The sequence below is a fragment of the Paenibacillus sp. FSL W8-0186 genome (assembly GCF_037969765.1).
Lineage (GTDB): Bacteria > Bacillota > Bacilli > Paenibacillales > Paenibacillaceae > Fontibacillus > Fontibacillus woosongensis.
The window spans coordinates 5,371,201-5,428,871 of record NZ_CP150207.1 but is presented as its reverse complement, the minus strand read 5'-3'; the positions used below and the strand labels follow the sequence as shown (position 1 = coordinate 5,428,871).

Annotated in this window: 43 protein-coding genes (2 of these 43 only partly in view); 25 read left to right on the top strand and 18 right to left on the bottom strand. The window is 49.8% G+C overall.

Translation table 11 applies throughout. From position 1 onward, the window contains the following. Window positions 1–760: the 3' end of a beta-N-acetylhexosaminidase gene (locus MKX50_RS24240; RefSeq protein WP_213591465.1), read on the top strand. The gene continues 1,151 nt to the left of window position 1, outside the view; 760 of the gene's 1,911 nt are visible here — the last part of the coding sequence; the start codon falls outside the window, past its left edge; its stop codon occupies window positions 758–760. A 112-nt stretch (window positions 761–872) separates the two neighbouring features. Here the strand turns inward: MKX50_RS24240 and MKX50_RS24235 are convergent, their stop codons facing one another. Continuing rightward, window positions 873–4,871 carry a glycosyl hydrolase family 18 protein gene (locus tag MKX50_RS24235; protein ID WP_339157987.1) on the bottom strand — a complete coding sequence of 1,333 codons (3,999 nt, stop codon included), beginning with the start codon at window positions 4,869–4,871 and terminating at the stop codon, window positions 873–875. Between the two features lie 345 nt (window positions 4,872–5,216). Between MKX50_RS24235 and MKX50_RS24230 the strand changes: the two genes are divergently transcribed. The 6 genes from MKX50_RS24230 (at window position 5,217) to csaA (ending at window position 11,797) form a co-directional block, all read left to right on the top strand. Further along, window positions 5,217–5,564 (top strand): zinc ribbon domain-containing protein YjdM, encoded by a 348-nt coding sequence (locus tag MKX50_RS24230; RefSeq protein WP_213591461.1) that lies wholly within the window; start codon window positions 5,217–5,219, stop codon window positions 5,562–5,564. 182 nt (window positions 5,565–5,746) lie between these two features. Then, window positions 5,747–7,858, top strand: a complete 2,112-nt coding sequence (locus MKX50_RS24225) for a methyl-accepting chemotaxis protein (protein ID WP_339157986.1) — start codon at window positions 5,747–5,749, stop codon at window positions 7,856–7,858. A 150-nt stretch (window positions 7,859–8,008) separates the two neighbouring features. Continuing rightward, a complete protein-coding gene (locus MKX50_RS24220) occupies window positions 8,009–8,929 on the top strand; it encodes a pentapeptide repeat-containing protein (RefSeq protein ID WP_339157985.1) in 921 nt (306 codons plus the stop codon). A gap of 180 nt (window positions 8,930–9,109) precedes the next feature. Beyond that, complete coding sequence (locus MKX50_RS24215) at window positions 9,110–10,171, top strand: LLM class flavin-dependent oxidoreductase (RefSeq protein ID WP_213591457.1); 1,062 nt, start codon at window positions 9,110–9,112, stop codon at window positions 10,169–10,171. A 348-nt stretch (window positions 10,172–10,519) separates the two neighbouring features. Then, complete coding sequence (locus MKX50_RS24210; RefSeq protein WP_213591455.1) at window positions 10,520–11,287, top strand: TerC family protein; 768 nt, start codon at window positions 10,520–10,522, stop codon at window positions 11,285–11,287. A gap of 180 nt (window positions 11,288–11,467) precedes the next feature. Further along, the gene (gene csaA, locus MKX50_RS24205; protein ID WP_339157984.1) at window positions 11,468–11,797 is read left to right on the top strand and encodes a chaperone CsaA; all 330 of its coding nucleotides are present in this window, start codon (window positions 11,468–11,470) and stop codon (window positions 11,795–11,797) included. A gap of 103 nt (window positions 11,798–11,900) precedes the next feature. Here csaA and MKX50_RS24200 read toward each other — a convergent pair whose 3' ends face one another. Further along, window positions 11,901–12,329 (bottom strand): MarR family transcriptional regulator, encoded by a 429-nt coding sequence (locus MKX50_RS24200; RefSeq protein WP_339157983.1) that lies wholly within the window; start codon window positions 12,327–12,329, stop codon window positions 11,901–11,903. A gap of 133 nt (window positions 12,330–12,462) precedes the next feature. Between MKX50_RS24200 and MKX50_RS24195 the strand changes: the two genes are divergently transcribed. Further along, complete coding sequence (locus tag MKX50_RS24195) at window positions 12,463–13,050, top strand: NAD(P)H-dependent oxidoreductase (protein WP_339157982.1); 588 nt, start codon at window positions 12,463–12,465, stop codon at window positions 13,048–13,050. Between the two features lie 18 nt (window positions 13,051–13,068). Next, window positions 13,069–13,266, top strand: coding sequence for a DUF2281 domain-containing protein (locus tag MKX50_RS24190; protein WP_339157981.1), 198 nt, complete (start codon window positions 13,069–13,071; stop codon window positions 13,264–13,266). An 88-nt stretch (window positions 13,267–13,354) separates the two neighbouring features. Here MKX50_RS24190 and MKX50_RS24185 read toward each other — a convergent pair whose 3' ends face one another. Together MKX50_RS24185 and MKX50_RS24180 are read right to left on the bottom strand one after the other, a co-directional pair. Continuing rightward, window positions 13,355–13,603 carry a hypothetical protein gene (locus tag MKX50_RS24185; RefSeq protein WP_339157980.1) on the bottom strand — a complete coding sequence of 83 codons (249 nt, stop codon included), beginning with the start codon at window positions 13,601–13,603 and terminating at the stop codon, window positions 13,355–13,357. An 8-nt stretch (window positions 13,604–13,611) separates the two neighbouring features. Then, window positions 13,612–13,956 carry a helix-turn-helix transcriptional regulator gene (locus MKX50_RS24180; protein WP_213591445.1) on the bottom strand — a complete coding sequence of 115 codons (345 nt, stop codon included), beginning with the start codon at window positions 13,954–13,956 and terminating at the stop codon, window positions 13,612–13,614. 224 nt (window positions 13,957–14,180) lie between these two features. Between MKX50_RS24180 and MKX50_RS24175 the strand changes: the two genes are divergently transcribed. From MKX50_RS24175 to MKX50_RS24160, 4 genes are all read left to right on the top strand, one after another. After that, entirely contained in the window at window positions 14,181–15,569 is a 1,389-nt protein-coding gene (locus MKX50_RS24175) for a transcriptional regulator (RefSeq protein ID WP_339157979.1), read from the top strand. Next, on the top strand, window positions 15,556–15,696 hold the full coding sequence (locus MKX50_RS24170; RefSeq protein WP_339157978.1) for a hypothetical protein: 141 nt from the start codon (window positions 15,556–15,558) through the stop codon (window positions 15,694–15,696). The genes MKX50_RS24175 and MKX50_RS24170 overlap by 14 nt, the downstream gene beginning before the upstream one ends. Before the next feature lie 243 nt (window positions 15,697–15,939). Beyond that, window positions 15,940–16,881, top strand: a complete 942-nt coding sequence (locus MKX50_RS24165) for a helix-hairpin-helix domain-containing protein (RefSeq protein WP_339157977.1) — start codon at window positions 15,940–15,942, stop codon at window positions 16,879–16,881. 24 nt (window positions 16,882–16,905) lie between these two features. Further along, a complete protein-coding gene (locus MKX50_RS24160) occupies window positions 16,906–18,600 on the top strand; it encodes an AAA family ATPase (protein ID WP_339157976.1) in 1,695 nt (564 codons plus the stop codon). A gap of 634 nt (window positions 18,601–19,234) precedes the next feature. On the opposite strand, the gene MKX50_RS24155 is transcribed toward MKX50_RS24160, so the two are convergent. The 4 genes from MKX50_RS24155 to MKX50_RS24140 all read right to left on the bottom strand — a co-directional run bounded on the left by MKX50_RS24155 (window position 19,235) and on the right by MKX50_RS24140 (window position 23,732). After that, window positions 19,235–21,175, bottom strand: coding sequence for an ABC transporter permease (locus MKX50_RS24155; protein WP_339157975.1), 1,941 nt, complete (start codon window positions 21,173–21,175; stop codon window positions 19,235–19,237). After that, entirely contained in the window at window positions 21,165–21,926 is a 762-nt protein-coding gene (locus MKX50_RS24150) for an ABC transporter ATP-binding protein (protein ID WP_213591433.1), read from the bottom strand. The genes MKX50_RS24155 and MKX50_RS24150 overlap by 11 nt, the downstream gene beginning before the upstream one ends. A 113-nt stretch (window positions 21,927–22,039) precedes the next feature. Next, the gene (locus MKX50_RS24145) at window positions 22,040–23,044 is read right to left on the bottom strand and encodes a sensor histidine kinase (protein WP_339157974.1); all 1,005 of its coding nucleotides are present in this window, start codon (window positions 23,042–23,044) and stop codon (window positions 22,040–22,042) included. Further along, the gene (locus MKX50_RS24140; protein ID WP_339157973.1) at window positions 23,037–23,732 is read right to left on the bottom strand and encodes a response regulator transcription factor; all 696 of its coding nucleotides are present in this window, start codon (window positions 23,730–23,732) and stop codon (window positions 23,037–23,039) included. Before MKX50_RS24140 ends, MKX50_RS24145 begins: the two co-directional genes overlap by 8 nt. Before the next feature lie 197 nt (window positions 23,733–23,929). Here MKX50_RS24140 and MKX50_RS24135 point away from each other — a divergent pair, with 197 nt between their 5' ends. After that, a complete protein-coding gene (locus MKX50_RS24135; protein WP_339157972.1) occupies window positions 23,930–24,076 on the top strand; it encodes a hypothetical protein in 147 nt (48 codons plus the stop codon). 476 nt (window positions 24,077–24,552) lie between these two features. Here MKX50_RS24135 and MKX50_RS24130 read toward each other — a convergent pair whose 3' ends face one another. The 9 genes from MKX50_RS24130 to MKX50_RS24090 all read right to left on the bottom strand — a co-directional run bounded on the left by MKX50_RS24130 (window position 24,553) and on the right by MKX50_RS24090 (window position 39,027). After that, window positions 24,553–25,515, bottom strand: a complete 963-nt coding sequence (locus MKX50_RS24130; protein ID WP_339157971.1) for a glycosyl hydrolase — start codon at window positions 25,513–25,515, stop codon at window positions 24,553–24,555. An 81-nt stretch (window positions 25,516–25,596) separates the two neighbouring features. Continuing rightward, window positions 25,597–27,294, bottom strand: coding sequence for an ABC transporter substrate-binding protein (locus tag MKX50_RS24125; protein WP_339157970.1), 1,698 nt, complete (start codon window positions 27,292–27,294; stop codon window positions 25,597–25,599). A 95-nt stretch (window positions 27,295–27,389) separates the two neighbouring features. Then, window positions 27,390–28,325, bottom strand: a complete 936-nt coding sequence (locus MKX50_RS24120; protein WP_213591427.1) for a carbohydrate ABC transporter permease — start codon at window positions 28,323–28,325, stop codon at window positions 27,390–27,392. Window positions 28,326–28,360: 35 nt separating this feature from the next. Then, window positions 28,361–29,320, bottom strand: a complete 960-nt coding sequence (locus MKX50_RS24115) for a sugar ABC transporter permease (RefSeq protein WP_339157969.1) — start codon at window positions 29,318–29,320, stop codon at window positions 28,361–28,363. 277 nt (window positions 29,321–29,597) lie between these two features. Next, window positions 29,598–31,760, bottom strand: a complete 2,163-nt coding sequence (locus MKX50_RS24110) for an alpha-galactosidase (RefSeq protein WP_339157968.1) — start codon at window positions 31,758–31,760, stop codon at window positions 29,598–29,600. 114 nt (window positions 31,761–31,874) lie between these two features. After that, a complete protein-coding gene (locus MKX50_RS24105) occupies window positions 31,875–34,007 on the bottom strand; it encodes a glycosyl hydrolase (protein WP_339157967.1) in 2,133 nt (710 codons plus the stop codon). A gap of 178 nt (window positions 34,008–34,185) precedes the next feature. Beyond that, window positions 34,186–35,757, bottom strand: a complete 1,572-nt coding sequence (locus MKX50_RS24100) for a response regulator transcription factor (protein ID WP_339157966.1) — start codon at window positions 35,755–35,757, stop codon at window positions 34,186–34,188. After that, window positions 35,745–37,550, bottom strand: a complete 1,806-nt coding sequence (locus tag MKX50_RS24095; RefSeq protein WP_339157965.1) for a sensor histidine kinase — start codon at window positions 37,548–37,550, stop codon at window positions 35,745–35,747. The genes MKX50_RS24100 and MKX50_RS24095 overlap by 13 nt, the downstream gene beginning before the upstream one ends. Window positions 37,551–37,938: 388 nt before the next feature. Beyond that, complete coding sequence (locus tag MKX50_RS24090) at window positions 37,939–39,027, bottom strand: NlpC/P60 family protein (protein WP_213591415.1); 1,089 nt, start codon at window positions 39,025–39,027, stop codon at window positions 37,939–37,941. Window positions 39,028–39,905: 878 nt separating this feature from the next. Here MKX50_RS24090 and MKX50_RS24085 point away from each other — a divergent pair. From MKX50_RS24085 to MKX50_RS24070, 4 genes are all read left to right on the top strand, one after another. Next, window positions 39,906–40,721 (top strand): GNAT family N-acetyltransferase, encoded by an 816-nt coding sequence (locus MKX50_RS24085; RefSeq protein ID WP_213591413.1) that lies wholly within the window; start codon window positions 39,906–39,908, stop codon window positions 40,719–40,721. 196 nt (window positions 40,722–40,917) lie between these two features. Continuing rightward, complete coding sequence (locus tag MKX50_RS24080; RefSeq protein ID WP_339157964.1) at window positions 40,918–46,119, top strand: bacterial Ig-like domain-containing protein; 5,202 nt, start codon at window positions 40,918–40,920, stop codon at window positions 46,117–46,119. A gap of 86 nt (window positions 46,120–46,205) precedes the next feature. Next, window positions 46,206–46,679: an SRPBCC family protein gene (locus tag MKX50_RS24075; protein ID WP_213591409.1), complete on the top strand. Its 474-nt coding sequence runs from the start codon at window positions 46,206–46,208 to the stop codon at window positions 46,677–46,679. Between the two features lie 347 nt (window positions 46,680–47,026). Continuing rightward, window positions 47,027–47,197, top strand: coding sequence for a hypothetical protein (locus MKX50_RS24070; protein WP_213591407.1), 171 nt, complete (start codon window positions 47,027–47,029; stop codon window positions 47,195–47,197). Window positions 47,198–47,251: 54 nt separating this feature from the next. Here the strand turns inward: MKX50_RS24070 and MKX50_RS24065 are convergent, their stop codons facing one another. After that, window positions 47,252–47,893, bottom strand: a complete 642-nt coding sequence (locus MKX50_RS24065; protein ID WP_339157963.1) for a polysaccharide deacetylase family protein — start codon at window positions 47,891–47,893, stop codon at window positions 47,252–47,254. A gap of 201 nt (window positions 47,894–48,094) precedes the next feature. On the opposite strand from MKX50_RS24065, the gene MKX50_RS24060 reads away from it, so the two are divergent. The 7 genes from MKX50_RS24060 to MKX50_RS24030 form a co-directional block, all read left to right on the top strand. Further along, a complete protein-coding gene (locus tag MKX50_RS24060; protein WP_339157962.1) occupies window positions 48,095–49,660 on the top strand; it encodes a helix-turn-helix domain-containing protein in 1,566 nt (521 codons plus the stop codon). Continuing rightward, entirely contained in the window at window positions 49,653–51,449 is a 1,797-nt protein-coding gene (locus tag MKX50_RS24055; RefSeq protein ID WP_213591401.1) for a sensor histidine kinase, read from the top strand. Before MKX50_RS24060 ends, MKX50_RS24055 begins: the two co-directional genes overlap by 8 nt. 20 nt (window positions 51,450–51,469) lie before the next feature. Continuing rightward, window positions 51,470–53,005 carry a response regulator gene (locus MKX50_RS24050; protein ID WP_339157961.1) on the top strand — a complete coding sequence of 512 codons (1,536 nt, stop codon included), beginning with the start codon at window positions 51,470–51,472 and terminating at the stop codon, window positions 53,003–53,005. Window positions 53,006–53,139: 134 nt separating this feature from the next. Then, window positions 53,140–54,828: an extracellular solute-binding protein gene (locus MKX50_RS24045; protein ID WP_213591397.1), complete on the top strand. Its 1,689-nt coding sequence runs from the start codon at window positions 53,140–53,142 to the stop codon at window positions 54,826–54,828. A gap of 86 nt (window positions 54,829–54,914) precedes the next feature. Further along, on the top strand, window positions 54,915–55,874 hold the full coding sequence (locus MKX50_RS24040) for an ABC transporter permease subunit (protein ID WP_213591395.1): 960 nt from the start codon (window positions 54,915–54,917) through the stop codon (window positions 55,872–55,874). Between the two features lie 2 nt (window positions 55,875–55,876). Beyond that, entirely contained in the window at window positions 55,877–56,836 is a 960-nt protein-coding gene (locus tag MKX50_RS24035) for a carbohydrate ABC transporter permease (RefSeq protein WP_213591393.1), read from the top strand. A gap of 53 nt (window positions 56,837–56,889) precedes the next feature. Then, a protein-coding gene (locus MKX50_RS24030; RefSeq protein WP_213591391.1) for an endo-1,4-beta-xylanase crosses the window boundary here: on the top strand, window positions 56,890–57,671 show its 5' portion. It continues 229 nt past the right edge of the window; the window shows 782 of its 1,011 coding nt (coding positions 1–782); it begins with the start codon at window positions 56,890–56,892; its stop codon lies off the right edge, out of view.

Below are 57,671 nucleotides of genomic sequence, written 5' to 3'. Positions count from 1 at the left end.
GTATGCGGCACTGCTCGGCTTGCAGTTTTACGCGGAGCATGCCTACACGGAAGGAGAATTGGCCTGGAGCCAGGTGGCGGAACGGGTGAAGTTCTGTACAGGCATCGAGGCTGAGGCATTCCTGAAATTCAAGGATCTGGATGAGACGCCCGGCTCGGAGCCCAATAACAGCAAGCAGAGCAACCCATCCAAATTTCTGCTGTATCAGGATGTGCTGCTGGGGCTGTTTGATAAGCAGATTGAGGGGCTGGCCATGGCGGATCATTATGCGCAGCTTGAGGAGGAAATTCGCCGGGTGCGCGTAAAGGATGCCGAACTGGATTATTTGTTCGACGTGCCGGAGAAGCTGTGCGCGGTGTTGAAGCAAAAAAGCGAAATTGGCCTTGAACTGAAGCGGGCCTATGACTCCGGCGATCAAGCCGAGCTGCGGCGTATTGCGGAGGCGGTGCTGCCGTCCATTGCGGCCGCGGTCAAGGAGCTGAGAGCCGCGCATCGCTCTCAATGGCTGCGGATGTTCAAGCCGTTCGGCTGGGAGGTTATCGATATCCGTTATGGCGGAGTCTTGAGTCGGCTGGACACGGCTGCAGTAAGGCTGCTTGACTACGTAGACGGCCGAATTCCGGCCATTGAAGAGCTGGAGCAGGATCGGCTGGTATACAGCTCGGTCAACCGCTTCAATCAGAAGGGGGCGGGCTGGTGCAGTTATTATTACCGCATGGCCTCGCCAAACGTCTTTTTCCATGTCATCAATCCATTTTAAATTTATAGGCCCAACGGTCGGCTGTTGTGCCGTGAAGAAGTAAAGCAGCAAGCCTCCCTTATAGAGGGGGCTTGCTGCTTTTTGGGTTGTGCAGATCATTGGCGTAGAGCCATTAATTCGATAATTGCAGTGCCCGCAGCATTCTCATGACGGCAGCTATGTTCTGCTCACGGGTCACATACGCCCCAGGAGCCAGTTCGTCAGCTGACATTCCATGAATAATGTTGTGCTCTACCATGGACGCCATAGCCTCCCGGGCATAGGAAGCAATGGCCTGCTGATCTTTAAATCTGTCCAATGCTCCCGCTCCTGCAGCATTCTCTTTGCCTGCATAGCTCATCGCATTGGCGAGCATGATCGCCAGCTCCTGTCGGGTAACCAGGCCATTTGGATCGAAGGCAGTGCCTGTTCTGCCCTTGATCAGCCCTGCGGCATAAGCAGCGGCAATATCATTTGCATACTTTGATTGCGGATCTACATCGGCAAACACCGATTCGCTCGTTTCAGGAATAATCCCCAGGCCTCTTACAATCATCGATATGATTTCAGCGCGGGTCGTTTCCTGCTTGCCTCCAAAATGCTGGGCATTCTCGCTTGCTGCGATTAACTTGGCTATAGCCTCAGCCACATCCTTTGTGGCCCAAGGCGAGACATCAAGAAGGTTAGGGAGGCTGGATTGGGCCAATGCATAAATACCGTTGCCCGTTTTCTTGATTTCCACAGTGATGGTACCATCGGAATTGACTTTAACGACGGTAGGCACAGAACGGATTTCATTGCTGTCTGGAATATAGACGATACCGATGAGGCTTTTGACGTCGATGCCGCCTGCATCCAGTGTAATAAATTCGCTCACCATGGACTTGCCGAAATGCTTGAGCCCTATTGTCGTGTTATCCGCGTTCCGTTTTTCGATTCGGAGTACGGTAGGCTCAGTCAGCATCTTCTTGCCCGGCAGCAGCTCCTTCAGGGCGGCTGTTTCAGCTGGAGCCGGAGACACGATAGAAATGCTCGCGTTTCCTTCTCCGGCAATCAGAGCTGCAGGAATCCGGTGCTCCCTTCCGTCCAGAAGCAGCGACAGGCTGCTCTGCGGTCCTTTGGCGGCCAGGGCGGCAATTACTTCTGCGGGAATTTCGAGCTCCGCTTGCTTCGCCTGATCTCCAGCAGCGATTTGGAAGTTCAAGGAGTTGGAGTTGTGAATTGCTTCAACTGCTGTATCGGCCGGCAAGGTTACCAAGGCCTTACTTCCATCAAGAACGACTTTGGCGTCGAGCTGTCCTTCCGGTTTGGGCTTCTGTGGGGCTGGTGGAGTCGAACCCGAACCAGAACTGCTTGTTCCAGAAGAACCGCTTCCACCTGAGCCGCCTGATCCAGCACCGATTGAAGTTTGCGCAGTCAGCACGTTAGAAGCTGCAGATACCTTCTCAATCTGCTCATCCGACTTTGCAATTGCCAGCACGTGGATTTGGTAAGCGGTATTTGGACTAAGAGAATTGATGGTGTATTGGCTGGCTGTTGTTGTTCCGACCATCGCATTATTCACATAGACTTCATACTCGGTTGCTTCTGTGACCGCTCCCCATTGGATTTGAAGCGAGTTCGCCGATTTGGAAGCCAATGCTAGCTGGCCAGGGGCTGCTAAGGCGGAAGAATTCACTCTGCCGTCGATCGGCAGGTCATGTACCAGCTGTGTAGTCAGTGTCCGGTTGCGATCCCCGCTGACATCCCAGCTCATCACGCCTGCGATATCCAGAGATTTGACGATCGAAGCCGTATACATCATGGTCACTTGGTCGTTATAGGTTACAAAGCCTTTGGTATCCTCGCTGTAGAGGTAAGGGACCTTGGCAGCTTCGTTCCAATAACGGACATAGCCGTTCTTGTTCAAGAAGTTCTCTTCAATGTCTGTGAAGTCCAGTATGCCTGCTTCCCATGTTCCCGGCAGAATACTTCCACAGGTCTGATATTGGCCGTTAGCAGGGCAATCCGCCCATGCTTTGCCGTAATAAGGCACACCCGCCATTAGTTTATGCTGTGGCACCCCGCCGATCAAATGGCCCAGCAGGCCGCCAAGCACATGATTTCTCGGGGCTGTACTCGTTGCCAACGGGTGCTCCTTGTCATAGAGCAGGGGCGAATTATGGTGCGCAAGCGTCTCCCAGCTTCCGCTGAAATCGTAAGTCATAATGTTAATGAAATCGAGATACTGAACAGAGTTGGCGAGATCGGCGTTTCTGACGAAATTGTCGCCCTGACCGGAGGCGATCGTCAGTAAATAGTATTTGTTGTCCTCAGAGCCGGCTGCATCCAGCGCTTCCCGGACAGTCTTCATGAGCAGCGTGAAGTTGACCGGATCCTCCGGGCTTCTGGAATTGTCGTCTTCGCCGCCCTCTACAGGATACTCCCAGTCTATGTCTAATCCATCCAGTTTGTATTCCCGGAGGAACTTGACGGCGGAGTCTGCAAAGGAACGACGGGTTTCCTCCGTTCTTGCCATATTGGAGAAATGGTTGGACCAGGACCAGCCCCCGACGGAAATCAGCAGCTTCAAATGAGGGTTCTGGTCTCTGACCTCCGCCAAGGATTTGAAATTCACGAAATCGAACTCCGGATCTCCTATGATCATTTCGCCATTATAGACGTAACGATTTTGGGCCGGTATATTAGGGTCCTCGCAGGCTCTTGCAGCGCTTCCGAACTTCTTCCAGCATAGATCGGCAAAGGCATAATTAATATGCGTGATTTGCGACACATCTATATCCTTCGGATGGAAATTGCGCCCGGTCGGACTAGCAGACCAGGAGGAGTAATAAGTGATATTATTATAATTGCTGCCTGGTACTACGGTGATTTCCTCACTCTCAGCAGAAGACCACAAGCGGTTGGCGGCAACGATCTTATACCGATAGGTGCTGCCTTCCTCAAGCCCCTTGGCTAAGTAACGGTTCTCGCTGCTGGAGCCGACCTTCATTCCATTTTGATAGATGTCATAGCTTGTGGCTCCGGGTACAGGCGCCCATCCTAAGGCTGCTAAGGATCTTGTTGACGTGGCGATTTGCAGGCCTTTTGGCTGCGCAAGCTCGCCCCAATTCATGTGAACCAGGTTGCTGTTCTCGGAAGGAGGCTCGTCGTCATTTACCGCGCTCACCGCGAAAGTATAGGTTTCACCCGTTTTAAGAGGGCCGTAGGTTATTGTCGTGTTGTTATGGCCTGAGGTTGTGCCCTCCAAAGTACCGTTTACATAGATATGGTAGCCGGCCGCTCGCGGGCTCGAACCCCAGCTTAGCGTTACCTTATCTGCGGAGACATCGGTCACCTTCAGATGGCTTGGAGGCGCTAAAGGTGCCTCCTCATATACGGTGTTATCGGCCGTAGTCGTAAATTCGAGAATATTGCTCTTGAATGCTTTAGAAGGCCTGTGGTCATACCAGGTGATATAGATCCGATAAGTCGTTTCCGGTTCCAGCCCTGAGACCGCATGCGTAGTCAGATTTCCCCAAGTGATATACCCGTCGGTATCGGCATTCCAGACGTCAATATCATTTGGGTCATTCGGGAGATAATCCCATTCAAAGGTTGCCTGGTTATGGGTTACCTCAACCAGCCGCAGATTCGCCGGCCCGGCAGTCTTCTCGGGTTTTCCGGGACCGTCGAGAGTCGTAAATTCCACGACATTGCTTTTATGCCGCAGTGCTGCGCCGGGGGCCGGTCTTTCGTACCAGGTTGCATAGAGCCTGTAAGTCGTATTTGGCTTTAAGCTGTCAATCGTGCGGCTGTCGCCGCTTCCCCAGGTGAAATACTCGTCGGTATCGGCGTGCCAGACATCGATATCGGCTTTGTGATTCGGATCATTGGGATCATAATCCCATTCTATGGCAGCTTCTGTAGAAGTAATTGAAGAGGGAATTACCCTTAAATTTTGCGGTGCTAACGGGTCTTGAGGTGCGTATGTGGAACTGGTCACTGTCGCAGGGGCATTTGCGGAGGAGTCTGTAGACTGAGGAGCTGAGCCATCTGCAGCATGGGCAGTTATTGAGCTAAGCAGCGGTGTAAAAGCTAGTGCAAAAATCAGAAACCATACCATCCATTTTGCGCGTTTCCTGGGTATCATAGAGTTCACCATTTTCACCCCTATCAGGTTATCGACTTTCTTGAAAGCGTTTACTAGAATTGCTGCGGTGTTTCGTATCAGCCTCCCTTCAGTTGCCAATTTGACGGAATCCCTTTTAAATTCTCAGTCCTTTCCTTATAGATGTTCATAAAGTGTTAACACCTTAATCATGGAATCTGACCCGTAAATTGGGAAGGGGGAAATATTCATAAAAGAGGGATAAAATCTTATAATTCAAGCGATGTTTGCCAATATAGGCGGATTATGACACTATATAAGGCATATGAGCGCTCATGTATGCTTGCTATGCGGGCGCGCAAATACTGAACATAATGAATGGAGGACATGGAAGTTATGCCGCTGCCGAATTGCCCAAAATGTAGTTCTGAATATACATATGAAGATAGAGACTTGCTAGTATGCCCGGAGTGCGGCCATGAATGGCCGGCAAATGGCGAAAGCGCGGAGGGTGAAGGGGCTCGAGTCGTCAAGGATGCCAATGGCAATATTCTAAACGACGGCGATTCCATTACCGTTATCAAAGATTTGAAGGTGAAGGGAAGCTCTTCGGTCATCAAAATCGGGACGAAGGTGAAGAACATCCGTCTCATCGACGGGGATCACGATATCGATTGCAAAATCGACGGTTTTGGAGCGATGAAGCTGAAATCGGAATTCGTGAAGAAAATATAATGGCTAATCGGCAGCTCCTGCACACTTATCGTGTGAGGGGCTGTCTTTTGTTATCAAAGAAGAGCAGGTAAATCAAATCAGGGCGATTTCGTGAACACCCTTTTAAATTTTAAATTAGAGAAAATAAACTGCCGATAATAGAGTTAGCAGCGTAGATAGTTACTTAAGAGGGGGCATTCCCAGTGAAGAAGTTGTTGAAGCCGTTTGTAGTCCTTGTTTCAAAAATGAAGTACAGCATGAAATTCGCCGTAGTCAGTTTGTTGTTCCTGATTCCCATAGCCATTTTGCTGTATACGTTTATTTCAGCGAATATGGCCGAATTAAGGGAGAACGTGGATGAGCATTACGGCATTGAACGGGTTGCCGAGGTCATGCCGCTGATGCTGCAGGTGCAGCAGCATCGAGGGTTAATGAACGGTTATCTGAATGGAAATAAGTCCGCTCAATCAACCCTCGAGGCGAGCCAGGCTGAAATTGCGGATACAATATCCCAGTTGAACCAGCAACTGGAGGCTTCTAAGACGCCGGTCAGCTTGGAAAAATGGGAGGAAGTCCAGGAAACGTGGGAAGCACTGCGATCATCCAGCGGGGCGATGAGGCCCGATGAGAACTTCAAGCAGCATAGCCTGCTTATAGAGAATATCAGGCAGCTGATGATGAGTATTTCCGATGAGACCGGGCTTTCTTTATCCAGTGATATCAGTAATTACTATTTGATGAACATGCTAGTCAAGGAGCTTCCTCAGCTTATTGAAAATTCAGCGGTCATCCGTGGTCTGGGGAACGGCGCACTTTCCTCGGGTCAACTGGCCGATGATACAAGAATCGAGCTGTTGCTGGCCGAGGCCCAGACGTATACGGCGCTGGAAAGCCTGGAGAAATCGTTAGCTAACGTAATCCGCGAGACGGATTCTCTAGATGAGGGACTGGCCCTCAAGGCGGAGGCAGCTGTAAAGTCCACTAAAAGCTACCTGAGTCTTTTAGATCTTGAGATTTTGGATGTGGAATCTTTTACGGTGAGGCCGGAGGAGTTTTTTGATTTCGGCAGTGCAACCATCCAGGTGGCAAATGAGCTGTACGGTTTATCGTACAATGAGCTGAACCGTCTGCTGGATCATCAGAGAAGCACGCTCCAGACCTACATCTCCTACATGATGATCATGACGATTGCTGTCCTGATCGTAGTGATTTTGTTTTATACCGCATTTTATAGCAATGTGATTGATACGGTAAGAACGTTAAAAATAAGAGCTGAAGAAATGGCCTCCGGCGATTTCTCCAAGGATATTCGGGTGAACACGAAGGACGAGCTGAGTGATGTGAGCCAGGCGATGATTTTGATGCAGCAGGATATGAACCGCATCTTTGGACAGAATCAGCAGATTTCGGACCGGACGGCCGCTTCGTCGGAGGAATTGATGGCGATTTCCCAGGAATCGACTCAGGCCATGCAGCAAATTGCCGCATCGGTGCAGGATGTATCCGAGGGTACAGATCTGCAGCAGCGGACAATCGGTGAGGTTTCTACGGCGATGAACGAGATGTCGCTTGGGGTCTCCCGTATTGCTGAGGCGGCCTCCGAGGTGTCCGATGTGGCTATCCAGGCTAGCGAAAGCGCCGCGCAAGGCGATGAGCAGCTTGCCGAGACGGTCCAGCAAATGAAGAGCATCAAGCAGACCCAGGAGCAATCCGCTCAGGTCATTGCCAAGTTGGATGATCATTCAGCGGAAATCGGCAAAATCATTCAAGCCGTTATGGCTATCGCCCAGCAGACCAAGCTGCTGTCCTTGAATGCGAATATTGAGGCATCCCGGGCGGGGGAGGCTGGAAGGGGCTTTAGTGTCGTTGCGAAGGAGATCGGCAAACTGGCGGAAGAAACGGCGCAATCCGGCCAGGTGATATCGGGTCTGCTGAATGATATCCGGGGCCTGGTGGAAGAGGCGGTTGCAGCTATGCTGAAGATGCAGCAGGAGACGGATCAAGGCATGGATACGATTGATAAATCCAAGCGGATGATCGACCGCATTCTGGAGAATATTCAGGTCGTGAGCGAGCAAATTCAGGAGGTGTCTGCCTCTTCCGAGGAGCTGTCTGCTGAAATGGAAGAGGTGACGGCATCCATTGCTGAGGTAGCCCTGATATCGGAGAAAACATCCGGCGAAGCGGGAACCATGGCTGCAGCTGCTCAGCAGCAGCTGGCCTCGATGGAAGAAATTCAGGCTTCATCGGAGGAGCTGCGCGACATGTCGCAGCAGCTTCAAGAGGACTTGAGCAAATTTAAGCTGAAAGCTTGATACGGTAAATATTAGAGAGGACAAGAGACCTCCTTCATCTGGAGGGATCTTGTCTTTCTTTGTGTTGAGAAGCTGTGTTATAAGGAATTTTGGTGCAATAAGCTCCTCAATTGTAATAGAATAATAACGTTTACAGGAAGGAGAATGAGCATGTCTGATAGCAATCGTGGACAAAGAAATTTTACAACTTATGGGCATCCTAACAATACAGCGGCTTCATCTCCCACTGGCTTAGGACGGGAATCGAAGTTGCGGGCCGACTGCGAGAGCTGCTTCGGGCTATGCTGTGTCGCGCTTCCGTATGCGGCTTCGGTTGATTTTGCGGTCGATAAAAATGCCGGGCAGCCTTGCCCGAATCTACAGTCGGATTTCCGCTGCGGAATTCACCAGAATCTCAGACAGCACGGCTTTCGCGGCTGTACAGTATACGACTGCTTCGGTGCGGGCCAACAGGTCTCGCAAGGAACCTTCGGGGGGCACGACTGGCGGCAGGATCCAGGTACGGCGCAGACAATGTTCGAGGTATTTCCGGTAATGTGGCAGCTTCATGAGCTTTTATGGTATTTGGCCGAAGTGCTGACCATTCCATCTGCACGCTCCATTCATGAGGACGTTCGGATAGCGTTAGAAGAGACGGAGCAATTGACATTTCTTGACGCTGACATTCTCTTGAAACTGGATGTCGCTGCACACCGGGCTGAAATGAATAAGCTGCTCCTTCGAGCCAGCGAGCTTGTAAGATCGGCAGTATTGCAATCACTGAAGGGCTCGGCTGCTCGTCCAAAATCCTTTAACCGGGGCGCGGATTTGATCGGGGCTAAGCTTAGAGGCGCTGACCTTCGAGCAGCTAATTTAAGAGGGGCATACCTGATTGCCGCCGACCTGCGGGGCGCAGATTTAAGAGGGGCAGATCTCATCGGCGCGGATTTGCGGGATGCAGATCTTCGGGGGGCTGATCTTACGGATAGTATCTTTCTCACTCAGGCCCAAATCAACTCCGCCAAGGGGGATGGCGGCACCAAGCTGCCGCCGGCTCTGGAGTACCCGGCTCACTGGCTGTTGCCTGCCTAGCAATGGATAACCCTGCCTGAAATCCAGCTATACCAGTTTTTGATCAGGATAGCCATTCCGCTAAAAATGGGATACAATGAGAGAAATAACAACTTACTGTTTGAATGGTTCTTACAATTAGAAAGTTAATTAGAAAGCCGTAAATGAAGTGAAATGGATGGATACAGGAGGGGTTTGACAATGGAAATTGGCATAAGCACTTTTGTAGAGACGTCGCCAGATGTGCATACCGGTGAGGTGATGAGCCATGCCCAGCGGCTGCGCGAGGTCGTGGAGGAGATTGTACTGGCCGATAAGGTAGGCCTCGACGTCTACGGGGTTGGCGAGCATCACCGCAAGGATTATGCTGCATCTTCCCCGGCCGTCGTACTGGCTGCGGCGGCAGCCCAGACGAAGCGGATTCGGCTGACGAGCGCGGTAACGGTGCTGTCCTCGGACGATCCGGTGCGGGTGTTCCAGGACTTCGCCACGCTTGACGGAATTTCGAACGGGCGCGCGGAGATCATGGCGGGCCGGGGGTCCTTCATCGAGTCCTTCCCGCTGTTCGGTTATGATCTGCAGGACTATGATGAGTTATTTGACGAGAAGCTGGAGCTGCTGCTCAAATTATGTGAATCCGAGAAGGTGACGTGGAGCGGCAAGCATCGACCGGCGATTCATAATCTGGGCGTCTATCCGCGTCCGGTTCAGAGTCCGCTGCCGGTATGGATTGGCAGCGGGGGGAACCAGGAATCGGTCATCCGTGCCGGGCTGCTCGGGCTGCCGCTTGTGCTCGCGATTATCGGCGGGCGCCCGATCCAATTCGCTCCGCTCGTGCAGCTGTATAAGCGGGCAGCAGCTAAAGCCGGGCATGATGTATCCAAGCTGCCAATTGCGTCGCACTCGCATGGCTTCGTCGGGGAGGATACGGAGGCAGCCGCAGACAAATTCTTCCCTTCCACGCAGGCGGTCATGAACGTGATCGGCCGCGAACGGGGCTGGGGCCATTATGATCGTTCAAGCTTCGACGCCGCGAGGAGCCCGGATGGGGCGCTGTACGTTGGCGACCCGGAGACGGTGGCCCGGAAGATTATCAACCTGCGCAAGCATGTCGGGATCACCCGGTTCTTCCTGCACGTCCCGCTAGGTACGATGCCGCATGAGGATGTTATGCGCGCCATCGAGCTGCTAGGTACCGAGGTTGCCCCGCGGGTGCGTGAAGAAGTTGCCCGCTGGGAAGCGGAGAACGAGGGGAACATTTAATAAGCTTGGCACGAACATGTCCATTGACAAAACCCTAGTGAAGCCGTTATATTTAAACAAATTGATATTCTTCCAAAAGGGGAGTAGCTAATACAGCAAAGTCGTCATTTCGAAGACTCCGTCTTCCGGCTTTGTTGGCAACGAATTCGTTGTTAGCAAGACCTTTGCCAATGTTTTTTCGGCAAGGGTCTTTTTTGATGGAAACCTTTGCCGGCGCGGCAAAGGTTTTAGTTGTTTTATGGGCTCTTAAGGGGGGATCAGGCGTCCGAATTCATCGGGCATGGATGATTTACAAGGTAAACAGCCAACAATAGTAAAAGTAAAACGAGTCAGGAGAGGGGATAGAAAATGGATTTCTCAATGTTGTTGGAATACGGTTGGGTTTTAGTATTATTGGTTGCTCTGGAGGGTCTTCTGGCTGCGGATAATGCGCTGGTGCTGGCGATTATGGTAAAGCATCTGCCTGAATCGGATAGAAAAAGAGCTTTGTTCTACGGGCTCGCGGGCGCTTTCGTTTTCCGTCTTGCTTCGTTGTTTATCATCTCTTACCTGGTTGATGTCTGGCAGATTCAAGCCATCGGCGCGTTGTATCTGTTATTTATCGCAATCAATCACATTGTCAGAAAGGTATTCATTAAGAAGCAAGGGCCCAAGGTGGAAAAAGAGAAGAAGCAATCCGGTTTCTGGGCGACGGTTATCAAGGTCGAATTAGCGGATATTGCTTTTGCGGTAGATTCAATTTTGGCAGCCGTCGCGATGGCGATGACGCTTCCGGATACGCCGCTTCCGGCGATTGGCGGCATGGACGGCGGGAAGTTTATCGTCGTGTTCGCGGGGGGACTGATCGGTCTGATCATTATGCGGTTTGCCGCCAACCTGTTCGTGAAATTGCTGCACTCCAGACCAGGCTTGGAAATTGCCGCCTTTGCCATCGTCGGTTGGGTGGGCGTCAAGCTCGCCGTGTTAACGCTGGGACATGAGGATGTAGGCATCATCTCGTCCGAGTTTGCGCACTCGACGCTTTGGAAGCTGATCTTTTATTTTGTTCTTATCGTCATCGGTGCGTCGGGCTGGTTCCTCTCCAAAGAGAAGAAGCCGTCCGTGGCCGGGTCATAACACATAAGGGGCTGAGCCGTGGCTCGAATGTTTTGGGCGCAGCCCCTGTTTGGTAAATTTAGGGACTGACCTTAAAGTAACTTTAAGGTCAGTCAAGGATTATGGAAACACAGTGTCGAAGTAAGAAACTACAAGGCATTCATGTGCCCCATCTGTACAAAATTGGAGTGAGGACTTAAAGTGGCAACGATAGAGGATTTTTTGAAGTTGGATATTCGTATAGGGACTGTAATCAAAGCAGAACCTTTCCCGGAAGCGCGGAAACCTGCGATAAAGCTAGAGATTGACTTCGGCGAGCTTGGCATTAAGCGTTCTTCTGCTCAAATTACGAGAAGATATGAACCGGAACAGCTGATAGGCCAGCAGGTGGCAGCCGTAGTCAATTTTCCAGTAAGGCGGATTGCCGGTTTTGAATCGGAAGTGCTGGTCATCGGAGGCGTTCCCGAGGAAGGCGACGTCGTACTGTTAAAGCCGGATCAGCCTGTTAAAAATGGTACACCCATTGCTTAGGAGCATGCAGTCAGGGGATTAAAGACAGCGCTGTAACCAGTCATTGATATGGCCTGAATGAGAAGAGCCTAGCGGCATTCCCGCTGGGCTCAGTCGTTTTTGCTCAGTAAAATACCTTTCGATGCAGCAGATCGAGCGCTCTCTCGATCTCTTGCAATTCCTCCTCGGAAACATGAGCGATTCGTTCCGCAAAGCGGGACTCTACATGCCGGAAGGCCTCAGTCATCATCTTCTCCCCTTGTGGGGACAGTCGAATATACTGCTTGCGCCGGTCAACTTTATCCGTTACCCTATCGCACAGCTGCTTCTCACTTAATTTTCGGAGCTCCCGGCTCGTATTTGGCATGGAAATATGCATGCATTCGCTGATTTCACTCAGCGTTACCGGCTGGTTAATGGTAATGTATTCGAGCATTTTATATTGAAGAGGCGTAATGTCTTCAGATTTAGCATCTCTTGTCATATTACTCGTTATATCATGCATGGCTGCTGTAAAGGCCACAAATTTTTGGAACAGTGCTTTCTTGTCCATAAGATCACCTCTACAAGAACGATAACAAAGTGATTATCATAAAACAATTATCATATAATAATTATCATTTGACAATAAAATACGGGATGTGCTACCCTTTGCTTATCAAATGATAAGTAAAGGGGGGTTGGCGATGAATTTATTAGTTATCTATACACATCCGAATCATCAGAGCTTGAATTATGCGTTTTTGCAGGAGGTCATCCGGGGCAGTGAGGAGAATGCGGCGATTGGGGAGGTCAAGGTGCTCGATTTATACAAGGAAGGCTTCAACCCTGTCCTGGTATTCCATGAAAATAAGCGCAGAAGGGATATGCACACTGATCCTGATTTAGCCCCATACAGAGATCAAATTATTTGGGCGGATAAGATCGTGTTTATTTATCCGATTTGGTGGGGGCGGCCTCCAGCCATGCTGCTCGGTTACATCGACCAGATGTTTGCTTCTGGGTTCGCCTATAGAGATAAAGGTGGAATCTTTCCAGAGGGATTGCTGAAAGGGAAATCCGTCGTTTGCATTTCCACGATGAAGGGACCGACCCATTATCCGCTGTTCTGGCTCAATAACGCCCACAAAACATTAATGCGCAAGGCGCTATTTAATTATGTTGGCATCAAGAAGGTGAAGTTCTTTGAGTTCGGCAGCATGGAGAGTCCCCGAGGGAAGCAAAAGGAGAAGCTGGAGAGGGTGTATCGGTATTTTAGGGGGATGGGGAGTTAAGTTTGGAGTGTGGTTGCCATGAGAATTACTAAAGAAACATTGTATAAACTTATTGCCGATATACCGGAGAAGGATTTAGAAGAAGTTGCAGACTTTATAGGATATTTGAAAATGAAACGGGAAAACGGAATGTTAAGGGAGTTAAGCCAGGCTTCTGAGAGCAGTTTGGAGTTCTGGAACAACGATATTGATGACGAGGTATGGAATGATGTTTAGTAGGAGATATCGTAAATGGTACCGATTCGGTTTAGTGATTTAACATCTCAGAAAAGGAGATTTGTCCTTGCATTATCCAACGACAGGCCTATCTTAAAGCTTGTGAAGGCACAGGTTGATCATTGGTTTGCGCTAGAAGCCCTCTAAATGAAGAGGGTTTTTTATTTTTAACCCACTTGAATGGGTCTTCTGAGGATTTGTAAAAACTGAACCTATTTACCTTGCTCATAAAAATTGCAACAGTCGAAAGAAGTAAGTTCAATGCTAATAAAGAAAGGACAAACCTGTTAAGCTCTAGCTGGTCCTTTCTCATATTTAAAACAAATAACTCCGTCATTTAATCGCTCAATCCTCTTCCGACAACATCTCCCGAATCACACGATAAACTTTACGTTGAGTCCGTTCATCCTGCTGAAGCATCAGATTAATACTATCCCAAACCCATTTCTTAGATTGCAAAAAGGCTTCATGTTCATTATCAAATAACTGCTCAATAGATAAATCTAAAGCAGTAATTATTTTTTCAACTGTATCAAGGCGAATGTTTTTTTCGCCGCGTTCAATTTGACCAATATAGGATGCCGTAGAGCCAATCATTTCGGCTAATTCCTCTTGTGTCCAGTTTTTTGCCACGCGATGTAGCCGGATTTTTGCACCGATTCGCTGTGTAATAGATACGGAGAATTCCATAGTATTTTCCACAACCTCTCTATATCAAAAGTGTAGACGAAGGAAAGAGAGGGTTGGAGTCCGTTAATACGACTGTCAGTTACATTAAAAGTCGTATTAATATTGCAATTACCTGAATTTTAAGGTATAATTTTCCATATACCCACAATCTTTTCTTATCTGTTTTTCTACGTTGAGTTTTTATCATAACTAAATTCCCATCTTCTCGAAAGGAGGTTCTATCCATGCAACCAGCCACCACGATCCGACAGCTTTTGGAGAATTATATTCAAGGGAAAGGCCTGACGCTTCATCAATTTGCGAATTTTTCAGGTGTGAATGCGGGGACGCTTAGCAGCCTGATTAATCACCGCAAGCCGATGTCGATGCTTCAGGTCGATCGGATTAGTGCGGGTATGGGGTTGGCGGAGGGCAGCTTATACGAGTTATATGTTGAGGAGTGCCTGATACAGTCGTCGCCGAATTGGCGCAGGCTAGGGGCACTGCTTCGGCGCTGTGCTGAATTGGACAAGCTAGGCTGCATCCAGCGAATCATTCATGCAATCATGGACAATTTAGCCTACGCCCCATATTTGTTTGAGCTGGCGGAGCAGTGGTATCAGGCAGGAAGGAAGGATGCGGCATCGTTGTTATACCAATGTGTCGCCGAGAGTGAGAAATACCAGCATTCCGAACGATTGGCTCTCTGTCAGTATCGTCTATTTACGATTCATCTGGGGGATGACCGGGAGGCCAATATGAATTTGGCGGCTTCTTTTGAGCCTTACGTAGAGCGCTTGGAAGAACGGGATCAATTAGATGCCCTTAAAAGCCTGGCGGATATCTATGCTGCCAATCAGCGTTGGGCTAAAGTTGGGGAACTCGCGGAGGAACTGGGGCGTAAAGCGAGGATTCAGTATGCAATGAGTCCCAGTGCGAATTCGCGAAGCGAGCTTCCATCTGCGTCCATTCAACAAGAGGCGCGAAGGCCCTTGCTTTTCTACATTCTCTATGCCTATTTGCTGCAGGCTAACGTTTGTGAGGCAAGAGAAGATTACGAGCAGGCCCTTGACTTCGTTTCGTTATATACGGAGCCAAGCTGGGTGCAGAGCTGCAGTGAGACAGAGCGCATCATCATGAATCAGTTTAAGGAATGGGGCCGGGCCAATGCCTGCCTATATCGACTGATGGCCGGGCAGCTGGAAATATTGCCGGATTACGTAAAGTATGCGGCTGCTCATGATAGCGAGCGGGTGTCAGCCCTTCTGAAAATAACGGAGGCGGCGAACCGCCATCATTTTCAGGTGGATGATATTCTGGAGCGTTTGGGCCCGCATTTGAAGTTCGAGGGACGCGGGCATGCCTTCGGGAGTTATCATGCGCAGATTGCAGCCGATCAGCATGCGCGATTGTTGGCGGAGCTGGCTGCCTACTATTTGTCTACAGAACGTGCTGAGACAGGAATGAATTATATACTGGCCTGCTTGGACTGCTGTGTTGATTTCTATAACGAATCGGTCGTTATTCGGTGCGTGGGGTTATTTGAGAAGTATCGGGCTTGGGCAACGCCGGAAATGAAGAACAGGTATGCAAAATTAATAAGCGAGGTGCAAGGAAACCATGAGAAAAGGTAAATCCGTGCTGTTGATTGTATGCAGTCTTGTATTAATTTTGGCTGTTTCTGATGGGGTTGGAGGTCTGGCGGGCGTCATGTATAACGAACTTGGAATCAAACCGCTGATTCACGGCCTGGGAGGATAGGCTGTAGGGCAATTGAATTATCGTGATACGCACCCTTGAAAGGTTTATTGGAGAATCTCCTTGATTCTTCCGATAAAGTTCTAGAGGGTGTTTTTTTTATTGTAAATTATGCTAGCGTCCGAATAGAAAGTGCTTCCTTTTTGGATGGAACTCGTATATATCTATTAAAAATGCATTTAGACCGGGTGATCGATGAGCTATAAAGTACTACATAATCGAGGAACTGCAGTAAGGGGGGGTAGTGTGAGTCAGAAATATACGAACCAAGGCCAATCTCCAGGAATCACGGCAAGCTGGTGGATTGCGGCTACCTTTGTGCCTCTGGGGCTTACTAGTTTTGTGGCCTTTTTATATGCCGGGATCAGAGTGAAGAATCACGTCTGGCGCAATTTCGGGTTTATGTATCTTGGGCTGCTTATAGGGGCGTTTATGATGTCAGGCTCTGGGGTTGGCGCGAGCATTGTATTTACGATGTGGATTGTATCTATTATCCATGCCTTCACTATTCGCCAGGATTATTTGGTTCAGCTTGCTGCAATTAAAGAATTGGAACAGCAGAGATCGCAGCAAATGTGGCAGGAGAGTCAGAGCGACTTCAATGCAGCGCCTTATGGCCGCACGCTGCCGCATAATATGCCGCCAGTGCCAAGGACGGCAGAGCTGCCGCCATACAATATGCCGGCACCAGAAGGTATGAGCTCACCACAGGGCACCGTGCCGCCTCCATTTGGAAGCGTGCCTCCGGTGGGTCACATGCCGCCTCCATTAGGCAGCATGCCTCCGCCGCTGGGTAATGTACCACCTCCATCAGGCTGGATGCCTCCGCCCCAGGGCGCCGTACCGCCTCCATTTGGAGGTATGTCCTCGTCAATGGATAACGAACCTCCTTCATCCGGCAGTATGCCGCCGCTGACGAAGAGGCCCTTGCTGGAGGGGGGCAGCATGGATATCAATACGGCATCTGAGGCTCAAATTGCCTCGCTTCCGGGAATCGGAGCGATCCTCGCCAAACGTGTCATGATGAAGCGTGAGGAGCTGGGAGGGTTCAATTCCTTAGAGCATTTCTCGGATGTCATGGGGCTGAAAAAGTATACCCTTGATCGGATCGCGCCCCTTGTTGTTTTCTCGCATAAGAGTAATGCTCCGATAAATTCACCTGCGTCAGGCAGGATCATCGACTATTAATTTGATTTGGAGGCAGGAACGCCAATGACTGTACCCGTATCAGGAACGCCATCGAAAATCAGAACCTTGCTGGCCAATCTGCTAAAGGCAAGGTTCCCTTACCTATATATCCAGACCTGGGAGGAAGACCGCGCCATGTCAGTCATTCGCTCCATTGCGCAGGATATTCCGCTGATCAAGACGCCAAGGGAAGTGCTGGTTTGGAGGATGACGACGGGGATCGTGGATGTGAGCGGCCATTCCCGCGATGACACCAAGCAGCCTTTGAAGGCGCTGGAGTTCATTGAGAAATACGATAGTCCCTGTATTGTCGTGCTGCAGGATTTCCATATTTATTTTGGAGGTCAAGGGAGAGCGGCGGATTACCAGGTTATCCGGAAGCTGCGTGACATATTGATCCGCATTAAGCAGAACCCGAACCCGATCAATGTCATTTTTACATCGCCGTTTCCAGTCCTGCCGGAGGAACTGCAGAAGGATATCACGATCGTTGATTTTGAACTGCCGTCCTTTAACGAAATCAAAACCGTGCTGGATGAAATGATTGCCGTTAACGAGAATAGAGGACGCATTCAAATCGAAGTTACGGCCGAGGAGCGGGAGCGCATCGCCAAAGCGGCGCTTGGCTTGACGTTATCCGAGGCCGAGAATGCATTTGCCCGTGCGATGGTGGAAGACGGCCAGCTGGATATCCGGGATGTCGAGGTTATACTCGAAGAGAAGGAGCAAATTATCAAGAAGACGGGCATTTTGGAGTTTATCCGCAGCGAACTGAGGATGGAGGATGTCGGCGGCTTAGAAAACCTGAAGCGCTGGCTGACGAGACGGAATAAATCCTGGCTGGATTCGGCCAGCAAATATGGCCTGCCTTCTCCTAAAGGGGTGCTGATCACAGGCGTACCGGGCTGCGGAAAAAGCCTGATCAGTAAATCCATCAGCTCCATGTGGCAGCTGCCTCTGCTGCGGCTCGATATTGGAAAAATTTTTAGCGGCCTCGTAGGCAGCAGCGAAGAGAATATGCGCAAAGCGATCAAGACCGCCGAAGCGATTTCGCCTTGCATTTTGTGGATCGACGAGATCGAAAAAGGCTTCAGTGCGACTTCCAGCGGCGGCGACGGCGGGACATCCGCCCGTGTGTTTGCCCAGTTCCTGACCTGGATGCAGGAGAAGACAAGCCAGGTGTTCGTGGTAGCCACGGCCAATAACATTGCCGGATTGCCTCCGGAGCTTATGCGGAAAGGCCGTTTTGATGAAATTTTCTTTGTTGACCTGCCGACCAAGCGGGAGCGGAAAGAAATTCTAAAGGTTCATATGGGCAGACGCCTGACGCACCCTGAGGTCATTGGGGATTTCCAGTTAACGGACGAGGTGCTGGACGATTTGGCGGAAAAATGCGAAGGCTTCGTCGGAGCGGAGATCGAACAATTGGTCATTGATGCTTTGTTTGAAGCTTATGCGGTGGACCGTTCGATTCGATTGGAGGATTTCGAGCGGGCCATCATAAACACGGTGCCGCTGTCGATTACCCAAGCCGAGCAAATCCGGGCGATCCGCGAATGGGCCAATGTGCGCGCAGTGACCGCAACGCCGAAGGAAGACTTGGAGGACTATGTGAAGGAAGAGGCTGTTCTGGACGGCGGCAATTCGGCTCCGGGCAGTCCGGATCAAGGGGACGATGACGTGCGTTATAAACGGGGCGGAAGAACCATCGATTTCTAGGCGCTCCTATATACAAAGAACCGAGCAGAATGTTATATCTGCTCGGCCAGGCTGTCGAGAAAGTCTCGACAGCCTTCTTAATGAAAGAAAGGAAACCCAACGTCATAATGACGTGGGTTTCTCGACAATTTGAGTGTACCCGAGTGGGTGTACTTCTGTTAAATATCTTATCCATTTCGCAGTCACTTATAATATGGTTCACTGTTTTGAAGCTGAATCAATATTGTCCCGATATAATAAAGTCTTGCTGCAATTCACGAATTTCTCCAGTTATAATAAAGATTGAATACTTCTGATTCAAGCGTTATCTCGTTGCTCTCCTGAGAATGTATTCGATAATTCGAATATAACAAGCGGCATTACGGCTAAACGACCAAATATATATAAATTTTCATATACATTTACAGATTTTCTCCTCCTGAGCGGGTTTATATATGAATATTCGACTAGAATGAGCTGACTAATAGACGACTACTGTCTTTACTTCCGATATTGCTAATACTGTTCTACAGACTAAAGCCTAGCATTTATTAAGGTCTCCACAATGTCTCAACATTCTGACCGAGCAGACCAGATATAACACCTGCTCTCCATTTTTAATTTCTACCAGGTCATGGTTTATGGGGTGCCCCTCCTATAAGGACTCCCGAATCACGCGTTTGTAATACAGCACCGACAGAATCGCGAAGATGGAATAGAGCGCCGTATACAGCAGCATGACCAGAATCATCGGCGTCCACAGCTCGGTGCCGAACAGGAACCAGCCCGATTTGACGGCGAAGTAGCTGTGCAGCAGTCCCACCAGCAGCGGAATGCCGAAGTTGAACAATTGTTTGGCTTGAATCCCTTTTAACAAATCTCCTTGGGTGAAGCCGAGCTTTCTTAATATCGTGTAGTTCGGCTTCTCTTCCTCGCTTTCGTCCATTTGCTTGAAGTACAGTATGCAGCCGGAGGTCATTAGGAAGGTGAGGCCCAGGAAGCCGACCACGAACATGATCAGTCCCATCGTCTGTTTCTGGCTGCGTATAAGGGCCAGCTGCGATTCATGGATGCTGTCCGGGCCTAATTCTAATTTTTCAAATATCGCGTTAGCCTCGTTCAGCTTGGCAGCATCGGTAATATCGACTCCGATATACGTGGAGTATTTCTTCTGAATCTCAGGGTCGGCATCCAGCTTCAATCGCTCGAATACGGTTTGATCTACAACAGCGATCGGAAAGCCGCCTTTGAAATACCAGGACACAAAATGCTCGCGCTCTAAACGAATCTGTTGCGGTATCACTTCCTGCTGCCCCAGGAATTGAATCTCTCCGCTATTATGAATTGCAAAAAAGGTTTGCATCAAGTCGCTATATCCCGTCAGAAGCGTCTCCCCTTCGGGCAGATCGAGCTTATTGACGGAGGTATCGCTAATGACCCCGATGATCATCACCTTTGCATCTGGCGCATCATTGTCAAAGCGGTTATCCATCACCTGGTTGAAGTCCGCTCTTACCTGAATCACGTCAATGAACGTTTCTTGGTAGGGGATGCCGCCGGAGGTTAAAGCCGCTTTGAACTTGTCCGCATCGGCCTGAAGCGTAAAGGCGAAGTCGTTCGGCACGTCATTCTTCCCTGACCGTTCGGCGGAGTAGTAGGCAATGTAGCTGAGCGACAACAGGCCGATGGCCAGTGCGGATACCGTCGTAATAATGGTCAGCAGCAGCGCGTTGGATTTCATGCGGAACATGATGGAAGAGAGTGACAGAACCTCGTTGATGTTCAGGTATCCATCTTTTTGCCTGCGAATCAGATAGAAGATAAACCGTACCGACCCCTTATAGAACAGGTACGTACCCAAAATGACCGAGCCGAGGATGCCAACCATCGCCAGAAACAGCTGCGTCATTTCAATAAAGTCCCCGCTGAACAGCCGTGTTGAAATGTAATAACCAAGCGCGATCAACGCTAAGCCGAAGACGCCTAGAATCATCTCCCACACGGATACCTTCTTCACCTTCTCCTCAGTCGAAGACAGCACCCGGAAGAGGGACAGAATGCTCTGCCGCTTCATGAACGCGTAATTCATCAGCATGATGAGCACATAAATCGCTAGAAATATGATAACGGTCTGAATAAAGGCCTGAGTAGAGAACCTTAGCGCTGCCCCGGACTCCACACCGGTAATTTTGAACAAAATCATAATAATCAGCTTGGAAAAAGAAAACCCCACGAACATCCCGACCAGCATCGATCCGAAATACAGAATGAAGTTCTCTGCCGTCAGGATGCGGAAGATCCGGTTCTTGGTCAATCCGATCAATTGGAATAGACCGATCTCTTTACTGCGCCGCTTGATGAACAGATTATTGGCGTACAGCAGGAACACCGACACGATGACGACCAGGAGGACGGATCCAGCCCTCATCGCTGCACCGCCCTTGATGCTTCCTTTGATCTCGTCCATGGCAGGGTCGTACTGCAGCGTAACGAAGGCAAAATAGAGCGCAACGCTGAAGATGAGGGCGAAAACGTACAGGTAATAGTTCTTGGCGTTCTTCTTCAGGTTGCGGAGAATGATGTAATTAATGCTCAACCTGCACCCCTCCTAACAACCCCTGCGTCTTCATAATGTCTTTGAAGAAGGTCTGCCTTGTCTCTTCCCCTTTATTTAACTGTGTATATACCTGCCCATCCTTGATGAAAATCACCCGGCCGCAGTAGCTCGCGGCAACCGGATCATGCGTCACCATGACGATTGTTGCTTGCCGTTTCTCGTTCAGCTCGCTCAGCTTGTTCAGCAAATCCGAGGCTGACTTGGAATCCAGCGCTCCTGTCGGCTCATCCGCAAAAATAATACTCGGCTCGTGAATGAACGCCCGGGCGGCCGAGGTGCGCTGCTTCTGCCCGCCGGAAATTTCGTTAGGATATTTATCCTTCAGCTCATAAATGCCCAGCTCGGTTGCGACGGCCTGAAATTTACGGTCTGCTTCTTTCTTGGATACTTTGGAAATCGACAGCGGGAGCAGGATGTTCTCCTTCACCGTGAGCGAGTCCAGCAGGTTATATTCCTGAAAAATAAACCCCAAATGCCGCTTGCGGAATTCTGCCAGCTCTTTCTCCTTCATGCCCGTCATTTCCTGGCCTTCGATGAGCACGATGCCGCCGCTTACCTGATCGATGGAAGAGAGGACGTTCAGCAGCGTTGTTTTTCCGGAGCCGGACGCTCCCATGATGCTTACGAATTCTCCTTGCTCGATGCTTAGATCGATCCCTTTTAAGACTTCTTGCTTATTGTATTTATTGCCGTAGCTTTTATGGATTTTTGTAGCTTCCAGTATCGCCATTTCTCCACACTCCTTTGTTCTCTAGCTCCATTATAAAAGGGATCGCCAGCTTTGTTCCTTCGTTTCACCGAACAAATGAACAAGGCATGTGACAATGCTGTCACATGCCTGTGCTATTCGCCCTGAATTTGCACGAACGCATTCCGCTGCGGAAAAATAAGCCTCATCGTTGTGCCAACTCCCGGCCTGGACTCGGGCTCGATGCGAATATGGAGCGCTTGGGCAGCCTTATTGGCTAAGTATAGTCCCATCCCCGTCGCTTTATCCTCATGATGCTTGGTCGTGGAGGTGAAGCCCTTATCGAAAATCCGCGGAAGATCGCGCGAATTAATCCCGCGCCCTTGATCCTGTACTTCCAGTACGGTGTTGTCGCCGAGAGTCCGGCTTTTCACCGAAATGTCCCCGGCTTCACTGTACTTCACAGCATTAGTCAGCAGCTGGCGGAGAATGAAGGCGAGCCATTTGGCATCGCTAAGGATCCGGGTCGCCTCTAAATCCACGTCAAAGCCGATGCCCTTCTGCATGCACCATGATCGCAGTGTGCGAATTTCTGCATAGAGCAGGGTTTTCAAGTCGATTCTCTCGACATACAGATCATTTTCCATGGACGGCATCCGCTTCTGGTGCAGCTGCTGGTCGAGCAGAAGATGGATGCGCAGCCATTCATAGGTCAGCTGCGTCTTCAGGGGCTCTTCCTCCAGCCGCTCGAGCATGAGGTGCATGGCGCTCAGCGGTGTCTTCACTTCATGTATCCATGACAAGAGATAATCCTTCTCCTCTTCGAGCGCCGTGCGGTTATAGGCGGCCTCCTGCCTGAGCCGTTCCGTCTGCTGCAGGAGCAGGGTGCGGGTGGCCGTCTCGAAAGGGCGGCGCCCTTCCGCTAAGCCCGTTACATCGAGGTGCGGCTCCCATTGCTCCAGGTTTTTATAGAAGCGGGTCTCTTGGTGATAACGAACGACCAGGAAAATAACGAAGATCATCGTCGACAGAAAAACGATGTAGAGCAGCGAACTCATTGGGATCTCCGCATCCAGGTAGGCAACGGATAAGGTAAGCAGCTGTAGGATGATGACGAGCAGAATCCAGCTGCGGCGTTCGATCAGGAATTTTCTAATCACGGCCTTCACCTTCCTGGATTGCGATGTAGCCTTGCCCGACCTTCGTTTCGATCATGCGGCCTAAATCCAGCTCCTCCAGCTTCTTGCGCAGCCGGTTCACGTTCACCGTCAGCGTATTGTCGCTGATGAATCGCTCGTCGTCCCAAAGGCTCTTAATCAGCTCTTCCCGGGTGACGATCTTGTTTTTCTGCTCGATGAGCAGCTTTAAGATGTAAATTTCATTTTTGGTTAACTCGACTGTGCCAGCGCCATTCGTCACCGTGTTTTGCTCATAATCGACGGTCGCTCCGCACCAGGTGCGCAGCGAGACTGCTTCGGTGTTGTAATCGTAGACGCGGCGCAGCGTGGCCTGGATCTTCGCCACAAGCACCTCGAAATGGAAGGGCTTCTGAATGAAATCATCTGCCCCCAGCTGCATGGACATGACCATATCCGTAGGATGGTCGCGAGAAGACAGGAAGATAATCGGCACATGGGAATGGGCGCGAATCATCCGGCACCAGTGAAAGCCATCGAACTTCGGCAGCTGAATATCAATAAGGACGAGATCGGGCTTTACCGCGGCGAACTCCTGCATTACGCTGCTGAAATCCTCGATTCCATATACGTCATAGCTCCACTGCTGCAGCCGTTCCCGGATTTCGCTGAACAGGCTGGCATCATCTTCGATCAGCATAATTTTGAACATGGCGTCACCACCATCAGATAATCTATAACCACTGAATATTTCCTATTCTTCACTTCATCTTCACATGAAACGCGGCGGTTGTAAATCGCTTGTTGTCGTCATGTATCAGTATACAAACTATAATTGAAGATGTTGAGTTTTTAAATAAGGGGAGTGAAAGCATGGGGATGCTGCCGCTGGGGGCATGACTTCTGGCTATGATGGGATCGTTGCGGATTTTGCTACCGGAGGTCATTTTTAAGCTGAAGCCGCTTGGCATTAAAAATGCACAAGTTGCTAAGCCCGGTGGTTATCCAACCGCAACGGCTGGCTTGTTCATGATTATATTTGATGTGGTGACCTGACCGGATAAATATAATGGCTGCCTAACGGGATTAGTTTATGAAGAAAGGCGGCATTTTAATAGTTCAACTTATCTAGATGGATTTATAGTAGTTAGTTTATGCGGTAAAGAAGGTTACGTAGATTTAGATGGATTTCATGTCGTTAAAAGAAGGGAGATGGCGATCATGGGCGGGATTCTTGTATTTAGGTGCATAAAATCCATCTAATTCCCTATAATCTTCGTTTAGAGCAAAATTAGATACATGAATTCCATTTAGTGTGCGACTTAGTGAGCGACTTAGTGTCCGCCTTAGTGTGTGACTTAGTGTGCGACTTAGTGTCCGCCTTAATGTGTGACTTAATGTGTGACTTAATGTGTGACTTAGTGCCCGCCTTGTGTTCCCGCTCAGTGTCCGCCAGCTTAGTGTGCGATGTTGTTGCTAATCAAACCAAAACCAGCCCCTAATGAATGTTTGGGCTGGTTTTGGCGGATAACTTAATATAGTTTCGGCAGCCGATCCAAGGTAATAGCATAGTCGCTGTGATAAGCGCTGCGCAATACCTCTTTCCCGGTGAATTTATCCGTTTTGCCAAAATCGTTAGACCAGGTCATAAACCACAGCCACGGAATTCGCGATTCGGACAGACTCCTGACGCATGGAATCGGGCCAATTTCTCCGAGAGCGGCAAGCTTCGGGGTAGGCGTAATGCGAATCAGCTCCTCATATTCCTGCCGCAAATCCGTATGCTGGTGGGCTGGCGGATATAAATCTCTTGAAATGATGTCAACAACATCGTCCCCGACATAGCCTTCAGGGGTTGGTGAGTTCCACACCCAGATCAGATTCGTCAAATCGTGGTGCTTGGTATATCTCTCGTACATGATTCGGTATAATTGCTTCGCGACTCCGGGGCCTTTGCTGCCCCACCAGAACCAAGTTCCTTCCGCTTCATGAAAAGGCCGCCACAAGATCGGAATCCGTTGGTCGCGGAATTCCCGTAAAATTTCGGCCATATCGTCCATATCGGACAGCAAGGCCGTGTGTTCTGCGGTACCTTCCACAGTTGCCTTCGCTGCATCAAAATCGGTATGCTCTGTATAAAAGCTCTTATCCCGGCCGCCAAGCGGGGAGAACCAGTGCCATGTAAAGGTGATCAAGCCGTTCTCTTTCTCCGCCCATTCCCAGGCTTTTTGCAGCGTGCCCTTGTTTTCTTCGACTTCCAGCAAGCATTCTTCGCCGCTGTCACTATAATTGATATTCGGGGAATAGCCTAGCAGTTCGAAACCGCATAGTGCGGGCTGTTTACCCGTTACTTCACGAATGTAATGCAGCTCATCCTGCGCGATCGTCTGCGTGTGCTGTCCTGTAATAATGCCTTTTCCTTTAATTTCGCTGAGATAGTTTAGAACCGACCTTACTTCATCGGAAGCTTTGGGGTTGCATGGTGTTATATTCATCGTTTGCATGGTATCCCTGCCTTTCTACTCCGCCGGATTTCGCCCAGCGGCTATCATTATCCATAAATCGCTGCTCGGGATCTATTCACCGTTCCAGAGCTTAACGCGATCCTTGACGAATTGGCCGTAAGCCTCTTCCATCTCTTTTACGCCCGCTTTCTCCAGCTCTGCCATATAATCATCCCAGATTTTATCGAATTGGTTCGGGTTGGCCATAATCGCCTCAGGGATACGCTTCCACGTAATATCTTTCATTTTTTGCATTAGGATTGTAGCTTTGCTGTCGCTAGGCAGAACGATATTGTAAGCTGCGCCCGCTTTTCTTTCAGGGAACTCCTCTTCCTGCGGGAACAGATCCCTCCAGGTCTCAACGTTGTAAGCCTGCAATGCCTCTTTCTCAGGCTCGCTGAAAGTAGCGATCAGCATTTCCCGGTTGTTCTTGGTATAGTAGTTGCCCGTTGAATCCTGGATGCCATCCCCGTAATGAACCGTAAGATTCCAGTACAATCCCAGGCCCGATTCCTTCAGATAGGCATTGCCTTCCTTATCCATTTTGTCTTGGGTTTCTTTGGGCACCACTCTCTTGCCGTCCTGAACAATATAATCTATGCCTTCAACGCCCCAGTTAATCAAAATCTGACCTTCTTCTGAAGCCAAATAGTCGAGGAACTTAATAGCGGCTACCGGGTCCTTGCAGTCTGCCGAAATGGCTATGCCATAACCTCCGTCAAAGCCTGCCGGCCAGAAGCTCGTATCCTTGTACTCCTTGGACATTGTAACCGGGTAATGACCATAGGTTTGATCGAATTTTCCTTCTGCTTTTAGAGCATTCTGCGCCTCGCCATAGTCCCATGCTGGGTCAATCAGGCCGAGCACCCGTCCGGATGCAACCTTAGCTTTGAATTGATCTGTTTTCTGTACGAAGCTTTCCTTGTCCAGCAGCCCGATGGAGTTCATATGGTTCAGCCAGCGGAAATATTCGCGTTCCTCAGGACGACGGAAATGGTATGTCACATCAAATGTTTCCTGATCGACATAATACTCGCCGTCATCCGGTGCGCCTGTCGTAAAGAAGCCCATATTCGTTACCTGATACATATGCCAGTCATCAGCGTTGAGCGTCAGTCCGATGTTCGGATTGCCGTTCTCATCCGTAGGATGTTTGTCCAGATATTCCTTGATTACCTTCTCAAAATCTTGAACGGTGCGGATCTCAGGATACCCTGCTTCTTTTACGACACGGTGCTGCAGTTGGAAGCCGTAATCAGGCTTGAGCTTGCGTTCGTCAATGGCAGACCAGGTTGGAATCGTATAGATCGCTTGATCCTCCAGGCTGTATTTTGCCCGTTGAATTTTGTCGCCCAGCATTTTCTTAATGTTCGGAGCATGCTCCTCAATCAGGTCTGTCAGGTCGAGAATCGCCCCCACATCAACCAGCTTACCGATGTCCGCTTTGGCCGCGATCAGATCAGGCACTTCGCCAGTTGCCGCCATAATCGCTACCTTCTGTGTAGGATCGCCTACCGCAAATTCGGCATCCAACACAACGCCTGTTTTTTCAGTAATGATTTTCCCTATTCGATCCTGCATATTATTCCAGTTGGCGCTAGGATCTTGTGTGAAATAGGTTAGTGTTATAGGAGATGCGTTGTTGCCCGTCGAATTTGTGGCATTAGACGCATTTTTCCCGCCTGAGCTGCCGCTGCAGCCGATAAGCTGGCCTAGCAGGAGAACGGATGCTAAGACAGAAATCGTAGTTTTCTTGAACTTAGTCTTCATAATATGAAACACCCCTTTAATTAATTCGATGAAAAGGCCGGATATATCAATCAGAAGCATGAGAGAATGCCGCCTTCCCGACTGCCGCTGGCGTATCAGCTTTTTACAGCGCCAAGCGTCATCCCTTTGACAAAGTATTTCTGCAGGAATGGGTAGACGACCAGAATTGGGACTGTCGCTACGATGGTAATCGCCATTTTGACAGAATCCGGGGACACTTGCGCCATCAGCTCTGTCATATTGCCTCCACGCATGTTATTGGCATTGGTCGTTGTGCTCTGCAACACTTTCATTAGCTCATACTGGAGTGTCGTCAAAGCGTCATTGGAACCGTTGTAAAGATAGGTATCAAACCATGAGTTCCATTGTCCGACGGCCAGGAACAGCGCAACTGTAGCTAACGCAGGTTTGCATAACGGCAGAATGATGCGCCAGTAAATGGTGAAGTCATTTGCCCCGTCTATCTTGGCTGATTCTTGAAGGGCAAAAGGGAGGCCATCGATAAAAGAACGAATGACGAAAATATTAAAGGCGCTTACAAGCCCCGGTAAAATATAGACCGCAAAAGTATTGATCATATCGAGGTTCTTGATCAGAATGAAGCCAGGAATCAGGCCGCCCGATACATACATGGTGATAGCCAGGAACGTCGAGACGAATTTTCTTCCCTGAAAATCCGTCCGCGCCAAAGTATAAGCGACCATTGAGCCGCTGACAAGGCCTGCCAATGTACCCGCAAGTGTACGGTACACCGAAATTTTGAAGCCAGTAAGCAAGCTGCTGTAGCTGAAAATTTGCTTGTAATTTTCCAGAGTGAATTTTCTTGGATAGATCGTCACGCCCCCTCGAACTGTGTCGACAGAGTCATTAAACGAAATAGCCAGTACGTTTAAGAATGGATAGAGCGTAATGATAGTAATGATGCTAACGAGCAGATATACGATTATATTAAAAATCCAGTCTTGGGGAGATCGGGAGACCGCTCTCGGCCGCTTTATCTTAAGGTTGGATGCCGAATCGGCTGCGCCCATGTCTGAAGCCCCTCCTTTATAGGATGCTTGTAAGTTTACATGATACTTTCATTTGCGAATTTCTTGAACATTCCGTTCGCCACAAACAGCAGAATCAAACTGATCATCGAGTTGAAAATGTTAATTGCCGTACCAAAGGAATATCTGCCCATAGATAAGCCGTAATTCAGAGCATACAGATCCAATACTTCGGAATAGTCCTTGACCATATGGTTGCCGAGCAGGAACTGCTTCTCAAATCCGATCCCTACGAGATGGCCGATCGAAATAATCAACAGGACGATAATCGTTGACCGAATGCCAGGCAGCGTAATATGCCATATTTGCTTCAGGCGGCTGGCACCGTCAACCCTTGCAGCCTCATAAAGCTCGGGTCCGATCCCTGAAATGGCGGCCAGATAAATAATGGCGTTCCAGCCTGTCTCCTTCCAGACGTCGGCTACCGTCACAATCCCCCAAAACAGATGACCCTTGGACATAAACTGAATCGGTTCATCAATAAGATTCAGACTCATTAACACAGCATTTACAGCTCCGCCATCTGTCGACAGCATCTTGGTGACGATCCCCGCCGCAACTACCCAGGATACAAAGTGCGGCAGATATGAAACCGTCTGTACAAACCGCTTCATGGCCTGAACCCGAACCTCATTTAGCAATAGTGCAAACAATACCGGAAATACAAAACCTGCTACAAGCCCCATAATACTCATAGCCATCGTATTTCTAAGCACCAAATAGAAGTGATCATCGCGGAACAGCATTTGGAAATGCTCTAGTCCAACCCATTTCTGTTCAAAAAAGCTCTTGCCTGGCTTGTAGTTCTGAAAAGCCATCGTCCAGCCCCAGAGCGGTAAATACTGAAACACAAAAACCCAGATTACAAAAGGAATGGACATTAGATAAAGGTACTTCTGATTTTTAAACACCTTCCACCTTTGCGGCTTATGACTCCGTCCGCTGCCGGTTTGGTCTTTCAATGTTATCGCTTTCATCTCACCGTTTCCCCCCCTCTCTTTCCTTAAGCATAAGGCATAGGACGAGCTGGAGACATATCGCAGATTTCGTAGAATTTCATTCTATAATCTACAATAATTTCAGAAACAATCATTCGTTTTCAGGATGTGTGAAAACTCCTCCCGACAGCAATTCGAAACTGCATATAAAGAAAGGATGACTGCAAAGCAGCAGCTTTGAGACATCCTTTCTTTACGATACTCATCACTTTAATTGTTATAAGTTCCGACATATACCCTGGTCTCGACTATGAGCTTAATGCACCGCAGTTAACCTGAACCAAGTGCTGGCGTAATCTCCTGCAAGCTGGGGAATCATCAGACCGGCCTGCATTAAACGATCGCCGCGGTATGTCCCGACAATGCCGTCGCTTCCTTTCACGGTGTAGGTTAAGCACTCGTCTAGCCCCTTAAGCCGCAGCATGCCAGATGCAGGATTCGGCTTGGCAAGCACGCGGAAGAAGAACACGAGCGCCTCGGTCTTATCCTCTGACACGAACATCCAGGATGTCTCATCACCGTCAAACGGGCTCTTGAGGCGATAGAGATCACCCTGCTGCACAAGAGAGCGTATCTCCTTATACATGGCAATATGCTCCTTAACTTGGGCCTTCTCCGCTTCACTGAATTTCGTCAGGTCTAGCTCGTAGCCAAAATTTCCGGACATGGCTACCTCACCACGCATTTTGAGCGGTGTTTCCCGGCCGACCTGATGATTGGGCACCGCAGATACGTGGGCTCCGATGGTACTTACCGGATAAATCAGACTGGTTCCATATTGAATTTTTAATCGCTCTACGGCGTCGGTATTATCGCTTGTCCAGACCTGCGGCATGTAGTAGAGCATCCCTGGATCGAAGCGTCCGCCACCGCTGGCACAGCCTTCAAACAAAATTTCTGGAAACGCCGTGGTTAACCTCTCCAGCAATTCATAAAGCCCAAGCATATAACGATGGGCAATCTCCTGTTGATGCTCTGGCGAGGCTGTGGCAGAACCGATTTCTGTCAGCGCACGGTTCATGTCCCATTTGACATATGCAATAGGAACATCTGCGAAAATACGGGCTAACGCATCATACAGATAATCACGCACCTCCGGCCGCGAAAGATCCAACACCAGCTGCCAGCGCGCTTCTGAGCGGCGCCGGCCGGCTGCATGCAGACACCAGTCAGGATGAGCACGATATAGTTCGCTATCCGGCGATATCATCTCCGGCTCAAACCATAGACCGAACTTCAGCCCGTGCCGATTAATTCTTTCGGCTAAATCACAAAGTCCGTTCGGCAGTTTACGGCGATCCTCGACCCAGTCCCCGAGGGAGCTGTTGTCGCTGTCTCTCTTGCCGAACCAGCCATCATCAAGCACGAAAAGCTCGATCCCAAGCTCGGCTCCTGCCTTAGCGATCGTTTCGATTTTGTCCGCATTAAAATTAAAATACGTCGCTTCCCAATTATTGACGAGTATCGGACGTTCCTGATCCCGATGAACTCCGCGGCAGAGACGTTTCCGATACAGGTGATGATAGATTCTCGACATGCCTCCAAGCCCTTCCGCGGAATAAACTAATACAGCCTCAGGTGTTTGAAAAGACTCCCCTGGCTGGAGCGTCCAGGCAAAGTCGAATGGGTTCAGCCCAATCGCCATGCGTCCGAGACCGAAGCCATCGACCTCCGCCTCAGCATGGAAATTGCCGCTGTACACCAGATTCATGGCATAAACCTCGCCATGATCCTCGCCTGTATCTGGGCTAACCACCGCTGCAAACGGGTTATGCTGGTGGCTGCTCATGCCTCGCCGGCTGCCCAAATTCGTTCCACCGGGGCCGAGCGGCCGGCGCTGAATATGAGCCTCCCGTGCCCAATGACCGGAGAGATATAGCAGCTCATGATCCCCCTTGCCATATAAATCAACATTTGCACTTAAGGCGCGCAGCAGCCTCAGCTTCCCATTGCCCTTGTTGATAAAGCGAGCCGATCGTGAAATCGCCCCTCCTGTAAACATGCTGTAGCTTAACAAGACGACCATCCCGGTGTATGCATCTTCAAGCTCCAATACTAGTGTATCTGCTTCGTCATCTGACTCTGTATATACATAAGGCAAACCTTCGAGAGCCGGTTTTCCAGCTGAAACAGAGTAGCCTTTATAGCGAAGTTCTGTGATCCGGCTGCCATCCTCAAGCTGAACCTGATAAGCAGGCGAACGAAAATCACCTGATCCATATTGCGGATATTCCTGAGGCATTGTATCTAGAAATGCATTGCTCGTAACCGGCACAAGCCCCGCCAAATCGCCATCTGCTTGAAGCCGTTGTCCCCAATAGGTATGCACAGGATAGCCGTCTATGACTTGAATAACATAGCTTGTGTGATCTGATTGCAAATGAAAGATCTTCTTTGACTCGTCGATATAAATGGCCAATATATGTTCACTCCATATTTGTGTATATTTTGGGCATTACAAAGAAGATCGCTAGCTATTAAATTAGGCGCATGACCCACAGCTAGCGGACTTCTTATTAATTAGGCGATTGAATCAAGCATGGATGAGATTCAAATCCATCATTAGACGCTTGATGACGACGACAGCTTGCGCGCGATTCACCCATTCCTGCGGTGCAAACCGTTCTGAAGTTACTCCTGCCAGAGAATACTCTGTCTCAGTAAGTGGCTGACCTGCAAGGGCTGCAGCGCGAACGATCAATACCGCCAACTGCTCCTGTGTAACCTGAGCATGCGGCTGGAAATTACCGTCAGCATAGCCGTCCATGATTCCCGCTTCGTTTACAGCTTCAACAGCGCTTGCGTACCAGCTCGTCTTCGCGACATCAGAGAACTTGCCCGCTGCTGGTTGTGCATCAAGACCCATCGCTCTAGCCATAAGCACAGCGACTTCGGCACGCGTAATTGGACGATCCGGCGCAAATTGTCCGTGGCTAATCCCGAAAACAATCTTCTTGTTTAACATCAGCTCAATGTCGTTCTTCGCCCAATGGCCTTCGAGATCCGTGAAGCTGTTTTTTGGCTCCATGCTGATGACATCGTCGTCCTCCGAATAGTTTTCCTGTCCATTGGCTTCGGTCATCCCTGCTGATTCGCCATTCTCAGCCTTATCATCAAGATTGGAGTACAGGTCTGCCGGGAGTTCGTCGAGAGTAATGACGTAATCGTGTTGATATACCTTCTTCAAATGCTCTATCGTATTTGTCTTGCCATCCCTGATGTAGTCGCCGGTCCAGGTACTAAAGAAGCTCCAGTCGGCGCCGTACTCCTGAAGAGCATCCGGATCCGGAATAGGCCCATTCTCCGCTAGTGCAGCCATCTTCTTGCTGTCCGCCAAAGATACAAGCGCTTCATATTTTGCGATGCTCGGATTATAGTCGCCAGCAGGATTATAGATATCGACGCTTACCATATCTACGACATCATCTCCCGGATACCAATCCTTTTTCTCGGAGTTCCACACCCAAATCAGATTGTTCAGCTTATGATCATTGGTTAACCGATCATACATTAAACGATAGAGCTGTTTCGCCGGCTCGGGCCCTTTTGCTCCCCACCAAAACCAGGTGCCCTCTGCCTCGTGCAGGGGTCGCCATAACACAGGCACGTTCGCCTCCTGCAATCGCTTCAACTGAACTGCGATGGCGTCAATGTCCCGGATCAGGAGCTGGTAGTCCTCAGAATCCGGATGATTAAGAGCATATTCCACATCAAAGGTTGTAAATTCAGTGTAGAAGCCTCGCCACCACTCGTTGCCAGGCTCATTGCCGCCGATTCCCTTCGGGGCATTCCAGTGCCAGCATAAAGACACAATACCACCGCGTTTGTACCATTCGATCATCTTCTCGACCTCAGTGGAGGAGGCTCCATGATCCACGCGGGAAGGGGAGTAATCCATCAAGTCTGTAGAGAAAATCGCTGGATATTTGCCTGTCTGCTGCTTGATCCACTCCACATCTTCAAGCGTCTGCTGTCCAGAGATAATTTTCTGTCCATACTGGCTGAGCAAGTAGTTCATTAGCGCTCTGGCCTCAGCTGTCGCTTCGGGATTGTTTAATGTGCCAGTCTTGATGCTGTCCTCTGCATCCAGCTTGTTACTGGGTGGTGCTTCATTCGCGGGTGCAAGCTTGATATGCTCAATGCCGTAGTAACCCCATCCGCGCATAATTTGGATTGTATTGCTGCCTGCGTTCAGCAGCACCTTACTGACCATTTTCTCAGCACGAACCGTACCTGCTGCCGGCGCATCCAATGTCAGCTCTCCGGTGCCTTCACCGTTAATCTGTATACGGGTCACTTTATCCCCGTAGCCTTCGGGGATGTAGTAGCCTAAACTCAGCTCATACAGCCCAGCTTTCGCAGCGTCCACAGTAAAAGCTGCACTGCCGACGGGTTCTGCAGCGCCTCCAATTTCATCAAAAAAGTAAGAGATATAGCCTTCACCGTCATACAAAGTATCATCGTCTTCTTTGACAGAACCGCGTTTCTCGATACCGTAACCTTCTAACACCGCATTAGCAAAAGTAACCGTTATACTGTTAGTCGGACTGACAGATGGCGCGCCTTCCATATTCATGAGAGCAGCTTGTCCGGTTGAAGAAGCATCGGCTATTGAAGCAGCTGAACCAGACATTCCCATCAGAATTATCATGCATAACAAAACCATGGAGAATGTTCTCCTCGCCTGCGCAGCGCACAACATAGAGCTTGACATCGCTTTCATTTTTCTGCATTCCCCCTCTCGTGCTACCACTATAAAACATGCGGGAGGATAGAGACATATCACTAATTTCGCATCATTTCATGCGATAATCCGCAGATATTTCAGAAACAATCATAGATTTTCATAATGAATATTCATCTCTTACACTTTTTTTCTGGTACGAGGAGGGCGACTGCCCCTCTAATTTTTTAAATTTATTGTGAAAATAATTTACGTTCGAATACCCTACCTTTTCTGCCACCTCATACACCTTCCAGCCTTGAGTTAGCAGCTCCTTCGCTTTGCCAATCCGAACTCTGTCGAGATAGGCGTTGAAATATTCTCCTGTATGGTTTTTGAAAAGCTGACCCAGATAGGAACTGCTATAATTGAACAGTCCTGCCAGCGTTTCCAACCGCAAATTTTCGTAGTGATGCCGTTCAATGAAATCCAGCAAGCGCTTCATTTCATTGTCCCGGCTGGTATAATCTGCACAGCGGGCCAGCCTTTCCATAACAGCGGTTACATAGCTGACAAGATCCCGGATAAAGCGCTGACTGTAAATGCCCGCCAGGAATTGGGCGGGTTCCCCTGGATAAATGGACTCCGACCAGAGGCGAGGGGAGATTTTTCGCAGCGTTTCATTGGCGAGATAGAAGAATTGTTCACGAATCTCTGTTTCTCCTTTCCCGTTAACTGCCATAAGCCCAGCTGCCTCGTCCAGCAAGGAATGGATAGCCCCCGCATGTCCGACATCAACCAAATAATAGAGGCGAAAGGACACCTCTTCTCCGTCCAGCAGGGAATTGTCCTTAGAACAGGAGGACGTCTGGCGATAGCTTTCTGGAGTCTCCAATGTTAGCACCCTGCCTTTGTCATAGAAAAAGCTGCGTTCGAGCAGGGAACGGGCAGTACGGAATGAATTTGGGATCTGATCCAGCGCCAGCACCGTTTCACCTGCGGCCACATCCATTTGGGAACGGATCTCTCCAGACAGCATTTGTAGTTCTCTGTATAGATTGGCCCGGCCTAATTCGCCGTCCAGCGTATTAGCGAGAAGCAGAACCGTATAAGGGGCAAAGTAGAGAACAACGCCTTGGCTATCCGTTGCGTACGCTGTAACCAGACGATCCCGGAAGCTGCGGATGCGCTCGTCCTCTTCTGGATGCAGACCCGGAAAAGCGATCAGCACAATCTGATATTTCGGCCAATCCATTCCTAACGATTCAGCCAGCTCATCCATGGAAACGTTTACCAAATCATGTGAGCCGGACAGCAGGGAATACACCGCCCACTCCTGTGATTTTGCTTCCTGATGTACCCGCTTCGTCAGCCGTTCGGCGGAAATCTGCCCGTGAAGCTTCAGAAGCAGAGTGGATAGTTCTTCTCTGTTGACAGGTTTAAGCAGATAACCTTCAACACCATATTGGAGCGCCTCGCGGGCGTACTCGAAATCGGCGTATCCGCTCAGTACGACTGCATGTGTATCCCAGCCGCGACGGCGGATTTCCTGAAGAAGCTGCAGCCCATCCATGCCAGGCATGCGGATATCGACCAGCATCACATCGGGAATCTGCTCTTCCCCAACACGAAGTGCCTCGTTTCCATTGGCTGCCGTTCCCATGATCTCGTACCCTAACTCTTGCCACGGAATCAAGGATTGCAGCCCAAGGCGAAGTTTCGGCTCATCATCAACAATCATTACTGTAAACATTCGATCTCGTTCCCCCTCGGTATGCAAAATGTAATCCTAGTGCCTTCACCCTCTTTGCTATCAATCGAAAGCCCCGAAGCATGACCATAAGTAAGCTGCAGGCGATCATGCACGTTGCGGAGCCCAATCCGCCCCCCGGCCTCCTCCGATTCCTGTTCCTTCAACTGTTGTTGCAATTCCTCCAGCTTCCATGCCGGGATTCCTGCCCCGTCGTCTTGAATTTCTACGCATACCTCGCCGTCCTCACCAAGCTTGGTCCGAATGGTTATCCGTGTTGATCCTTCCTCTTTGTGATCCAGCCCGTGAATAATCGAATTCTCCACCAGCGGCTGGATCATCAGTGGCGGAAGTTCAATATCTTCAGTGCCTTGCGCAATATCCAGTTTATACAGAAGCCTGTCTTCATACCGGAACTTTTGCAGTTCCAAATAGCAGCGTGCCATATTCAATTCCTCGGAAAGTCGAATCTTGCCGTTGCCAACCTCAAGACTATTGCGGATCAGACTGCTGAGCTGCCAGACCGCCTCCGCCAAATCCTCTTCCCCTCGGAGATGCGCCTCCATGCGAATCGATTCCAGCGTATTGAACAGGAAATGGGGGTTGATCTGACTCGCTAGCATTTTAAATTTGATCTCACTTTGCTTTTGCTCCAGCCGCCGTTTTTGCTGATTACTCTCTTCGACTTCCAGCATCAGCTGACTGATCCGTTGGACAAGAGCATTAAATTGCCTGGAGAGCTGTCCGATCTCATCCTTGCCATCCAGGTCAAGATAAGTATCCCAGTGGCCTGAGCCGGTGCCTACTCTGGACATATGTTTGCTTAATCGCAGCAGTCTGCTCGTAATAAGGGATGCCGAGGCATAGACAAGCAGTACGGCAATGATCAGAGAGCCTGCAATTACGAGCGTGGCCAGCCGGATAACCTCGTTCGCGTCCTGGACGATGTCCGATACTGTAAACACGGAAATGACGCGCAGCCCATTCCAGCTAGTCTCCGGAACTAGACTGGAAATAACGACTTTGGAACGTTTCCCGTCTATATCGGCATCGAAGCTGCCTTCACTTTGCTGCAGGATGCCATCGCCTGAATGTACTTCGGCGAGGTTCTTTCCATACAAATCTGGACGGTTGGCTGCCACGATATTGTTATGATCATCTACGATCATGGTAGAGAACGATTCTTGAGATAGAATGGAATTGAGCTGCGCCGTATTGACGTTGATGACAAGTACACTATCCTGACCAGGCTCGTTCAAGTTGATTTTTCGTACTAGACTCAGGTATTTCGTTCGGTCCCGTTCATCCTCGATGTATCCCCAACCGGCAAGCCCTTTTTTGCTCAGCGCCAGCTTATACCACTCTGCCTGCTCGATCTGATTATCGGGCTGCATGAATTCCCAATTATTCAGCATGGTCGGGTTCGGCGTATAAAGCCGGATGCCTTTAACCTCTTTATATAACCGAATGTAATCCCGGATATCAGAATATTGGCGGTAGGTCTGAATGACCTCGATATAGCTGTCATAGCTGCGGCTTGCCACCGATTTCATCCGGCTATCGTTGGAGAGCTGATAGGAAATGTCCAGCGGCACCTTGATGACTTCCTCCGTTCGTTTCCAAACTCGCTCTACGTTATCCGTAGCCTGTTCAAAAGCATCTGCTATCATAATTTCCCGCAGCTTGCCCGTCAGAAATATCCCGCTGATCAGGAGCGGGACAACAGCAACGGTAATAAAGGTCAAGGATAGCTTTCTCCTCAGCTTGATGTCATTTAGCAATCTGATAAAATTCATATGTTCTGCCCCCCTGGTCTTCAGAAGCCTTATAAAAACGACCCCTTTATGAAAAGGGGTACGGAAATAGAAATGACCATGATAAGACGTGAATTTTTGTTATATTTTTCTTTAATATGTTATGAAGTTTGTTATATGAATATAAAAATAATATCCTTCCAGATTTCATTCGTCAATGAAATAACATCTTCCTATGAAGTTTAAAGTTTGAAATAAAGGGTTTTTAATTATAGATTTTGTTATATATAAATAGATAACAAAATCTAATGAGTAATAAATATATTATTCCTGTTTAACAATATTAAGAATGAAAGACTTGCTAATGATTATATCTCATTCTGACCGGATAAATAGAAGGAGCAGCTCATATAGAGCTGCTCCTTTCTGTTTAAAACACCCGGCGAGCCGTTACAAATCGATCCTTCCACTGGCCGGAGAACTCCCCGATGTGCACGCCCAGCTTCTTCGAATACGTATGCAGGATCTGGTTGTCTCCTGCATAAATTCCGACATGTCCAATATCTAAACCGCGCGAGCTGAAGAACAGCAGGTCTCCGGGACGCAGTTCGTCGATTCCGACTTCCTGGCCGACCTTTGCCTGATTATAGGATACCCGGGGAAGCTCAATGCCCAGCGTATCCTGGAACACGCGCTTCACGAACGAAGAGCAGTCAAACGTATTCGTCTGGTCGGGTGAAGCTCCGAATTCATACGGCGTGCCCCAGTATTGCTTGCCATAAGCAATCAGGGCCTCCCCTTGGCGTTCTATAAGTGAAGGGCTTTTATAATCGGTATATTTTGGCTTGGCCGAGATGTAGCCGTGTTTCTGATCCTCGGTGCGCACCTCCAGCCAATGGGCATCGACCTCGCGGATGACATGAACTTGCTTGCCAGCAGGAAGCAGTTCTCCTGTAGCGGAGCCTTCTCCGGTGTCTGGCCGGCTGCGCAGATTCACGCCCCAGAGAACCGTCGTCTCATAGTTCACCGGGGAGGAAATATGCACCGTTCTTGTCTCCGGGATCCATCTCACCGTGCTGCCGAGCGTTTCGCTGACGAACCGCAGCGGCACTAAGGTATAACCATCTGAAATCCGGCCGGGTACAGACAGGTTCACCGGTTTGCCGTTGAGGTCGGCGGAGGCCTCCCCTACCCGGTAGGTGAGCGTCAGATCATCCTTGGTTGCGATAAGGGTCTTGCTGGCACCGTTCCAGACCAGCTCGGCGCCCTGCGCCTCAAACAGCCCGCGCATCGGGACGAGTACCGCACCGTCCACGATGAGCGGCTGCGTTTCAGGCTCAAGCTGGCGGCCGTCTAGATAAATGGCGATCGGCTTGGAATCCGTCTGAGCCTGGGATTGAACTTGATCCTGCGTCTGGATAGCGGCGTGAGCGGGCGCGCCCGCCTCTGCCTGCGCAGGAGCGGCATACAGCAGCGACGCTGCAAGCACGAGCAGCAGCAGGTTTTGATTTTTTTTCATATGTCCATCACCTTGTTGTTTGGTTTGTTCATATAGTTGGACGAGGACAAGCCGGATTAGTTGTGTACCATTTATTTCCGGGCACAAAACGAAGGCGGGATAGTCAAAAGATAGAAAATCATCCGACTAACTTTGCAAAAGCCCCAATATCATCAGATACCATCATGTCTTGCTCCGAAAACCTTATCTTCGTTTCTCGCGGTTTTTCTGAAATTCGCTAAGATGTAAATAACGTTGCAACGTTCAAGCAGTTCAATTGGATAGGGATGGTGAAAAGACTTTCGCAACTATCTGGACAATTGCTCCGATTGTTACCGTGCAAAAACACCCTGGTAGCGCTCCAACAATAGATTATATAACCGATGTAAAGATAACTGGCTGTCGAAAAGTACAGTGACAACCACTACGGATTTGCATAAATATGAATATTGTATTGAATTTGTTAATACATTTCAAAAAACAGTTCATATAGACTTAATTGAAAAACTTATACAGTAATGAGGAAATAAGAATCAAATTAGATTTGCCTAAAGTAAGCGGAGTATTGTGGAATTCGGGAGATAATTTTTTCATTACGCTACAACCTACCGACCATGAAGGGAAAATATATTAAAAAAACTCAAAACTTTCACCATTTCCTGAAGCTGAATATGAGATCAATGTAAAAGATGCTAAAGCAGTTAAATTAGAATAATTATGTTCACTATTTGATTTAAATGCCACATGCGAGTGTAACAACTCCATGTGGCTTTATTTTTCTTATTCATAATTGTTTAGACTGAAATAATCCGCACCTAAATGGAAAAAGTGGTAAACTAACATAAATTTATTGTCACTTCATCGGTTGGCGTGGGTGCTCAGGCGGGAGGGGAAGCAGTATGTTCGAGACATTTGGTGCGGGGGATCCCGTTCTACAAGGAAAGCTGTTTATTGCGGATGAAGTTCCATATAATTTGCTGCATTCAATTTGTGGGTCAGGTGATGCCTTGAGGTTAAAAGCCGTTGACGATACGATGGTTTTTGCCCAGACAAAGGGATTTAACGCTTGGTTGTGGCTGGCGAAGGAAGTGACCGAGGCGCGAAGGGAAACTCTGTTTAGGCAACTTATAGATGACCATCCGGAGCTCGATTTGCCCGGCATATCCGGAGAGCCGGAAACGGCGGAGTATTTCGCCAAAATGTATTCAAAGGCCAAACATATTCGCTATGAACTCTATATGATGTTGGAGTCGTATTATTGCCATGAGGTTAAGAAGCCGACTGGCGTCACTGGTGAAATGCGTCGGGCTGAACAACACGATGTGGATATCATAGCTGACTTTCTGGCGGGGTTTTCAGAGTGGGCCTACGGCGCAGCGGTAACCAAGGAGAGTCAAATTCCCTTTGCCGAGAGGATGATTGGGGCAGGAAATCTGTATCTGTGGTGCGCAGATGACATTCCCGTTTCCATGGCGAATATTGCCCATCGATCCCCTAGACATGCCAGAATTAATACCGTATATACCCCGGTAGAACATCGTAAGAAAGGTTATGCCAGCGCGATTGTTGCTGAGATGTGCTGCCTTCTTCATTCGGAAAATCTGGTACCGATGTTGAATGCGGACTTAAAAAATCCGGACTCCAATAAAGTTTATCGGAAGGCAGGCTTCATTGAAGCCGGGAAAATTGCTGAATTTAAATTTAAGGAACAATAAATTTTAAACCGCACTCTCCTCAACCGGGAAGATTGCGGTTTTTTTCTGTCTGAATCTGCTAATTTTAGGGCGACAAATAGAGGGAATTAGTATAGAATCATAAATTAGGTAGGAGAGATAAATTTACTAAATTAGTTTATCTACGGAGGGTGAACCGCAGCTTGACCAAAATTTGAACAAAGGAGAGTATGGCGATTTGAGAAAACTACAACGGTATGTGGCTGTAATTGTATCATGTTTGCTGATTTTTTCTTCTTTTCCTTTGACGGTTGGTGCGGCACAGGGCAGCGATCCGTCTGCCGGTTTGATTCAAATTACGAGTGATTGGCGGGGCAGCATTTTTGGGGATGTAGGCGGAGCAGATAAGATTACGCTCGCTAATTTCGAAATTGCTGAAAATGCCGGAGGCACGGTAACGCTTCGCAGCTCGAATGACAGAGGCAAAATTTCGAGCAGCACGGAAGGGATTGCTTATTACTTCAAGGAAGTGGCGCCGGATGCCGACTTTGAGCTGACAGCTACGGCACAGGTGGACGCCTGGACGGCCCATAACCAGGTGTCGTTTGGCTTGATGCTTCGCAGCAATGTGCTGGACAACGAGAATGATGGAGCGTTTACCGGGGATTACGTCGCCGCGGGTGCTTTGGACCAGAAAATGAAAGCGCTTCACAAATCACAGACGGGCGGTCTGCAGAAGATAGAGGCCTTTGCCTCAGCCGCTTCACCTGCGCCTGGCGAGGAATACCGGCTGAGCATTAAGAAATCAGGCAGCCTGTACGTCGTAAAAATTGGCGATGAAACGGCAGCCATCACGGATTTCACCGGGGATATCCGCTATGCCGGATTATATACCGCCCGGAATGTGGCGGTGACCTTCAAGGACGTCAAGCTAAGCGTGGAAGGATCTGTAGAGCTCGGTGATTGGCAGTTCAGCGCCTTCGGCGGCAATACGAGCGATGCCAAGAATCCCCCTCCCCTGGAGCAGAGCGAAACGTCGGTAACGCTAGCGACGTATGGCGGGAAAATAGCGAGCGGCGATGAGGGCATGTCCTTTTACTTTAAGGAGCTGCCGGCTGCGGCGAATTTCGAGCTTAGCGCGAAGGCCAGGGTAGTATCGTTCAACAGCGACAGCGGCATTAGTACGCCGAACCAGAAGTCGTTTGGCCTGATGCTTCGAGACAGCGTGGGAGCCCATGGGGATACCGGCACGATGACTTCCAATTATGTCGCCATCGGTTCATTGGATACGGTAATGAAAGGCTTCTACAAGAGCCAGGGGTCGCAAACGAAGCTGTCCCCGCTGTCTGGTGTTCCTGCGCCTGCCGCGGGAGAAGTATATGATCTACGCATCAAAAAATCGGGAGCGACCTACTTGCTAAGCGTTAATCAAGAGACCGAAACGTTGATGCTGCCGGACATGTTCATGGATACGCTTTTTGCGGGGGCATATGCGGCCCGGGATGCGACGGTCGCCTTCAGCGACATCCATTTTCGGGTGGAGAACAGAACGGTGAGTGCATTGCTCGCCGATGCGGGGGCAATGAAAACATCATATTTGGTGGGCGAGAGCCTCGATTTGACGGGGCTTGCGGTAACCGCGCAATATTCTGACGGCAGCGAGGAGATGCTGCTGCAAAGCGATTATATTGTTACGGGCTTTGACAGCGGCCAGGCGGGGACAAATGTGATTACGATCCATTATAACGGCGCATCGACGACGGTTCCGCTGCAAATCGTCCCGCTAACGGTCACTTCACTGGCGGTGAAATACTACCCGGCTAAAACGGTTTACTACTTGGGTGATGATTTTGACCCGGAAGGCCTTGTGGTTCGGGCGGAATATAATAACGGCTTCAAGACGGCGGAACTGAAGAACGACCAGTACTCGCTGTCCATTGGGGGGCAGCAGGTTACAAAGCAGTCTCCGTATACGTTCATTCAGCCAGGAAGCGTGGAGGTGGCGATCATGTCCGAAGAGACACCGGGAGTGAAGACGTCTTTTGATGTGACGGTGAAGGCAGCGGCGCTGATGGAGCTGGAGGTCAGGCAGCAGCCGGAGCAAACGGTTTATTTTATCGGCGATGCCTTGGATTTGGATGGACTTCTGCTGTACGCCAAGTATAGCGACGGTTCGGAAATACGACTGATGAGGGGCGAATATACGGCATCCTCCCTGGATACCGCTGCCCCAGGTCAGAAGCGCGTTACTTTGCACCACAAGGGGTTAACCGCTTCTTTTCCGGTGACGGTGAAGGTGAAAGAGCTGGTCGGGATCGAAGTGACGAATTATCCGAAGACCACTTTTGATCGTGGCGATGCTTTCGAACATGCGGGCTTACAGGTTTCGAAGGTGTTTGACAATGGCGACAGGGAGGAGCTGACGGATTTTACACTCGATACCTCTCGGTTTGACGGACAGACGGCGGGGATCTATGAGATTGGCGTGATTCCTGCTGACACGTCGATCAGTCCGATCACATATCAGGTGACGGTGCGGGAGAAGCTGGCGCCTGAGTGGAAGTTCACTCACTTTGGCCAATCCACTTCGGCTAAGAACAACTATGTTACGATCCATGACGACGGTTCGATTGAACTTGTGGCTTCGGACGGCGGTAAAGTGACCGGAGACCATGATGGAATTACGTATTACTACACCGAGCTGGATGCCGCTCAGGACAACTTCGTATTGTCAGCGGACATTCAGGTTGTATCCTATGCCAAAAATCCGCACGACGGCCAGGAGTCGTTTGGACTGATGGCAAGGGACGCTATTGGGGTGCAAGGCAACACCAGCGTATTCGCCTCTAATATTGCAGCCATTGGTGGCTATAGCGGCGGTACGCGGGATGATAACGGCACGCAGCTGTTCGTGCGCACAGGTGTTGAGACGCCTGACGGCGCAGGCAGTCAGGGAATTCAGAAGATTATGCTGAAAAATGAGCGCCCGGCGGCGGCCAATACCCATCCGGCAGCGCCGTACCGCCTGACGCTGGCCAAGACGAATAGCGGTTTTACGGGCAAGCTGAACAATGGGCAAGAGGAGATTATTTTCACGCCGGATATTCTAAATGTACAGGATTCCAAAATGTATGTGGGCTTCTATGTGGCACGGGTTGCGACGATCGTCGTCAGCAATGTGGATCTCTCTGTTACCGCTGCGGATACGGATGCGCCAAGAGTGGTGCCGCCCGCAGAACCAGTGGAGCCTCGGCTTGAGGTGCTGTCTCTAGAGAAAACGCCGGACACCGATTATGAGTTGGTGCTGCGGCCAAATGTAGATGGGACGGTTACGGTTAAGCAAGGACAGACGGTCATTCTGCAGGATGCTGCTGCAAACGCGCATCAGCGCTTGACGGCTTCTGCCACACTGGCGGCGCAAAGCGATACGAATTTCAGCATCGTGTTTGTCCCGGATGATACGCAGAAATTGACCTCTTATGACAAAATAGTCCGGAATTTCACGGTCGTGGTGAGGGAGTATGCGGCCGGCAAAGACATTATCGTCTCCCCGGCCGGCAAGAACAGCGGCGACGGCACAGCTGAGCGTCCGCTGGATATCGATACGGCGATCGACTTCGTGAAGGCGGGCCAGCGCATCGTGCTGCAGGATGGCCGATATGTGCGCAGCTCCAAAATCGAAATCAAGAAGTACAACAACGGGGTACCCGGCGCGATGAAGTATTTGGTGGCAGCGGATGGGGCGAGACCTGTCATCGATTTCGACAAAAAAACAGAGGGTGTTGTACTGAGCGGGGACTACTGGCATGTCAAAGGGCTGGACTTCACCCGTTCCGCAGGCAACACCAAGGGCTTCACCGTGGGGGGCAGCCACAATATCGTGGAGAATAGCAGGTTCTACGCCAACGGAGACACGGGGCTGCAAATCAGCCGCACGGATGCGAGCGCTCAGGAGCTGGCGGACTGGCCGTCCTACAACCTGATTCTCAACAGCACGGCGTTTGATAACCGCGATCCGTCCGACAACAATGCCGACGGCTTTGCCGCCAAGCTGACAGCAGGTGTCGGAAACGTGTTTAGGGGCTGCTTGTCCCATAACAATATTGACGATGGCTGGGATTTGTATGCCAAGGCGGGAACAGGCGCGATCGGGGCAGTGGTGATTGAGAACAGCGCTGCGTTTAACAACGGATTTTTGACCGATGGCACGGTAGGCGCAGGCGATAAGAACGGCTTCAAGCTGGGAGGGGAAGGCATTCATGTACCGCATGTGATCCGCAATTCCATCGCCTTCGGCAACGGGGCCTATGGTTTCACCAGCAACAGCAATCCTGGTGTCATTGCGATCAACAACATCGGCTTTAACAATGACGGAGGGAACTTAAGCTTTACGACGTATTCGCATATTACGCCGGACTTCACGATCGACGGCTTCCTGTCCTACCGGACGGTCGATATCGCGAAGGATAGCTATCCGGCAGCGCTTGCTGCGGATAACAACTATATGTTTGATGGCAAGGTCTCCAAGAACAAGTCGGGCCAGGAGTTGACCGATGCTAACTTTGCCAGCCTTGAACCGGTCGTTAACTATGAGCGGGATGCTGAAGGCAATGTCATCTGGGGCGACTTCCTGAAATTCATCGGCTTTCAGGAGCCGGGCAATCCTGGAGAAGGCGGCCCTGGCGGCGGAGACACCGGAGGCGGAGACTCTGGCGGTGGTACTCCAGGTGGAGGCAATTCAGGTGGTACTCCAGGAGGCAGTTCCGGCAGCAGCACAGGAACCGGCAGCACAGGGGATCCTGGAAGCACGCAGCCGGAGGAAGGCTCTAGCAATCCCTCGCCAGAGCAAAATGGCGGAAACGGGGATCCAACCAGCGATCCATCCAAGCCAGCCACCAACATCTTCGCTGATACGGCGGGACACTGGGCGGAATCCCGCATTCAGGAAGCCGTCGCCAGAGGAATTGTGAGCGGTTACCCTGATGGATCGTTCAGGCCGAATGGAGCGGTTACTCGTGCTGAATTCGCGGTTATGCTCACCAAGGGACTGAAACTAAGCGGGAGTGAGGCGGCGGCTTCGGGGCTTAATTTCACCGATCGCGACAGCATCCGTCCATGGGCACAGAATGCTATCGTTCAAGCCCTGCAGGCAGGCATCATCAGCGGTTACGAGGACGGCAGCTTCCGGCCAAGCAGGGAGGTCACCCGCGCCGAGATGATGTCAATGCTCGCCAGAGCGGCTGGACTGAAGCCGGCTGTGGAGGCTGTAACCGGCTTTGCTGACGATAAGGAAATTCCGACATGGGCGAAAGGGGCTGTAGCTGCAATGCAGGAGCAGGGGCTCATCTCCGGCCGCGACGGCAATCGCTTTGCGCCGCTGGAGACGGCGACCCGTGCTGAAGCGGTAACAGTTATACTGCGGCTTCTGGATCGTAAATAGAATCGGGGCATAACCGGGGCGCTGCGTTGTATAATATGAGATATGCCAATGCGGCACGCAGCGCCGCTTAATGAGGAGGAATATCATTGTTAGCAGACATCCGGCAAGCCCCGCTGGGATATACCGCGTGTTTCGAACGTCGGCTTGCGCATTCCGTTCAGGAGGTCTGGTCCTGGTTGACGGAGAACGACAAGCTGGGCCGGTGGTTCCCGGAGCTGAAGATCGACGATCTCCGTGAAGGAGGAGCAGTCAAGTTCGATATGCAGGACGGAACGTTCGAGGAGCTCAAGATTACCGAGTTCGAACCAGATTCTGTACTGGAATATGCATGGGGCGGCGAGGATCAGGTGCGTTTCGAGCTATATCCGGAAGCGGGCGGGTGCCGCCTCGTTCTTATTGAGAAGTTAACCCAAATTACGGACCATACTCCGAAGGATCTGGCCGGATGGCATGTATGCCTGAACGTCATCCAGAAATTGATGGATGGACAGGCTGTAGAAGGACGCCATGAAGAGTGGAAGACATGGTACGAGAAGTATAAACAAATTCTTTTGAAGTAAGGAGGGGCTCGCCTCTCCTTTTTTTTGCGTATTCAACAACTTTTTGAAAGTTAATGAGGAATCGTTGCAAGTGGCTTACATTCACAATAAGTTCCATATTCCCGTCACGGGCATCGAAGTACATCAGAAGACTATGAGGAGGCCCTTCATAACAATGTGGGCTACAGGTTGCAGGCCAGGCATATCAGCGCTCCAATCCGCTTGAAATATGGGCTCGCCGAGCAATATGAAGTGAAAGGGACGGACAATATCTTTTACTTATCTTTTACTTTTTCAACCCTTTTTCCATTGAGATCTTCAAACAAGTAGTTTACAATATTTTACAATCGATTCAAGAGGATCCGCGGATGGTCGACATTATCCTTTACTACCCCATGGCGGAATACAAACAGTTCCTTCAGATGCACACCCCTTTTCAATTGATCACTAAAGTAAACGTGCCTGGTGCGGCCCATAAGAAGGAGAAATTTTTAATTTACCGGTTCAAAAATAATGGCAAACCAGATTCGGCTGAATAAGTTGAAGAAGGAAGGGAGCTGCATGCTGCAAGAGATGCGGCTCCCTTGTACAGGTTACACTTCCTTGGCCGGGGAGGATAGCTTGATTAATTCACTGAATGTGACCAATCGGTAACCCTCCGCAACCAGTTCTGCCACGAGAATCCGCACGGCTTCTACGGTTTGCGAGCGGTCTCCGAAGCCATCGTGAAAGAGCAGCACGCTGCCCGGAGACAGACTTTCCCTCGTCTTCTCGACGATATGGTCTACTCCCGGCTGCTCCCAATCCATGGCTTCCCCGTTTACCGCGCCAGCCAGCGTATACCCCCGGCTTCCAAGCACCCCCGCAGCTTGTTCGTTGTAATCAAAGTAAGGAGGCCGGAAGGCCAGCGGCTTGATGCCGATTGTCTCCTGGATCAATCGCTCTGTCCGGATAATTTCTTCGGCACATTCCTCTGCGCTCAGCTTTGATAAATAAGGATGCGTGTAAGTATGATTGCCGATCTCATGGCCTTGGTTGTGCACGGTGCGCGCAAGGTCAGGATACTGTTCAATCTGGCGGCCGATCATGAAGAAGGTCGCCTTGGCCTCGGCGCCTGCTTCCCGAAAAATATCCAGAATTTGCGGAGTGTACACAGGATTCGGACCGTCGTCAAAAGTAAACGCTACGACCTTTTCCTCGGTATCGAATTTATGAATCAATGCAGTGCTGAACATCTTAGCAGCCCCTCTCTTTTAAATTGGCCTATCCTTTGATTGATGATAATAGTATACCGGTAATCAATTCTGGATGTTTCTTTTTTATTCCTCCTTTGATAGAATCAGCCTTACTTAAGTATCTTAGAACGCAGCCAAGACACTACTATTCATGAATGCGCTTTCAATTGGCATGGGAATTAACTGAGGAGGCGGATTTATATGCTGAACGTATTGCTGGTAGACGATGAGCCCTTGGTTTTGGAAGGGCTAAAAACGATGATTGCCTGGGAACGATATGGCTTTCACATTTGCGGAGAAGCGCTAAGCGGCAGCGAGGCGCTCCGAATGATACAGGATCATCGCCCTGAGCTGGTGATCACAGACATCAATATGCCGAACCTGAGCGGCCTTGAGCTGATTGAGCAGTGTAACCGGCTGCTGCCGAAGCCCCCGAAATTCGTCGTGCTGAGCGGTTACGATGATTTTGACTATGCGCGCATCGCCATGAGGCAGAAGGTCGCGGAATATTTGCTCAAGCCGATCGATGATGAAGATATATATAGTCTGCTGGTCAAGCTGAATGCGAGTCTTCAGGAGGAACGGGCCGCGGAGCAAAGTCAGAGGAAGCAGCAGGCCTTCATCGTAAACAATATCATTAACCGTTTGATCCAGGGCGAGTCCGGCGAACGCCTATGGCAGCAGGCGGCCAGTGCAATGAAAATCCGGGAGGATTCGGAATTGCAGTGTCTTCTGGTTGATGCCGCCCCGATGGCTGTGGATTTGAACGCCTGGGTCGCCTCGTCGTTCCCTGACGATAGGGTTCATGCTTTCCAGGATTCCTCGGGCAGAGCAGGTCTGCTCGTTCCATCGGAATGCCTCCCAGGCCGAGTGGAGGAAGCTGCTATGGAGCTGCATAAGCACGTATCCGCCAGCGCCGGGGAACCCGTCCTGGTAGCGATCAGCGGCAAAGGCTGCGGCATCGGCTCGATCAGGGAACTGTACAGGCAGGCGGCTCAAGTGGTGCAGGTGAAGCGCGGCCAGGGCAGAGACGGCCTGTTTTATTTTTGCGGCGATTATCAGGGAGCAACGAAATTTGAGGCCCATAAAGAGAAGCTCGATCAGCTGTTAGATGCTGTCATGGCTGGGCATGTGGAGAACATCGACAGCTGTGCCAGGGAATTCATCGCTTCTTTTGCCTGCCGTGTGCCAGATATTGAGCTGACTAAGGCCTACGTCGTGAATTTGGAATGGATCATTTTCGAGCGGATCGCTGAACTGGGCGGAGACCCGGATAAGCTGATGGAAGAGCTGCAGAACGGGTATGGCTTCTTGGGAGAACTAGCGGATTATAGCATGATTGAGCGATATGTGCTGCAGTTATGTGTCCGCGGGGCCTCCCGGTTAAACGAGCTTAAACGGGAGAACGAATCCAACACGATATTCCATGTCATTCAGTACGTGGACCAGGAGTTCCGCAGCAAGCTGCAGCTTCAGGAGCTGGCTCGGCAGTTTCATATGAATGCGACTTATTTGGGGCAATTGTTCAAGAAGAACACAGGGCAATCGTTTAATGCCTATTTGAACGAGAAGCGGATTGAGGAAGCCAAGCGCCTGCTAAAGCGAACACAGATGAAAATTTCCGATGTTGCGCTGCAGGTCGGTTACCCCAACACGGACTATTTTATTAATAAATTCAAGCAAAGTACAGGGATGCTGCCCTCAGCCTACAAGCAGGATGCCGGGACAAAGGCTGTTCCGGAACAAGGAGGAGCCGCAGATGCTTGAGAGAAAGTGGAAGCTTAGAAAAATCGTAAACGATATCCCGTTGAACTTTAAGTTTTTGCTCATTTTTTTTATTGGCGTGCTTCTGCCGATTATCCTCTTGAATCTTTTATTCATGGATCGCATGTCTGATCTGATTAAGTCAAGGGAGGAGCAGAACCTGGAGATTTCGCTAGAGCGGGCCCGAAAGGATATTCATGATTATCTTGATGGCGGCGTAGCTGTCAGTCATGCTTTGAGCAGGGATAAGACGCTGTACGAGATGCTGGATCAGACATACGAGGATCCGCTGGATTTCTATACGGCGTTTGACGAACAGCTTCGACATCGGGTAACGAGCTATATGCCTGTAAATAACCAGATTCAGCGCATTACGATTTTTACGGATAATAAGTCCATCGTAAGCGGAGGGAATTACCAGGTCATCAACGAGGAAGTGAAGAACAGCGACTGGTATAAGCTGTGGAAGAAGTCGAACGAGCGCGTGCTGGTTACGGCGTATCAGGCGACGGACAGCAGTGATAAGGCGTTAACGGCTCCCTATTTAAGCGTCATTGAGAGAATGGATTACATCGATCATTTCGATACGTACGACAAGCTGCTTCGCATCGATATCGATTTAAGCAAAATTTACGATGTGATCGTGCGGGAAAGGGACTATCTGAACCTGTACCTGGTCAATGAGCATAATCAGATCATTATGTCAGCTCAAAGCGGCTACCAGCGAAACAGCGCCGATCCCTACACCGTCTTCAAGCTTCCAGAGCAGTACAGCAACGAGGATGTGCATATGGTTTCGATCGGTACGGCCAAATATGTAAAGGGCTGGCGGCTGATCGGGATGGCGGAAGGCACGCGGATTACGAAGGCGATGATCGATATGCGATTATTCATCGGCGCGATAGCTGCTGCTGTCACCTTGATGGCCACCATGTTTATCTATGTCATGCTGCGGTCTTACAACTATCGGGTTAAGCGGCTGTCCCGGCATATGCAGAAGGTATCCAATGAGAAATTCGATCTGATCCAGATTGACGAGGGGCGCGATGAAATCGGCGGGTTGATCCGCAATTTTAACGGGATGACCGCCAAGATCAACGCTCTGATCAACAACGTATACAAGCTGGAGATTCAGAAGAAGAATCTGGAGATGGAGCGTGTTCGCGCGGAGCTTAACTTTATGCAGAGCCAGATGAATCCTCATTTCTTGTTTAATACGCTTAACGCGATTTTGGTCGTCTGCACGAAGAACAACTACTCAGACGTGACGGATATTATTAAGAGTCTGTCTAAGCTGCTGCGGCGCCTGCTTAGCTGGAAGGAGGATCTCGTATCCCTGGAGGAAGAGCTGGTGTTCATTGAAATGTATTTGAAAATAGAGAAGTTCCGCTTCAGAGAGAAGTTTGATTACCAGTTCGAGATCGACGAGGAAGCGCTGAGCTATAAAATTCCGAAAATGAGCATACAGCCGCTCGTTGAAAACGCCTGCAAGCATGGTATCCAGACAATCGATGGGTTGGGCACAGTACGAATTAGCGCCACGGTGAAGGATGCCTGCCTGCGGGTTGTCATCGCGGATAACGGAAAGGGAATGGAGGCCGCCAAGCTGCGGGAGGTCATTCTTGCCGTGCGCAACGAGAACTCCTCGGGAACGAGCATCGGCATTCGCAACGTGTATCGCAGGCTGGAGCTGTATTACGACGATCAGGTTCGCTTCGACATCGTCAGCCGGCCTGATGAAGGAACTGAGGTAAGTTATGAAATTCCGCTCAAGCTTCTAGATCATACATAACCAAGGGGGAAGGGAACGATATGACTTTCAAGGTGCTCTTGATCGACGATGAGCCCGGTGCGCTGGAAGGGATGCAGCTATGGATCGACTGGCCAGGCATCGGGTTTGAGGTGTGCGGAACCGGGAGCAACGGAATTGAAGGCCTGCAGCTGATCAAGGAGCTGCAGCCGGATTTGGTCGTAACGGACGTCAATATGCCTCTTATGGACGGACTGGAAATGATTGCGGCCTGGCAAGCGGAGGGTTCGCACAATGTACGCTTCGTCATTCTCAGTGGATACAGTGATTTCGAATATGCTCAGAAGGCGCTCCGTTATGGTGTCAATCGCTACTTGCTGAAGCCGATCATTCCTGAAGAGGCTTTGGATGAATTGGCGGAAATCCATGAAGAGCTGGCACAGGAGAAGGAAAGGCAGAGTTTGAGCCAAATCGCGTCTTATGAGCAGATTGTATCCTGCATCAAGGATGTGCTGCAGGGCCAGGCGCAGGACCAGGCGGCATGCTCGGTACTAAACCACGTATCGCAAGCACGGGAGACGTGGAATTTCTGCCTCGTGCAGACAGAAGGAGCCGCGTTTGCCGAGCTGCGGAGCAGGGCGGCTGCCCTGTTGTATCAGGAAGAAGCGATGTATTTGATCGATTTGGACATGAACCGCTTCGGCATCGTATACGGCGAACGTTGTCACGCAGAGGCGCGTGCTGCAGACCGGCTGTTTCAGGAGCTGGTGCAGCTTTATGCCGGTCAGCGCGTCTTTATGGCCGCGGGCGAGGGCGGGAATACCTTGCTGCAGATCGGCCATAGCTACCGTACCGCAAAGGAAGCGATGATGTATAAATTTTATGACACAGGGTATGACCGCGTTCTGAGGTATGAGCAGATTGCCAAGCGTCCTTTGAATTACCACTATGACCAGCTGCAGCTGGCAGAAGGGATCATCGGCGCGGTTTCGCTTCTGGATCAGGATGCCTTTAGGGAAGCGGTAGATTCGGCAGCCCGTACCTTCCGGGAAATCTTCGTGGCTCCGGAAATTGTCAGGAAGATCGTAATCCACATCATGTGGAGAATTATGGAGTACTTGAAAGAGACGAGCGATCCGGAGACAGAGCTGCTGCTCGAGAAATACGGGCTTCCCGGTCTATCGGATTCGGTGCTTATTATGGACGATTTGCTCAAGCTGCTGCAAGCCTTCGGAATGGATAGCATCGAGCTGCTCCTGCGCGAGCAATCCAAGCAATCGCAGGGAATCGTACAGGAAATCAACGATTACATTCGCGAGCATTATCGCGAGCGCCTTACGGTGAAGAAATTAGGCGAAATTTTCTACATGCATCCAGCATATCTGGGTCAGCTGCTGCTGAAGAGGAACGGAATCAGCTTTAATGAGCTTGTGCATAATCTGCGGATCGAGGAGGCGGTGCGCTTGCTCGAGCAGAGCGAGCTGAAGAACAGTGAAATTGCCGAACAAGTGGGATACAGCCATTATGGCCAGTTTTTCAAGCAATTCGAAATCCGGATGCGGATGTCGCCGAGCGAATATAAAAGCAGCAGGTTCTAATATTTTTAGGGTTAATCCTTTAATTGTGCTATAGTTCGGCTCTGACAGCGCTTCTAAAATAAAGATAGGTTACATGAAAGGGCTTACAAAAAGTGGCTTGTGTAGCTAAAAAATTTGCGGAGGTGCTTTTTTACATGGGGGGTACGTCTAAAACATTGTTTCGGCTTGGCACAATCCTGCTGTTGTCGCTCAGCGTCATTCTGTCAGGATGCAGCGGCGGCACGAAATCGGGTGGAGGCAAAAATGCTCCGGAGCAGTCAGCGGGCGAGAACAATGGCGGTAAGGTAGAGCCATTTGAAATCAGCGTCTTTATTGGAGAGGCCGGTCAACAGCCAACACCAGACAACAAGATATACAAGATGATTAAAGAAGAGACCGGTGCGTCCTTTAAATTTGAATTTTTGGCGGGTGACATTGATCAGAAGCTGGGCGTTATGATTGCAGGCTCGGACTATCCTGATCTAATGACGGGGAATACAAAGCTGACTACAGCAGGGGCTTATATCCCTCTAGAGGATTTGATTGAGGAACACGCTCCAAACTTGAAAAAGCATTATGAAAGATACTGGAATATGATGAAGGATCCAAATGACGGTCATATTTATATTCTTCCGAACTATGGCGTTTTGAACGGTGACCCTGCCAGCAACTGGTATGCAGGACCGGCCTTCTGGATCCAAAAGGCGGTATTGGAGGATGCAGGTTATCCTCAAGTCAAAACGCTGGATGAATACTTTGATTTGATCGCCAAGTACAAGGAGAAATACCCAACGATCGACGGAACCCCGACCATTGGTTTCGAGATCCTGAACTATGACTGGAGAAACTGGGGATTATTCAACGCTCCGCAGCATTTGATCGGTCATCCGAATAACGGCGGCGTCGTTGTAGAAGACGGCAAAGCGGAGATTTTTGCCGATAAGGATTACGCGAAGCGGTACTATCAGAAGCTGAATGAAATGAATGCGGCCGGATTGGTCGATAAAGAGGCATTTACGCAAAACTACGACCAGTATATGGCCAAAATTTCAAGCGGCGCGGTTCTCGGCATGTTTGACCAGCACTGGAATTTCCAAACGGCTGAGGAATCTTTGATTACACAGGAGAAGCTCGAAAGAACTTATATCGGTCTTCCTCTTGTATACGATGCAAGCATCAGGGATCACTATAAGGATCGTCCGGCACTGAACCTCAATAACGGTTTTGGTATCAGTGTCAACGCGAAGGATCCTGTCAGGATTATTAAGTTAATGGATCGCCTGATAGAAGAGGATTGGCAGAAAATTCTCCTTTGGGGAATTCCAGACGAGGACTACTATGTCAATGAGGAAGGCCGCTTCATGAAAACGCAAGAGCAGCGCGATAATTTTAATGACGGCACCTGGAAATTGGGCAACAAAGCGGATGCATGGGTTAAATTTGCACCGAAAATGGAAGGTTTCTTCTCCGATGGGAACTCCACGGATGCAGCCGCTCAACCTGAAGAATTCAAGGCTGGGTTGAAACCGTATGATAGGCAGTTCCTTGAAGCATACGGCTTTGACAGCCCCGTTGATTTCTTTAGTGAGGCACCGGAAAATGACATTGCTTATCCGGCTTGGTCCATAGACTTGGTGGATGGATCCGAAGCGAAAATTGTAAATACGAAGCAAAATGAATTGTCGACGAAGTATTTGCCGAAAGCCATTCTTGCCAAACCAAGCGAGTTCGATAACGTATGGAACGAGTATGTGGCTGAAATCGGCAAGCTGAACATCAAGGCGTATGAAGACCGCATCAATGAAGTATTGCAGTGGAGAACGGAAACCTGGTCAGTGAAATAAGGCATTGGGGTTGAATCGGAAGGTGGAGGACGGCTTGCTTTTGTCTCCCGCCTTCCGCAATTACAGGTTTTGGGGAGAAAACGCTTATGGATGAGACATTAACGAAAAACCGTACCGTCCGGAAGTCCAAAAAAGAAAAGAAAATGACCTGGTCCCTTATTAAAAGCCAGAGTCAGCTGATCTACATGTCAGTGCCACTTCTGGCTTACATTATTTTATTTGCCTATGTTCCAATATGGGGTTGGACCATGGCCTTCCAGGACTACAAGCCGGCGCGCAGCTTCAGTGATCAGAAATGGGTAGGTTTTAAACACTTCGAATTTTTGTTTAAAGACGACAGTTTTTTGCAGGTGCTACGAAATACGCTTGCGATGAGTATTATTAATCTAATTCTCGGCTTTACAACCGCAATTATATTGGCTTTATTGCTGAATGAAATTAAGAAAATATTTTGGAAAAGAACCGTGCAGACGATATCCTATCTGCCGCACTTTTTATCTTGGATTATCGTAACTGGAATTGTAGCGACTTCGTTAGCTTCAGACGGAATTGTCAACGACGTCCTGCTTAAGCTGAATCTGATTAAAGAGCCCATTCAATGGCTCAGCGAAGGCAAGTATTTCTGGGGTATTGTCGGTGCATCGCATGTGTGGAAAGAAGTCGGCTGGAATACGATCATCTATTTGGCCGCCATGTCCGCGATCGATCCCGCACTATACGAAGCCGCAGATATTGATGGAGCAAGCCGTTATAAGAAAATGCTCCATATTACGCTGCCGGGCATAAAACCAACGATTATTATTCTGTTGATCATGTCGATCGGTCATATTCTCGAAGCAGGCTTTGAAGTTCAATATCTGCTGGGCAACGGCCTTGTGCTCGACTGGTCGCAGACCATAGATATTTTCGTGTTGAAATACGGGCTTGCTCAAGGCAATTACTCACTAGCTACTGCTGCTGGTATATTTAAAACGGTTGTTAGCGTGACCATGCTGCTCTTTGCAAACTGGATGGCTAAACGACTAGGGGAAGAGAGGCTGTTATAGTTATGGCAAATTATTCAACCACCCCAGGACCAGCAACTGCTGCGGCAGTCAATAAACGTATAAGAAGAGGACGGATAGAGCCGATCATCTTCCATACACTTAACACGATATTCATGATCATCTTGGTCATCGTCACCTTGTATCCATTTCTGAACACGATCGTCGTATCCTTTAATGCTGGGAGCGATACGATCCGTGGCGGATTATATCTTTGGCCAAGGGAATTCACCTTGCAGAACTACAAGGCGGTTTTCGTTTCGGGAACGATTTATAACGCATTTGTGATTTCGGTAGCCAGAACGGTGCTTTCGACCTTGCTGAATTTGTTCCTGACCACGATGCTGGCTTACACGCTGAGCCGGCGGGAATATGTGTTCCGCAAGCCGATTACCTTCATTTTCATCCTGACGATGTACTTTAATGCCGGTCTGATTCCAGGCTACTTCCTGATGAAGGACCTGCACTTAATCAATACGTTCTGGGTGTACGTGATCCCTTCAATGATCAGCGCGTTTAACATGATCGTGATCCGTACCTATATTGGATCTATTTCCGAAAGCCTGGTCGAGTCGGCGAGAATCGATGGAGCCGGTGATTTCAAAATTTTCTGGCAGATCATCTTCCCGCTCTGCAAGCCGGTGTTGGCCACTATTGCATTGTTTGTTGCAGTCGGGGCGTGGAACTCCTGGTTTGACGCCTTCATCTACACCTCTTCTAGACAGGAACTGAGTACCTTGCAATACGAACTGATGAAGCTGCTATCCTCGAGTATGAATGCTAATAACAATCCTTCAGTAGCTGCAGGGGCAGGTATGACTCAGGGGGCGGCCGCGCAAATGGTGACGCCTTTATCGATACGGGCTTCGGTGACGGTTGTGGCTTCCGTGCCTATTCTGCTGGTGTATCCATTCATGCAGAAATACTTCGTCGTCGGTTTGAACGTAGGAAGTGTGAAGGAGTAACGGAACTGGGGCATGCAGTGCCTGGACTAATCATCAGTCAGGAGGAAGCTATTTTGACGAATAGAACACGTGCGGAAGCGGCTTTGAAGGATATTTTTGCAGACGATTTTCGAATCGGTGCTGCCGTCAACCCGCTGACTATACGGACGCAGGAGGAACTGCTCGCTTATCATTTCAATAGCATTACGGCGGAGAATGAAATGAAATTCGCCAGCGTGCAGCCGGAAGAGGGGGCCTATACATTCGATGAGGCCGATCGAATAGCGGCGTTTGCCCGGAAGCACGGCATGGCTATGCGGGGACACACCTTGGTGTGGCATAACCAGTCCACTGGCTGGCTGTTTGAAGATAAGCAGGGAAACCCCGTAGATCGGGCAACTTTGCTCGAGAGGATGAAAACTCATATCCACACGGTGGTAGACCGCTATAAGGGCCAGATTTACGCTTGGGATGTGGTGAACGAGGTTATAGCAGACGAAGGGGATGACCTGCTGCGCCGATCGAAATGGCTGGATATTGCCGGACCGGAATTCATTGCACGGGCGTTTGAATATGCGCATGAAGCCGACCCAGGCGCAGCCCTCTTCTATAACGACTACAACGAATCTCATCCAGGGAAGCGCGATAAGATCTATACTTTGGTGAAATCGCTGCTGGATCAAGGTGTGCCTATTCACGGCATCGGCCTTCAGGCACACTGGAATCTCTACGATCCTTCCTTGGATAATATTCGCGCGGCATTGGACAAATATGCCAGCCTCGGTTTGCAGCTGCAGCTGACTGAACTGGATATGTCGATGTTCCGGTTTGATGACAAGCGTACGGATGTGGCGGA

Coding starts and splice junctions, on each gene's coding strand:
- MKX50_RS24150 (WP_213591433.1), bottom strand. CDS start 21,926: ATGGCGATACTGGAAGCTACAAAAATCCATAAAAGCTACGGCAATAAA.
- MKX50_RS24070 (WP_213591407.1), top strand. CDS start 47,027: ATGGTCGACATTATCCTTTACTACCCCATGGCGGAATACAAACAGTTC.
- MKX50_RS24050 (WP_339157961.1), top strand. CDS start 51,470: ATGACTTTCAAGGTGCTCTTGATCGACGATGAGCCCGGTGCGCTGGAA.
- MKX50_RS24190 (WP_339157981.1), top strand. CDS start 13,069: ATGAGAATTACTAAAGAAACATTGTATAAACTTATTGCCGATATACCG.
- MKX50_RS24125 (WP_339157970.1), bottom strand. CDS start 27,294: ATGAAGACTAAGTTCAAGAAAACTACGATTTCTGTCTTAGCATCCGTT.
- MKX50_RS24175 (WP_339157979.1), top strand. CDS start 14,181: ATGCAACCAGCCACCACGATCCGACAGCTTTTGGAGAATTATATTCAA.
- MKX50_RS24185 (WP_339157980.1), bottom strand. CDS start 13,603: ATGACGGAGTTATTTGTTTTAAATATGAGAAAGGACCAGCTAGAGCTT.
- MKX50_RS24135 (WP_339157972.1), top strand. CDS start 23,930: ATGATGGGATCGTTGCGGATTTTGCTACCGGAGGTCATTTTTAAGCTG.
- MKX50_RS24095 (WP_339157965.1), bottom strand. CDS start 37,550: ATGAATTTTATCAGATTGCTAAATGACATCAAGCTGAGGAGAAAGCTA.
- MKX50_RS24235 (WP_339157987.1), bottom strand. CDS start 4,871: ATGATACCCAGGAAACGCGCAAAATGGATGGTATGGTTTCTGATTTTT.
- MKX50_RS24230 (WP_213591461.1), top strand. CDS start 5,217: ATGGAAGTTATGCCGCTGCCGAATTGCCCAAAATGTAGTTCTGAATAT.
- MKX50_RS24090 (WP_213591415.1), bottom strand. CDS start 39,027: ATGAAAAAAAATCAAAACCTGCTGCTGCTCGTGCTTGCAGCGTCGCTG.
- MKX50_RS24195 (WP_339157982.1), top strand. CDS start 12,463: ATGAATTTATTAGTTATCTATACACATCCGAATCATCAGAGCTTGAAT.
- MKX50_RS24115 (WP_339157969.1), bottom strand. CDS start 29,320: ATGAAAGCGATAACATTGAAAGACCAAACCGGCAGCGGACGGAGTCAT.
- MKX50_RS24160 (WP_339157976.1), top strand. CDS start 16,906: ATGACTGTACCCGTATCAGGAACGCCATCGAAAATCAGAACCTTGCTG.
- MKX50_RS24215 (WP_213591457.1), top strand. CDS start 9,110: ATGGAAATTGGCATAAGCACTTTTGTAGAGACGTCGCCAGATGTGCAT.
- MKX50_RS24065 (WP_339157963.1), bottom strand. CDS start 47,893: ATGTTCAGCACTGCATTGATTCATAAATTCGATACCGAGGAAAAGGTC.
- MKX50_RS24140 (WP_339157973.1), bottom strand. CDS start 23,732: ATGTTCAAAATTATGCTGATCGAAGATGATGCCAGCCTGTTCAGCGAA.
- MKX50_RS24170 (WP_339157978.1), top strand. CDS start 15,556: ATGAGAAAAGGTAAATCCGTGCTGTTGATTGTATGCAGTCTTGTATTA.
- MKX50_RS24130 (WP_339157971.1), bottom strand. CDS start 25,515: ATGAATATAACACCATGCAACCCCAAAGCTTCCGATGAAGTAAGGTCG.
- MKX50_RS24180 (WP_213591445.1), bottom strand. CDS start 13,956: ATGGAATTCTCCGTATCTATTACACAGCGAATCGGTGCAAAAATCCGG.
- MKX50_RS24085 (WP_213591413.1), top strand. CDS start 39,906: ATGTTCGAGACATTTGGTGCGGGGGATCCCGTTCTACAAGGAAAGCTG.
- MKX50_RS24120 (WP_213591427.1), bottom strand. CDS start 28,325: ATGGGCGCAGCCGATTCGGCATCCAACCTTAAGATAAAGCGGCCGAGA.
- MKX50_RS24100 (WP_339157966.1), bottom strand. CDS start 35,757: ATGTTTACAGTAATGATTGTTGATGATGAGCCGAAACTTCGCCTTGGG.
- MKX50_RS24040 (WP_213591395.1), top strand. CDS start 54,915: ATGGATGAGACATTAACGAAAAACCGTACCGTCCGGAAGTCCAAAAAA.
- MKX50_RS24200 (WP_339157983.1), bottom strand. CDS start 12,329: ATGGACAAGAAAGCACTGTTCCAAAAATTTGTGGCCTTTACAGCAGCC.
- MKX50_RS24035 (WP_213591393.1), top strand. CDS start 55,877: ATGGCAAATTATTCAACCACCCCAGGACCAGCAACTGCTGCGGCAGTC.
- MKX50_RS24045 (WP_213591397.1), top strand. CDS start 53,140: ATGGGGGGTACGTCTAAAACATTGTTTCGGCTTGGCACAATCCTGCTG.
- MKX50_RS24105 (WP_339157967.1), bottom strand. CDS start 34,007: ATGGTTTTGTTATGCATGATAATTCTGATGGGAATGTCTGGTTCAGCT.
- MKX50_RS24210 (WP_213591455.1), top strand. CDS start 10,520: ATGGATTTCTCAATGTTGTTGGAATACGGTTGGGTTTTAGTATTATTG.
- MKX50_RS24220 (WP_339157985.1), top strand. CDS start 8,009: ATGTCTGATAGCAATCGTGGACAAAGAAATTTTACAACTTATGGGCAT.
- MKX50_RS24055 (WP_213591401.1), top strand. CDS start 49,653: ATGCTTGAGAGAAAGTGGAAGCTTAGAAAAATCGTAAACGATATCCCG.
- MKX50_RS24060 (WP_339157962.1), top strand. CDS start 48,095: ATGCTGAACGTATTGCTGGTAGACGATGAGCCCTTGGTTTTGGAAGGG.